The 55,783-nt window shown below is 68.6% G+C and carries 51 protein-coding genes and 2 tRNA genes (1 of these 53 cut by a window edge); 28 read left to right on the top strand and 25 right to left on the bottom strand.

Features of this window, described 5'->3' with window-relative positions:
* Positions 1–142: 142 nt before the first annotated feature.
* Both E4191_RS08090 and E4191_RS23735 read left to right on the top strand, forming a co-directional pair.
* A complete protein-coding gene (locus E4191_RS08090; protein WP_135312959.1) occupies positions 143–370 on the top strand; it encodes a hypothetical protein in 228 nt (75 codons plus the stop codon).
* On the top strand, positions 342–626 hold the full coding sequence (locus tag E4191_RS23735; RefSeq protein WP_176562667.1) for a hypothetical protein: 285 nt from the start codon (positions 342–344) through the stop codon (positions 624–626). The genes E4191_RS08090 and E4191_RS23735 overlap by 29 nt, the downstream gene beginning before the upstream one ends.
* Before the next feature lie 101 nt (positions 627–727).
* Here the strand turns inward: E4191_RS23735 and E4191_RS08085 are convergent, their stop codons facing one another.
* Positions 728–1,402, bottom strand: coding sequence for a DUF2270 domain-containing protein (locus tag E4191_RS08085; RefSeq protein WP_135312958.1), 675 nt, complete (start codon positions 1,400–1,402; stop codon positions 728–730).
* A 561-nt stretch (positions 1,403–1,963) separates the two neighbouring features.
* Between E4191_RS08085 and E4191_RS08080 the strand changes: the two genes are divergently transcribed.
* Positions 1,964–2,767, top strand: coding sequence for a phosphotransferase (locus E4191_RS08080; protein ID WP_176562666.1), 804 nt, complete (start codon positions 1,964–1,966; stop codon positions 2,765–2,767).
* Positions 2,768–3,354: 587 nt separating this feature from the next.
* Here E4191_RS08080 and E4191_RS08075 read toward each other — a convergent pair.
* Positions 3,355–3,444, bottom strand: a tRNA-Ser gene (locus E4191_RS08075).
* Positions 3,445–3,552: 108 nt separating this feature from the next.
* On the opposite strand from E4191_RS08075, the gene E4191_RS23730 reads away from it, so the two are divergent.
* The 5 genes from E4191_RS23730 (at position 3,553) to E4191_RS08060 (ending at position 9,118) form a co-directional block, all read left to right on the top strand.
* A complete protein-coding gene (locus E4191_RS23730; RefSeq protein ID WP_176562665.1) occupies positions 3,553–4,434 on the top strand; it encodes a DUF2059 domain-containing protein in 882 nt (293 codons plus the stop codon).
* A complete protein-coding gene (locus tag E4191_RS23725; RefSeq protein WP_176562664.1) occupies positions 4,431–4,967 on the top strand; it encodes a hypothetical protein in 537 nt (178 codons plus the stop codon). The genes E4191_RS23730 and E4191_RS23725 overlap by 4 nt, the downstream gene beginning before the upstream one ends.
* Entirely contained in the window at positions 4,913–5,500 is a 588-nt protein-coding gene (locus E4191_RS23720; RefSeq protein ID WP_176562663.1) for an NUDIX domain-containing protein, read from the top strand. Before E4191_RS23725 ends, E4191_RS23720 begins: the two co-directional genes overlap by 55 nt.
* Positions 5,501–5,606: 106 nt before the next feature.
* A complete protein-coding gene (locus E4191_RS08065; protein ID WP_135312956.1) occupies positions 5,607–6,638 on the top strand; it encodes a cysteine synthase A in 1,032 nt (343 codons plus the stop codon).
* Between the two features lie 8 nt (positions 6,639–6,646).
* Positions 6,647–9,118 (top strand): DUF3772 domain-containing protein, encoded by a 2,472-nt coding sequence (locus tag E4191_RS08060; RefSeq protein WP_135312955.1) that lies wholly within the window; start codon positions 6,647–6,649, stop codon positions 9,116–9,118.
* 70 nt (positions 9,119–9,188) lie between these two features.
* Here E4191_RS08060 and E4191_RS08055 read toward each other — a convergent pair whose 3' ends face one another.
* The 4 genes from E4191_RS08055 to E4191_RS08040 form a co-directional block, all read right to left on the bottom strand.
* The gene (locus E4191_RS08055; protein WP_228461167.1) at positions 9,189–10,280 is read right to left on the bottom strand and encodes an AI-2E family transporter; all 1,092 of its coding nucleotides are present in this window, start codon (positions 10,278–10,280) and stop codon (positions 9,189–9,191) included.
* Positions 10,281–10,342: 62 nt separating this feature from the next.
* Complete coding sequence (gyrA, locus tag E4191_RS08050) at positions 10,343–13,102, bottom strand: DNA gyrase subunit A (RefSeq protein ID WP_407947010.1); 2,760 nt, start codon at positions 13,100–13,102, stop codon at positions 10,343–10,345.
* Between the two features lie 104 nt (positions 13,103–13,206).
* The gene (locus E4191_RS08045) at positions 13,207–13,674 is read right to left on the bottom strand and encodes a disulfide bond formation protein B (RefSeq protein ID WP_135312954.1); all 468 of its coding nucleotides are present in this window, start codon (positions 13,672–13,674) and stop codon (positions 13,207–13,209) included.
* Positions 13,671–14,249 carry a YqaA family protein gene (locus tag E4191_RS08040; RefSeq protein ID WP_135312953.1) on the bottom strand — a complete coding sequence of 193 codons (579 nt, stop codon included), beginning with the start codon at positions 14,247–14,249 and terminating at the stop codon, positions 13,671–13,673. Before E4191_RS08040 ends, E4191_RS08045 begins: the two co-directional genes overlap by 4 nt.
* Positions 14,250–14,398: 149 nt before the next feature.
* Here E4191_RS08040 and ypfJ point away from each other — a divergent pair, with 149 nt between their 5' ends.
* From ypfJ to E4191_RS08020, 3 genes are all read left to right on the top strand, one after another.
* On the top strand, positions 14,399–15,235 hold the full coding sequence (gene ypfJ, locus E4191_RS08035) for a KPN_02809 family neutral zinc metallopeptidase (RefSeq protein ID WP_135314383.1): 837 nt from the start codon (positions 14,399–14,401) through the stop codon (positions 15,233–15,235).
* A 381-nt stretch (positions 15,236–15,616) separates the two neighbouring features.
* Positions 15,617–16,078 (top strand): type II toxin-antitoxin system RatA family toxin, encoded by a 462-nt coding sequence (locus tag E4191_RS08025; protein WP_135312951.1) that lies wholly within the window; start codon positions 15,617–15,619, stop codon positions 16,076–16,078.
* Between the two features lie 9 nt (positions 16,079–16,087).
* Positions 16,088–16,444, top strand: coding sequence for a DUF4870 family protein (locus E4191_RS08020; protein ID WP_135312950.1), 357 nt, complete (start codon positions 16,088–16,090; stop codon positions 16,442–16,444).
* Between the two features lie 52 nt (positions 16,445–16,496).
* Here the strand turns inward: E4191_RS08020 and metK are convergent, their stop codons facing one another.
* From metK to E4191_RS07985, 7 genes are all read right to left on the bottom strand, one after another.
* Complete coding sequence (metK, locus tag E4191_RS08015) at positions 16,497–17,675, bottom strand: methionine adenosyltransferase (protein WP_135312949.1); 1,179 nt, start codon at positions 17,673–17,675, stop codon at positions 16,497–16,499.
* A 2-nt stretch (positions 17,676–17,677) separates the two neighbouring features.
* Positions 17,678–19,063 (bottom strand): adenosylhomocysteinase, encoded by a 1,386-nt coding sequence (gene ahcY, locus E4191_RS08010; RefSeq protein ID WP_228461165.1) that lies wholly within the window; start codon positions 19,061–19,063, stop codon positions 17,678–17,680.
* Positions 19,064–19,134: 71 nt separating this feature from the next.
* Positions 19,135–19,779, bottom strand: coding sequence for a TetR/AcrR family transcriptional regulator (locus E4191_RS08005; RefSeq protein ID WP_135312947.1), 645 nt, complete (start codon positions 19,777–19,779; stop codon positions 19,135–19,137).
* Between the two features lie 252 nt (positions 19,780–20,031).
* Positions 20,032–21,852 (bottom strand): translational GTPase TypA, encoded by a 1,821-nt coding sequence (gene typA, locus E4191_RS08000; RefSeq protein ID WP_135312946.1) that lies wholly within the window; start codon positions 21,850–21,852, stop codon positions 20,032–20,034.
* A gap of 146 nt (positions 21,853–21,998) precedes the next feature.
* Complete coding sequence (locus E4191_RS07995; protein WP_228461163.1) at positions 21,999–23,132, bottom strand: hypothetical protein; 1,134 nt, start codon at positions 23,130–23,132, stop codon at positions 21,999–22,001.
* A 204-nt stretch (positions 23,133–23,336) separates the two neighbouring features.
* Positions 23,337–24,107: a hydroxypyruvate isomerase family protein gene (locus E4191_RS07990; protein ID WP_135312945.1), complete on the bottom strand. Its 771-nt coding sequence runs from the start codon at positions 24,105–24,107 to the stop codon at positions 23,337–23,339.
* Positions 24,107–24,652, bottom strand: coding sequence for a DUF1285 domain-containing protein (locus E4191_RS07985; RefSeq protein ID WP_135312944.1), 546 nt, complete (start codon positions 24,650–24,652; stop codon positions 24,107–24,109). The genes E4191_RS07990 and E4191_RS07985 overlap by 1 nt, the downstream gene beginning before the upstream one ends.
* 64 nt (positions 24,653–24,716) lie before the next feature.
* Here E4191_RS07985 and E4191_RS07980 point away from each other — a divergent pair, with 64 nt between their 5' ends.
* From E4191_RS07980 to lpxB, 8 genes are all read left to right on the top strand, one after another.
* Positions 24,717–25,724: an AAA family ATPase gene (locus tag E4191_RS07980; RefSeq protein ID WP_135312943.1), complete on the top strand. Its 1,008-nt coding sequence runs from the start codon at positions 24,717–24,719 to the stop codon at positions 25,722–25,724.
* A complete protein-coding gene (locus E4191_RS07975) occupies positions 25,721–26,614 on the top strand; it encodes a DUF58 domain-containing protein (RefSeq protein ID WP_135312942.1) in 894 nt (297 codons plus the stop codon). The genes E4191_RS07980 and E4191_RS07975 overlap by 4 nt, the downstream gene beginning before the upstream one ends.
* On the top strand, positions 26,614–29,370 hold the full coding sequence (locus E4191_RS07970; protein WP_135312941.1) for a DUF4159 domain-containing protein: 2,757 nt from the start codon (positions 26,614–26,616) through the stop codon (positions 29,368–29,370). The genes E4191_RS07975 and E4191_RS07970 overlap by 1 nt, the downstream gene beginning before the upstream one ends.
* Positions 29,367–31,463 (top strand): hypothetical protein, encoded by a 2,097-nt coding sequence (locus tag E4191_RS07965; RefSeq protein WP_176562662.1) that lies wholly within the window; start codon positions 29,367–29,369, stop codon positions 31,461–31,463. Before E4191_RS07970 ends, E4191_RS07965 begins: the two co-directional genes overlap by 4 nt.
* A gap of 61 nt (positions 31,464–31,524) precedes the next feature.
* On the top strand, positions 31,525–32,001 hold the full coding sequence (fabZ, locus tag E4191_RS07960) for a 3-hydroxyacyl-ACP dehydratase FabZ (RefSeq protein ID WP_135312940.1): 477 nt from the start codon (positions 31,525–31,527) through the stop codon (positions 31,999–32,001).
* Positions 31,994–32,782, top strand: a complete 789-nt coding sequence (lpxA, locus tag E4191_RS07955; protein WP_135312939.1) for an acyl-ACP--UDP-N-acetylglucosamine O-acyltransferase — start codon at positions 31,994–31,996, stop codon at positions 32,780–32,782. Before fabZ ends, lpxA begins: the two co-directional genes overlap by 8 nt.
* Positions 32,779–33,600, top strand: coding sequence for an LpxI family protein (locus E4191_RS07950; RefSeq protein ID WP_135312938.1), 822 nt, complete (start codon positions 32,779–32,781; stop codon positions 33,598–33,600). The genes lpxA and E4191_RS07950 overlap by 4 nt, the downstream gene beginning before the upstream one ends.
* Positions 33,601–33,663: 63 nt before the next feature.
* Positions 33,664–34,818 carry a lipid-A-disaccharide synthase gene (gene lpxB, locus E4191_RS07945; RefSeq protein ID WP_135312937.1) on the top strand — a complete coding sequence of 385 codons (1,155 nt, stop codon included), beginning with the start codon at positions 33,664–33,666 and terminating at the stop codon, positions 34,816–34,818.
* 9 nt (positions 34,819–34,827) lie between these two features.
* Here lpxB and E4191_RS07940 read toward each other — a convergent pair whose 3' ends face one another.
* Positions 34,828–35,175 (bottom strand): RidA family protein, encoded by a 348-nt coding sequence (locus E4191_RS07940; protein WP_135312936.1) that lies wholly within the window; start codon positions 35,173–35,175, stop codon positions 34,828–34,830.
* 101 nt (positions 35,176–35,276) lie between these two features.
* Here E4191_RS07940 and E4191_RS07935 point away from each other — a divergent pair, with 101 nt between their 5' ends.
* Positions 35,277–35,747: an MmcB family DNA repair protein gene (locus E4191_RS07935; RefSeq protein ID WP_407947009.1), complete on the top strand. Its 471-nt coding sequence runs from the start codon at positions 35,277–35,279 to the stop codon at positions 35,745–35,747.
* Here the strand turns inward: E4191_RS07935 and E4191_RS07930 are convergent.
* Positions 35,728–35,958 (bottom strand): DUF6324 family protein, encoded by a 231-nt coding sequence (locus E4191_RS07930; protein ID WP_135314380.1) that lies wholly within the window; start codon positions 35,956–35,958, stop codon positions 35,728–35,730. The two genes, E4191_RS07935 and E4191_RS07930, sit on opposite strands and share 20 nt — an antisense overlap.
* Positions 35,959–36,061: 103 nt before the next feature.
* On the opposite strand from E4191_RS07930, the gene E4191_RS07925 reads away from it, so the two are divergent.
* Positions 36,062–36,138: transfer RNA gene (locus E4191_RS07925), tRNA-His, on the top strand.
* A 95-nt stretch (positions 36,139–36,233) separates the two neighbouring features.
* Positions 36,234–37,616, top strand: a complete 1,383-nt coding sequence (locus E4191_RS07920; protein ID WP_135312934.1) for a GntP family permease — start codon at positions 36,234–36,236, stop codon at positions 37,614–37,616.
* A 12-nt stretch (positions 37,617–37,628) separates the two neighbouring features.
* Here the strand turns inward: E4191_RS07920 and E4191_RS07915 are convergent, their stop codons facing one another.
* The 6 genes from E4191_RS07915 to E4191_RS07890 all read right to left on the bottom strand — a co-directional run bounded on the left by E4191_RS07915 (position 37,629) and on the right by E4191_RS07890 (position 45,159).
* Positions 37,629–39,479: an ABC transporter ATP-binding protein gene (locus E4191_RS07915; RefSeq protein ID WP_135312933.1), complete on the bottom strand. Its 1,851-nt coding sequence runs from the start codon at positions 39,477–39,479 to the stop codon at positions 37,629–37,631.
* A gap of 2 nt (positions 39,480–39,481) precedes the next feature.
* On the bottom strand, positions 39,482–40,504 hold the full coding sequence (locus E4191_RS07910) for an oligopeptide/dipeptide ABC transporter ATP-binding protein (protein WP_135312932.1): 1,023 nt from the start codon (positions 40,502–40,504) through the stop codon (positions 39,482–39,484).
* Entirely contained in the window at positions 40,501–41,613 is a 1,113-nt protein-coding gene (locus tag E4191_RS07905; protein WP_135312931.1) for an oligopeptide/dipeptide ABC transporter ATP-binding protein, read from the bottom strand. The genes E4191_RS07910 and E4191_RS07905 overlap by 4 nt, the downstream gene beginning before the upstream one ends.
* 1 nt (position 41,614) lies before the next feature.
* The gene (locus tag E4191_RS07900; RefSeq protein WP_135312930.1) at positions 41,615–42,541 is read right to left on the bottom strand and encodes an ABC transporter permease subunit; all 927 of its coding nucleotides are present in this window, start codon (positions 42,539–42,541) and stop codon (positions 41,615–41,617) included.
* Positions 42,542–42,545: 4 nt separating this feature from the next.
* Positions 42,546–43,469 (bottom strand): oligopeptide ABC transporter permease OppB, encoded by a 924-nt coding sequence (gene oppB, locus E4191_RS07895; protein WP_135312929.1) that lies wholly within the window; start codon positions 43,467–43,469, stop codon positions 42,546–42,548.
* An 88-nt stretch (positions 43,470–43,557) separates the two neighbouring features.
* Complete coding sequence (locus E4191_RS07890; protein WP_135312928.1) at positions 43,558–45,159, bottom strand: peptide ABC transporter substrate-binding protein; 1,602 nt, start codon at positions 45,157–45,159, stop codon at positions 43,558–43,560.
* A 130-nt stretch (positions 45,160–45,289) separates the two neighbouring features.
* Between E4191_RS07890 and cobU the strand changes: the two genes are divergently transcribed.
* The 5 genes from cobU (at position 45,290) to E4191_RS07865 (ending at position 50,121) form a co-directional block, all read left to right on the top strand.
* Complete coding sequence (gene cobU, locus E4191_RS07885) at positions 45,290–45,820, top strand: bifunctional adenosylcobinamide kinase/adenosylcobinamide-phosphate guanylyltransferase (RefSeq protein WP_135312927.1); 531 nt, start codon at positions 45,290–45,292, stop codon at positions 45,818–45,820.
* On the top strand, positions 45,807–46,760 hold the full coding sequence (gene cobT / locus E4191_RS07880; RefSeq protein WP_135312926.1) for a nicotinate-nucleotide--dimethylbenzimidazole phosphoribosyltransferase: 954 nt from the start codon (positions 45,807–45,809) through the stop codon (positions 46,758–46,760). The genes cobU and cobT overlap by 14 nt, the downstream gene beginning before the upstream one ends.
* A complete protein-coding gene (cobS, locus tag E4191_RS07875; protein WP_135312925.1) occupies positions 46,753–47,475 on the top strand; it encodes an adenosylcobinamide-GDP ribazoletransferase in 723 nt (240 codons plus the stop codon). The genes cobT and cobS overlap by 8 nt, the downstream gene beginning before the upstream one ends.
* Before the next feature lie 127 nt (positions 47,476–47,602).
* Positions 47,603–48,235 carry a TRAP transporter small permease subunit gene (locus tag E4191_RS07870; RefSeq protein WP_135312924.1) on the top strand — a complete coding sequence of 211 codons (633 nt, stop codon included), beginning with the start codon at positions 47,603–47,605 and terminating at the stop codon, positions 48,233–48,235.
* Positions 48,232–50,121, top strand: a complete 1,890-nt coding sequence (locus tag E4191_RS07865; RefSeq protein WP_135312923.1) for a TRAP transporter large permease — start codon at positions 48,232–48,234, stop codon at positions 50,119–50,121. The genes E4191_RS07870 and E4191_RS07865 overlap by 4 nt, the downstream gene beginning before the upstream one ends.
* A gap of 96 nt (positions 50,122–50,217) precedes the next feature.
* Here E4191_RS07865 and E4191_RS07860 read toward each other — a convergent pair whose 3' ends face one another.
* Positions 50,218–51,336: a TRAP transporter substrate-binding protein gene (locus E4191_RS07860; RefSeq protein WP_135314379.1), complete on the bottom strand. Its 1,119-nt coding sequence runs from the start codon at positions 51,334–51,336 to the stop codon at positions 50,218–50,220.
* 247 nt (positions 51,337–51,583) lie between these two features.
* On the opposite strand from E4191_RS07860, the gene E4191_RS07855 reads away from it, so the two are divergent.
* Positions 51,584–53,005 carry an aminotransferase-like domain-containing protein gene (locus tag E4191_RS07855; protein ID WP_176562661.1) on the top strand — a complete coding sequence of 474 codons (1,422 nt, stop codon included), beginning with the start codon at positions 51,584–51,586 and terminating at the stop codon, positions 53,003–53,005.
* A 40-nt stretch (positions 53,006–53,045) separates the two neighbouring features.
* On the opposite strand, the gene eno is transcribed toward E4191_RS07855, so the two are convergent.
* The 3 genes from eno to E4191_RS07840 form a co-directional block, all read right to left on the bottom strand.
* Entirely contained in the window at positions 53,046–54,320 is a 1,275-nt protein-coding gene (gene eno / locus E4191_RS07850; protein ID WP_135312921.1) for a phosphopyruvate hydratase, read from the bottom strand.
* Positions 54,321–54,379: 59 nt separating this feature from the next.
* On the bottom strand, positions 54,380–55,060 hold the full coding sequence (locus tag E4191_RS07845) for an endonuclease/exonuclease/phosphatase family protein (protein ID WP_135312920.1): 681 nt from the start codon (positions 55,058–55,060) through the stop codon (positions 54,380–54,382).
* 79 nt (positions 55,061–55,139) lie between these two features.
* Positions 55,140–55,783, bottom strand: the final stretch of a protein-coding gene (locus E4191_RS07840; RefSeq protein ID WP_135312919.1) for a protein adenylyltransferase SelO. Its footprint extends 745 nt past the window's final position; 644 of the gene's 1,389 nt are visible here — the last part of the coding sequence; its start codon lies beyond the right edge, outside the window; its stop codon occupies positions 55,140–55,142.

The following is a 55,783-nucleotide window of genomic DNA, read 5'->3' as shown; positions in this document are numbered from 1 at the left end:
GAACAAGCTTGGTCAAAGCGGATGTCCGCAATCTGCGCGTGGGCGAGTGCATATCGCGATCGAGTAGTTTGATGAAAATCCGGTAAAATCGGCTATGCTCAACGTTATCGAACACAGGCGCGAGAAAGAAAGGGGCTATCTCATGACGGACAAGCTTACCCTTGATGACGTCCGGCAGATGTTCGGAGGAACAATACCAAAGTCAGCTTTGAATATCATCAGCGTAGCGAACGACAACGTGACGCTTGACGACCTCCGCCATACTTTGGAGGGGTTAGCGGCTTTAGAACATGCTGCACCTAGAAAGCGCAGTCTCGGCGTTCTATTCGGTAAAGAGTTGAATGATGAGCATGCAGATGGGCAAGGGTGACGCTAACCCCATTGATCGGGCCAATGCCGCACCAAGATGCACCGCCACCGCCAAGCGCACGGGCAAGCCTTGCCTCGCCCCGGCTGTCACTGGCTGGCGGGTCTGCCGCGTTCATGGTGCAGGCGGTGGCCAGAAACCAGGCCCCGCGCACCCGAACTTTCGGCACGGCGAACGGTCGCACGGTGCGGTGGCGCTGCGCGCGCAGGTCGACAGGCTGGTCAAACAATGCCGTGCCTCTTTACTAAAGCTGCACTGACCGGAGGCAGCGGATTACGACCGGGGGACGGGCAAAAACAGGGGTTCTGCCTCGTCTGGTCTGACATGCGCTTCGCTAAGGCTCCGAGCGCCCTTGGTGCATCAGCCCATCGAAGTGTGGGCCGGACGCGTCCGGGCGCGACGGCGGTCGCTCTGCCAACTCCAGAACGCCATGCCCGCCCATGTAACGCAGTAGAGCAGGCCAAGCGCCAAGACGACGATCCCGGGCAATGGTCCGATGTCTGCACGTGAGAGGAATTCGTCAATGCTGGTGACTGGATCCGGGTGGACGATAAGCTTACCAAGATAGGCAGTTGCTTGGATGAGCAGGATCCACAGATAGTTGCGCCGGATCCGCCGCCCCATCGCGACAGCAGAACTGACGTGATAGCGCGGATGGAGGTAATCGTCAGCCAGCCTGTCCTGCCATCTTTCGTCGAGATGCAAGTCCCCCTCCTTAAGCATAGGCGCGAAGAAATGCGTCTCTAGCCAGCGGCAGCGGGCCCGCCACACGTTGAAGTAGCGATATCGGCGCGCCTCGAGCATGAGGAAGAACATGATAAGAATGCCGACGAGCACCAGCGGTAGTGGCGAAGCGTCGGGCGCGGCGAAGGTGATGGACAGCGCAACACCAAGCGTTACCACTGACCAGTTCGTTGTAGTATCGAGCCTTTGTCGCCAAAGCGTCGACCGATAAACCTCGCCTCGGTACAAGTGGGCGAGGGCGCCGATCTCGGCTGCGCTCAGTTCCTTCCGCGCAGGAGGAATTTCTGTCATCTTCCGGCCTCCCCCTCCAATGTCGCACGGCTGCACGACGAGGGTAAAACTAAAAATGTGCTAGGGCGTAAAGTAGGTTGTGCTGAACGCATCTCGTCAGGCCAGCCATTGACGTGGAACACGTAGAGCATTCGCGCCAGCTAGACGGAGCCGAACGGGCGCTGAACAGGCTGGTCAGGGGACGCTGCGATCTGTTGCCGACGCTGGGCTGAATGCAGGCATCCCAAAGCGTGGAGGGGGGGCGTTTCAAACTCTACGGCATCGTGCAGGCGGGACCGGCCTGGCTGGAAGTGCTGTCTGCTAACACAGGATTTGCATTCTCACGCGCGCGAAGTAAACAGATTGGTCAGAGGAAAGACCGCTTCGACCTACCGTCAAAAATTTAGCCCACTAAGGATTATCGTTATAGGCAGACTTAGTTCCATCTATCGGCCCGCCCTGTTGCTCTTGCCCCCCAAACTTGCTCCGGTCGCGCATTTAGAAGCCTTTCTTAGAAAAAGACCGGGCTTCAAGCACTTTAGGCTTGAGAGCTTGGTGAAGTCCGTACCTGAGCGGATAGTCGTGCGTGGCGTTCTGGATGGCAATCCTGTCTATGTCAAACGCCTGCTGGGTCCGGGTGCAGATCAACGCATTCATGGAATGATGGCAGAGCTTGATTTTGCCGTGGCCCGGATGACCAACACCAACAACCGCGTGGCCGGGTATATGACTGCAGACCCTGAAGCTGGACTTATTGCCCTGCAGCTGGCACCGGGGTGCCCGATGGGCGCCGCCATCCGGCTGGCGCAACGTGAACGCCGCGAACAGCTTTTGGGTATGGGTGGGTCTTGGCTGACCCAATTTACGAAATTGAGGTGTAAGACCGTATCGTTTGATGCTCAACGGATGCTGGGTCCTTTGCAGGACCCTGCGGGAATTGCCAACCCGTTGGATCTTGCGCGGTGGCAGCGGTTGACGGGCTGGCAGGCCGAACGCATCGACGAGCTGCGCGGCAGCAAGCTCAGCATTGCTGCCAGCCATGGCGATTTCCATCCGGGCAATCTGCGTGTGCAGGGCAATACGATCCATGCCTTCGACATCGAGGGAGAGACCTGGATGCCGATCCTGCGCGATTGCGTGACCTTCCTGCTGCATGTGCAAGACCACCTGCCGCAGACCGGCGCCGCAACCCACATGGGTATTGCGGTGGACAGTGCGCTGCCATTTCTGTCCACGCTTGATCTTTCGAGAGACGAAAAGGAGCAGCTGTTGCCGGTGTTTATGGCGCGCCGCTTGGCCAACGCCCTCGTCAAGCGGCAGCGACAGCCAAAAATTCTTCACGTTGCCCGGTTCGTGACCGACAACCTGTTGCGCGAATTGGCCTAGCGAGTTGGCTTGACTGAACCCATACCCCCCAGCCGAACGCAACGCCTCTGAAAATGAAGCATTCCCACGGGTCTGCAGCAAGGACTAGGGGGCTTTTAAAAAGGGGGGGTAGCATTGAAGGTTCTACGGTCTCTCACGCCGGACCGGCGCGGGCAATGAAATTACCCAGTCACAATTCAAGGCATTTGGAAAGGCGGCGTCGGGGGTGGACACATTGTCTGCGCCGCGCGTCTTGCGGAACCGGCTTCGGTCATCACGCTTCCTGTCAACACAGTTTTTCGTCTCTCACGCGAGCGCGGCGCGGCTGGGCGGTTGCATCTGCCTGTCGTCGATTTCCCGCGCTTCTCTGAGATCCGGCCCCCCCGAAAAATAAGATGGGGGGTAGTGTCCCTAGACCCGTGCCATTGCCTCATTTTGACTGGGAGCAGTTTTTGACAGGGGGTGTGGGTGCGTCTGCGTCATCAAGCGCGCCCGAACGTTCCTACATCGTTCGGCATATGCCAGAATTTAATGGGGGAAGCGTTGGGGGAATAAAAATATAGACATCGCCAATTTCAAAACGAATACAACGCTTTAAACGGATGATGTGGCGGAGAGGGTGGGATTCGAACCCACGGAACCCTTGCAGGCTCAACGGTTTTCGAGACCGCCCCGTTCGACCACTCCGGCACCTCTCCGCGCTTATTTTGGTGTGGTGTCGCGGAATTAGAGGGGTGGGGGTTGAAGCGCAAGGGGGTTTGACCGAAAAATCCGCCGAGGCCGAGATTTTCGCGAAAGGGCGGGACATGCTGAGCATTCTGGGACTGATGGCGGCGCTGGCCGCCTCGGGTCCGTCGCCCGCGGGGACCGACTGGTCGCCCGCGACCATCCATCGGGTGCAGGCGCAGGACAGCGACCGGCAGCAGCAGGCCGACCGGCTGTGGCAGGTGCTGGGGATGGATCGGCTGATGCCGGTGATGCAGGCCGAGGCGGTGGGCGAGGCCGCGCGCATGCAGGCCGAGGGGCTGATCGCGGGGCAGGGCCCGGACTGGGCGCGCACGGTCGGCCGCATCCACGATCCCGCCCGGCTGGAACGGCTGTTCCGCGACAGCCTGGCCGAGGCGCTGGCGCGCACCGACGCGGGTCTCGTGGACCGGGCCTTGGGCTTTCATGCCTCGGAGCTGGGGCAGCAGGTCGTCGGGCTGGAGATCTCGGCCCGCCGCGCGATGCTGGAGGAAGGTGTCGAGCCGCTGGCCCGCCAATCCTTCGCCGAGGCGCTGGACCAAGGGGCACCGCGCGCGCTGGCCATCCGCGACATCATCGACCGGGCCGACCTGATCTCGCCCAACGTGGCGGGGGGGCTGAATGCGGCGCTGGCCTTCGCGCGCGGCTTTGCCCAAGGGGACGGCTTCGACATGACCCCCGACCCGCAGCAGATGGTGCAAGATGCCTGGGCGCAGCGCGACCAGATCGAGGCCGAGGCGACCGCATGGCTGCAGGGCTTCCTGATGCTGGCCTATGCGCCGCTCAGCGATGCCGAGCTGGCCTCCTATGGGGCGTGGGCCGCCTCGGCCGAGGGGCAGGCGCTGTCGCGGATCGTCTTCGCGGGCTTCGACGGGGTCTTCGAGCACACCTCGTACGAGATGGGACTGGCGGCGGCGCTGCGGCTGCAGGGGCGGCAATTGTGATCGTGCTGCTGGGGGCACTGGCCCGGCCCGGCCTGATGACGGCGCTGGATCTGTCGGGGCGGCCGGTGGTCCTGGCTGGTCGCTTGGAAGGCGGCGGTCGGGCGGGGATCGACCGCGACGGCTGGCCCGCGCTGATCGGCAGCGACGACGCGCTGCCGGGGGTCGAGGTCGAGGCGACCGCCGCCCTGACGCGCTATGCGGCGGTCATGGGGCTGCAGGCGCAGCAAGTGCAGGCCCACGAGGTGCTGGGCCTCGGCGCGGGCGGGCAGGGCGATCCGCTGCCCGACGCCCTGCGCGAGGCGCTGGCGGCCGAGATCGCCCGGCAGATCCTGAATGCCGATCCCGGCACCGATCCCGACCTGCTGGCCTGGCGGCTGCCGATGACCGGCATCTGGGCGGCCAGCCGGCTGCGGGCGCAGGCCATGGCGCCCTCGGGGCAGGGGGTCGTGGCGCCGCGGGGCGGGGGGCCGTCACCACCTTGGCGCGCCACCAGCCCTTCCTGGGCTATTTCGGCGTCGCTCGGCACGACCTGACCCATGCGCTGCATCAGGGCGGGACCAGCGTGGCGATGACGCGCGAGGCTTTCCTGATGGGCGATGCCGCGGTGCTGCTGCCGTGGGATCCGGTCCGCGACCGCGTGCTGATCATCGAGCAGTTCCGCTTTGCCCCCGCGCTCCGCGGCGATCCCCAACCCTGGCTGCTGGAGCCGATCGCGGGCCGCGTGGATGCCGGCGAGACGCCCGAGGCCGCCATCCTGCGCGAGGCCCAGGAAGAGGCCGGGCTGGAGGTGACCCGCCTCGTTCCGGCCTTCCACGCCTATCCCAGCCCGGGGGCGGTCTGCGAATTCCTCTATCAATATGTCGGCATTGCCGATCTGCCCGACGGGATCGCGGGCATCCACGGGCTGGACGGCGAGGCCGAGGATATCCGCGGCCACCTGATGGACCGCGCGGCGCTGTCTGCGCTGGTCGATGCGGGCCAGATCGCCAACGGGCCGCTGGCCACGCTGTCGCTGTGGCTGGACGCCCGAGTCGAGCGGCTGCGGGGGGAACTGGGGACCGCGTAGCGCCGTTGGCCCGTGCCGGACGGGCAGGCGGCGGGGTTGCCCCACCGATCGCTGCCCGTGTAGGTATCCGGCATCAAGACTCCCTCCGGAAAGAAGGTCGATCGCCATGCGAATCTACACTGATCTGGCCGACGCGATCGGCAACACCCCGCTGATCCGCCTGAACCGCGCCAGCGACGAGACCGGCTGCGAGATCCTCGGCAAGGCCGAATTCATGAATCCCGGCCAGTCGGTCAAGGACCGGGCGGCGCTGTACATCGTCAAGGATGCGGTGGCGCGCGGCGTGCTGCGCCCGGGCGGCACCATCGTTGAGGGCACGGCAGGCAATACCGGCATCGGTCTGGCGCTGGTCGGCGCCTCGATGGGCTTCAAGTCGGTGATCGTCATCCCCGAGACGCAGAGCCAGGAAAAGAAGGACATGCTGCGGCTGGCCGGCGCGACCCTGGTCGAGGTGCCCGCGGCCCCCTACAAGAATCCCAACAACTATGTCCGCTATTCGGGCCGCCTGGCCGAGGCCTTGGCCAAGACCGAGCCGAATGGCGCGATCTGGGCCAACCAGTTCGACAACATCGCCAACCGCCGCGCCCATATCGAGACGACCGGCCCCGAGATCTGGGACCAGACCGATGGCCGCGTCGACGGCTTCGTCTGCGCCGTGGGCACCGGCGGCACGCTGGCCGGGGTGGCCGATGCGCTGCAGCCCCGCGGGGTCAGGATCGGCCTGGCCGATCCCGAGGGCGCGGCGCTGCATTCCTTCTACACGACCGGCGAGTTCGACAGCCCCGGCAGCTCGATCACCGAGGGCATCGGCCAAGGGCGCATCACCGCGAACCTGGAAGGCTTCACCCCCGATTTCAGCTGGCGCATCTCGGATGTCGAGGCGCTGCCCATCGTCTTCGACCTGCTGAGGGACGAGGGGCTGTGCCTAGGCGGATCGTCGGGCATCAACGTCGCCGGCGCCATCCGCATGGCGCGCGAGATGGGCCCCGGCCACACCATCGTCACCATCCTGTGCGACTACGGCACCCGCTACCAGACCAAGTTGTTCAATCCCGAGTTCCTGCAGGCCAAGGGCCTGCCCGTTCCCGACTGGCTGACCCGTCCCGGACTGGATCTGCCGCAGGTTTACGAAGACTGAAAGAGTTCATGCGACATCTGATTGCTGTTTTTCTGACGGCACTGCTGGTCCTGACCGCCGTGCCGGTCATGGCCCAGCAGGCCGACACCGTGAATTACCAGACCTGGGAACAGGTCGCCGAACGGGCCGAGGCGCTCAGCGCCAATCCCCAGGCCACCGACGAGGAACTGGCCCGCACCCGTGCGCGCATCGTCGACTGGCGCGACCGGCTGCAGGCCGGGCAGAACGTCAATGCCGACCGCATCGCCACGCTGCGCAATCAGATCGAGTCCCTGGGTCCCGCGCCCGCCGAGGGCGAGAGCGAGGACGAGGAGGTCGCCGCGCGGCGGTCCGAACTGACCTCGCAGCTGTCTACCGCCCAGGCCCCGCGCCTGGCCGCGACCGAGGCCGCCAGCCGCGCCAATTCCATCATCGGCCAGATCGACGAGATCATCCGACAGCGCCAGGCGCTGGAACTGGCCAAGCAGTCGCCCTCGCCGCTGCTGCCCAGCTCCTGGGCGGATGCGGCGGTGGACGGTCTGACCCTGGCCGAGGGGGTCGCCGGTGAGATCACCGGCCAGGACGCCACGCCCGAGACCTGGGCCGAGCTGCGCCCGCGCCTGCCGCAGGTCGGCGCCTATCTGATCGCGGCGCTGCTGATCCTGACCTATGGCCGCGCCTGGATCGTGAACCTGCCCTCGCGCCTCTCGGCCCGCGCCTCGCAGCATTCGCGCGCCGTGCTGGCCTTCGTCGTCTCGCTTGGCCAGATCGCCATTCCGCTGGCCGGGGTCTATCTGGGCATCAGCGCCATCCGGGCCACCGGGCTGGCCGGGGAATGGACCACACCCTTCCTCAGCGCGCTGCCCTTAGCGGCGATGATCCTCTTCGGGGGCATCTGGCTGGCCCGGGCGCTGTTCCCGCGCAAGGCCATCGCCTATACCTCGCTGCAGATGAGCGAGGCGGCCCGCGTCTCGGCCGGGCGGATGGTCACCGTGCTGGCCGCGATGATGGCGATCCATCACCTGCTGTCGCGCGCGGTCCTGCCGCTGTCGGGCCTCTACGAACACGGCGAAGCGCAGGTCGGCCGCGTGCCGGTGCAGTTCGGCGAGGCCTCGGCCGGCGTCTGGCATCTGGGCCTGGCGGTGGCGACCGCGCTGGCGATGTTCCGGCTTGGCAACGTGCTGCGCCGCCTGACCCGCGATGCGGTCACGCAGGACCTGTCCTATCGCCACTGGATCGTCGCATGGGCCGGGCGCCTGACCCGGATCGTGGCGCCGCTGGCGGTGCTGGCCATCGCGGCGGGCTTCGTCAATCTGGGCAACCTGTTCATCTGGCCCTGGCTTTTCTCGCTGGCGCTGGTGGGTCTGCTGATCCTGCTGCAGGATTTCATCGCCGACCTGTTCGACATGGTCCAGCACGGGGCCGAGGGCGCCCGCGAGGGGCTGGCGCCGCTGCTGTCTGGTTTCGCACTTGTGCTGGCCTCGATCCCCGTCTTCATGGTGATCTGGGGCGCGACCCCGGAAGAGCTGGGCGAATACTGGCTCAGCTTCCGGCAGGGCATCAGCCTGGGCGGGATTTCCCTGTCGCCGGGCGCGATCCTGACCTTCCTCGTGATCTTCGCGGTGGGCTACATGCTGACCCGGGGCGCGCAGGGGGCGCTGCGCAACTCGATCCTGCCCAAGACCAAGCTGGATCCGGGCGGGCAGAATGCCGTCGTGTCGGGCCTGGGCTATGTGGGCATCGTGCTGGCGGCGCTGATGGCCATCACCTCGGCGGGGATCGACCTCAGTTCGCTGGCCATCGTCGCCGGTGCGCTGTCGGTCGGCATCGGCTTCGGCCTGCAGAACATCGTGTCAAACTTCGTCAGCGGCATCATCCTCTTGATCGAACGCCCGGTCAGCGTCGGTGACTGGATCAGCGCGGGCGGGCAGCAAGGCATCGTCAAGCGCATCTCGGTCCGCTCGACCCAGGTCGAGACCTTCGACAAGACCGAGGTGATCGTTCCGAACAGCGACCTGATCAGCCAGCCGGTGACCAACTGGACGCGGCACAACAAGGTCGGGCGGATCATCATCCCGGTGGGCGTGGCCTATGGCACCGACACCCGCAAGGTCGAGGCGATCCTGCGCGAGATCACCGAGGATCACCCGCTGGTCGCCATCGACCCGGCCCCGGCGATCCTGTTCCGCGCCTTCGGCGCTGACTCTCTGGATTTCGAGATCCGGGCGATCCTGGCGGATGTGGGCACAGGCTTGGGCGTCACCTCGGACCTGCTGCACGCCATCGCCGCGCGCTTTGCCGAGGAGGGGATCGAGATCCCCTTCGCGCAGCGCGACATCTGGCTGCGCAATCCCGAATCCCTGCCGGGTCAGCGCCAGGGACCGGAGCGCCCGGCGAAAGAGCGTCCCGTCGCGGCGGACCGCCCCGCCCCCGAGCCGCGCGACACCTCGGTCGCCGCCCGCGAACTGCCCGATGACGGGGATTTCGACTCGGGGCGCTGATCCCCCGGGACCGGCACGGCAAAGGGGCGCACCTGCGGGTGCGCCCCTTTTCGCATCCGCATCTCCGACGTCAGGCGGCCAACTTGCGCGCCCCGTCCTCGTCGCTGCTACCGTCGTCGGGCAGCCCCTCGCGCGACAGCATCACCGCCAGGCCCCGCAGCCAGGGGATATGGGCGCAGATGATCATCAGCGCGACCATGATCGGCACGGCCAGGAACATCCCCGGCACGCCCCAGATCGCGCCCCAGAAGGCCAGCGACAGGATGATGCCGAAGCTGGACAGGCGCAGCGTCTGCCCCAGCAGCATCGGATCCAAGATGTTGCCGATCAGGAACTGCGTGATGCTGCACAGCGCGCCCACGATCAGCGTCAGCGTCGTGTCGCCGGTCAGCACGAAGGCCAGAATCGTCGCGATCACCGTCGCCACGATCGAGCCGACCGAGGGGATGAAGTTCAAAATGAAGGTCAGCGTCGCCACCGCCATCGCCAGCTCCAGCCCCGCCACGCGGAAGATGATCCAGACGATGACCGCCGTCACCGCACTGACGCCGGTCTTCACGACCAGATAGCGGTTCACCCGGTGCATGATCGAGGCGATGATCCGGCGGATCTGCAGGGCGCGCTCGGGATCCTCGGCCAGGCGTTCGATCTTGACGGGAAACCAGACCTGCTCGGCGAACATGAAGCCCACGAACAGGATCACCAGCACGCTGCCCGACAGCAGGCCCGAGGCCTGGCCCGCCAGCGACCGGATCCAGCCGGTGATGTTGAAGTTGGTCAGCGCGGTCATGATCCGCTCCTGCGCCTCGGGACCGAGGCGTTCGGTCAGGGCGGGCAGGGCGGCCTGCGCCTGCTCGGCATAGGCGATGGCCAGGAAGACGACCTCGTTCACCTGCGCGACGATGGTGGTCGAGATCCACAGCAGCCCAAGCGCGATGCCGATCAGCGCCAGCGTGGTGGCCAGCCAGTTCGGGACCCGCAGCCGGGTCGAGATCGCGTAGATCGCGTCCGAAGTCAGCGAGAACAGGATGATCGCGATGGCCAGCGAGATCAGGATGAACTTGGCCTGCACCAGCATGAACATCAGCAGCGAAAAGGCGATCAGGCCCAGAAACCCGGTCTGCAGCCGCTCGCGCAGCACGGTCTCGTTCGAATGGTCCACGCAGGTCCTCGCGGCGCTGAAGAAAAACCCGACCCCGGCTGGCGGGATCGGGTCGGTCGGTGTCAGTCCTGATCGTCGGCGATCTCGGCGATTTCGGCATCGCCCTGCTCGGCGATGCGGGCGACCGAGACGACGACCTCGGCCGCGGCGGTGTTGAAGACCTTGACCCCGCCCGCGCTGCGGGACCGGAAGCTGATCCCCTGCACCGGCACCCGGATCGACTGCCCGGTCGAGGTCGCCAGCATGATCTGGTCGTCGCCCTCGACGGGGAAGCTGGCGACCAGCGGCCCGCCCCGCATCGCGCGGTCCATGGCCATGATGCCCTGGCCCCCGCGACCGCGCACCGGGTAATCGTGGCTGGAGCTGATCTTGCCCGAGCCCTTGGCCGAGATGGTCAGGATCAGGTCTTCGGCCGCCGACATCTCGATATAGCGTTCCTGGGTCACGGTGCCCTCGACGGTATCGTCATCCTCGTCCGCCTCGGCCCCGTCATCCAGCGCGCCGGCCACCGCGCGGCGCATCTTCAGATAGGCCATGCGTTCGGAGGGCTCGGCCTCGAAATGGCGGATGACGGACATGCTGACGACCTTGTCGCCATCCGCCAGACGGATGCCCCGCACGCCGGTCGAATCGCGGCTCTTGAAGACGCGGATGGCGGTGGTCGGGAAACGGATCGCACGGCCCATGCCGGTGACCAGCATCATGTCGTCGGATTCGGTCGCCAGACGCACGCCCACCAGCGTGACACCGTCAGGCATCTTCATCGCGATCTTGCCATTGCGCATGATGTTGGTGAAATCGGACAGGGCGTTGCGGCGCACGTCGCCGTCATCGGTGGCGAAGACCACCTGATAGTTGTCCCATTCGGTCTCGGGCGCATCCATCGGCAGCAGGGCCGCGATGCTGACTCCCGCGCCGATCGGCAGGATGTTGACCATCGCCTTGCCCTTCGAGGTGCGCCCCGCCAGCGGCAGCCGCCAGGTCTTCATCCGATAGACCATGCCATCGGTGGTGAAGAACAGCAGTTCGGTATGGGTGTTGGCCACGAACAGCGTGGTGACCACGTCGTCTTCCTTGGTGGCCATGCTGGACAGGCCCTTGCCGCCGCGCCGCTGCGAGCGGAACTCGGCCAGCGCGGTGCGCTTGATGTAGCCGCCCGAGGTGATGGTCACGACCATGTCCTCGCGCTCGATCAGGTCCTCGTCCATCATGTCGCCGGACCAGTCGACGATCTCGGTGCGGCGCGGCACGGCGAAGAGGCCGCGCACCTCGCGCAGTTCGTCCGAGATGATCTGCATGATCCGGTCGCGAGACGCCAGGATCGCCAGATAGTCGCGGATGCTGTCGGCCAGCGACTGCAGCTCGTCCGTGACCTCCTTGACGCCGATCTGGGTCAGGCGCTGCAGGCGCAGGTCCAGGATGGCACGGGCCTGAACCTCGGACAGGTTGTAGGTGCCGTCCTCGTTCACCGGATGCAGGGGGTCGTCGATCAGGCGCAGGTATTCGACGATCTCATGCGCGGGCCAGGGACGCGTCATCAGCTTCTCGCGGGCCTCGGCGGCATCCGCGCTGCTGCGGATGGTGGCCACGACCTCGTCGACATTGCTGACCGCGACGGCCAGACCGCACAGCACATGGCTGCGTTCGCGGGCGCGGCGCAGCTCATAGGCGGTGCGCCGGGCCACGACCTCCTCGCGGAAGCTGATGAAATAGGTGAGGAAGTCGCGCAACGCCAGCTGCTCGGGCTTGCCGCCGTTCAGCGCCAGCATGTTGCAGCCGAAGGTCGTCTGCAGCGAGGTGAAGCGGAACAGCTGGTTCAGCACCACCTCGGGCGTGGCATCGCGTTTCAGTTCCACGACGACGCGGACGCCGTGGCGGTCGGATTCGTCCTGGACGGTGGCGATGCCCTCGACCCGCTTTTCCTTGGCCAGCTCGGCGATCCGCTCGATCAGGGTGGACTTGTTCACCTGATAGGGGATCTCGTCCACGACGATGGCGAAGCGGTCCTTGCGCGGTTCCTCGATATGAGTTTTCGCGCGGATGATGACGCTGCCGCGCCCCTCCAGATAGGCCTTGCGCGCGCCCGAGCGGCCCAGGATGGTCGCGCCGGTGGGGAAGTCGGGGCCGGGAATGATCTCCAGCAGGCGTTCGGTCGGCAGGTCCGGGTCCGCGATCAGCTCCAGCGTGGCGTCGATCACCTCGCCCAGATTATGGGGCGGGATGTTGGTGGCCATGCCGACGGCGATGCCGCCCGCGCCGTTGACCAGCATGTTCGGGAAACGCGCCGGCAGGACGGTCGGCTCGCGGTCCTTGCCGTCATAGTTGTCCTGGAAATCGACAGTGTCCTTGTCGATATCCATCAGCAGGAAGTTCGCGGGCTTGTCCATGCGCACTTCGGTATAGCGCATCGCCGCCGCCGGATCGCCGTCCATGCTGCCGAAGTTGCCTTGGCCGTCCAGCAGCGGCAGCGACATCGAGAAGGTCTGCGCCATCCGTACCAGCGCGTCATAGATCGCGCTGTCGCCATGCGGGTGGTACTTGCCCATCACGTCGCCCACCGACCGCGCCGACTTGCGATAGGGCTTGTCGGACGTGTTGCCGCTTTCGTCCATCGCATAGAGGATGCGGCGATGCACCGGCTTCAGCCCGTCGCGCAGGTCGGGGATCGCCCGGCTGACGATCACCGACATCGCATAGTCCAGATAGGATGTCCGCATCTCGGCCGAGATGTCGATCACCGGGCCGTCGTGATGCATGACCACGCGCGCCGTCGCGCCTTCTTCGGGGGTTTCGGGCAGATCGTCTTCTGGGGTGTCGGCCACGGGTATTCCTCAACATCTAGTTGGGATTGGGTATAGCCGAGCCGGTGCCGGGGGGCAATCGCGCCCCCGCCGCCGATGCCCCGAAAGCGGCGCTTTTCGGGGCCTCAGGCGCCCTTGCGGGCAGCGATTGCCCAGAGGCCCGCCAGTCCGGCCGACAGGATCGCGTTCCAGCCCGCCATCGACACGCCCAGGAAGGACCAGGCGACCTCGGTGCAGCTGACCACCGGGGCCGATTGCAGGCGGGTCATCAGGTCCTGCGTCGACATGCGGGACAGATCGCCGATCCCGCCCGAGCAATGCGTGGGCCCCGCCCACCAGGTCATCTCGACGCCCACGTGATACAGCGCGACGCCCGCCGCCGTGGCCGCCGCGATCGTGCCCAGCACCGCCAGCGCCCGGACCCGGTCCGTCCACCAGACCAGCCCGGCGACGAGGGCCGCCGCCACATGCGGCCAGCGTTGCAGGACGCACAGCTCGCAAGGCGCATAGCCCACCGCCTGGAAGCCAAGCGCGGCGATCAGCAGAAGGGCCGATCCGGCCCCGGCGAAAAGGGAAAGCTGTCTGCCCGTCACAGGAACCTCACTGCCGCGAACCCGCCGATCAGGCAGGCCATGAAGATGGTGAACACCAGGCCCAAGCGCCGCTCGATGAAGTCGCGGATGGGCACGCCGAATTTCCACAACAGGCCCGCGACGACGAAGAACCGCCCCGCGCGCCCCAGGATCGAGGTCGCAATGAACAGCGGCAGGGACAGCCCCACCGCGCCCGAAAAGATCGTGATGACCTTGAAGGGAAAGGGCGTCAGCGCCGCGAACAGCACGGCCCAGCCCCCGTATTCGGCAAAGCGCAGGCTGAGGTCCTGGAACGCGGCCTCCTTGCCATAGGCGGTCAGGATCCATTGGCCGACCGTGTCCATCAACACCGCCCCGATCCAGTAGCCCAAGAGCGCGCCCAGCACCGACCCCGCCGTGGCGATGGCGGCGATCGCCCAGGCCCGCGCGCGCTGCGCCAGCACCATGGGGATCATCAGCACGTCGGGCGGGATCGGAAAGACCGAGCTTTCGATGAAGCTGACCGCGAACAGCGACGTGCCCGCATGCCGGTGGCCGGCCAGCCCCATGGTCCAGTCGTAAAGCCTCCGCAGCATCCCGGTCCCCCGCTTGGGTTTTCCCCGTCCTTCCCCCTGCAGGCCCCCGGCGTCAAGTCCGATGCGGCCCCTGTCGCGGCGCTGTGATGGAACGGAACCCGGCGCAGACCGGCGCGTTCGGCGCAGCAGAGATCGGGGGGATGTTCGGGATGCAGTGGCGGGGACGACGGGGCAGCAGCAATGTCGAGGATCGGCGCGGCATGGGCCGGGCCGGAGGGATCGGCATCGCCGGCACGCTGGTCGTGCTGGCCGTGGGCTATTTCTTCGGCATCGACGTGTCGCCCCTGGTGCAAGGCATGGGCCAGGAGCAGCAGGGCGAGGTCGAGCTGACCGAACGCGACGAGGAATGGGGCCAGTTCGTCTCGGTCGTGCTGGCCGATACCGAAGAGATCTGGCAGCCGGTCCTGCAGGACCAGGCGGGACTGGCCTATCAGGACCCGACGCTGGTGCTGTTCCGAGGTGTGGTGCAATCGGCCTGCGGCGGCGCTTCCTCGGCGATGGGGCCGTTCTACTGCCCGGGCGACCAGCGCGTCTATCTGGACACCGACTTCTTCGACATGATGGCCGAACGGATGGGCGCGGGCGGGGATTTCGCGGCGGCCTATGTGATCGCGCACGAGGTCGGCCACCACGTCCAGAACCTGACCGGCGTGCTGGGCGAGGTGAACGCCGCGCGCGGATCCCTGCCCGAGGCCGAGGCGAACCTGGTGTCGGTCGCGACCGAGCTGCAGGCCGACTGCTATGCCGGGATCTGGGCGCGCCACGCGCAGGAACGTTTCGGCACGCTGGACGTTGGCGATCTGGACGAGGCGATGCGCGCCGCCGCGGCCGTGGGGGACGATGTGATCCAGGCCAATGCGGGCCGGACGCCGGTTCCCGACAGCTTCACCCACGGCTCGGGTGCGCAACGTCAGGAATGGCTGATGCGCGGGTTCGACTCGGGCGACATGAGAGAATGTGACACCTTCGGCGCCGGCATCCTGTGACCGCCCGACCCCAAGCGGAGGCTACCATGACCCTGATCCTGACCTTTGTCGGCCTGATGTCGGCCTTCGGCATCACCTTGGCCCTGGGGGCGCCCCGGCCGCGCGCCCAGCCCGTCAAGAAGGACTGATCCTCAGCGCGGGAAGCGCGGCTGGCGGTCCATCGTCGCCCATTCGGGCCACCAGCCCATCCATTCGACCCCCGCGATGACCAGCGCGACGGCGATGATGCCAAAGACCATCATCACCATCTTGGCACTTGGGGGGTTGCGAACCCATCTTGCGGCTCGAACCAGCCACATCAGGTTGTGCATCTTGCGCCTCGCCTGTTAAATCCTCGCGACAGCGAAACCAGACGACGCGCCAAAACTCAAGAGCCAGCCCGTGCCGAACCATCGAGACAACCGAAATCTGCCCTATACCGCGCGCCAGATGTACGATCTGGTCGCTGATGTGGAAAGCTATCCGCAGTTCCTGCCGTGGAACAGCGCGGCCCGCATCCGCACGCGCGAGACCCGTCCCGACGGCGCCGAGGAGATCACCGCCGATCTGGTCATCAGCTTCAAGGTGTTCCGCGAGCGTTTCGGCAGCCGCGTCGTGCTGTGGCCCGCGGACGGGCCGGGGCCGCTGCAGATCGACACGGAATATCTGGACGGCCCGTTTCGCTACATGCGCAGCGGCTGGACCTTCACCGACCGGCCCGAGGGCGGCTGCCATGTCGAATTCCATGTGGATTTCGAGTTCAAGAATGCCATTCTGCAACGGCTGATCGGCGTCGTCTTCCACGAGGCGATGTCGCGCATCGTCCGCGCCTTCGAGGATCGCGCCCGCAAGCTCTATGCATGAGGTAGCCCAATGACCCCGTCCCAGACCACCACCGCCCCCGACCTGATGCCTGCCAAGATCGTCTACGGCCTCTATGCCGTGGGCTACGTCGTGGCGCTGACCACGCTGGTCGGCGTGATCTATGCCTATGTCGCGCGGGGCAGGGACCCGGTGCTGGACAGCCACCTGACCTTCCAGATCCGCACCTTCTGGATCAGCCTCGCCATCGCGATCCTCGCCTTCGTGACGATGGTGGTGGGGATCGGCTTCCTGATCTGGGCCTTCCTGGCGATCTGGGGGCTGATCCGGGTGATCTCGGGCTTTCTTCTGGCCAATGACGGCAAGCCGATCACGGGCACCAAGCATTTCGGCATCATGGCCTATTGAAGAAGGGCCGCCCCTCGGGGCGGCCCTGATCGTTCCGGTCAGCGCCGCCCTCTCAGGTCAGCGCGGATTTCAGCGCCTCGGCCCGGTCGGTGGCCTCCCAGCTGAAGGCGGTGGCGCCGTTCAGCGCGTAAGGCGCGCGGCCGAAATGGCCATAGCTGGCGGTCGGCTGATAGATCGGGTGCAACAGGTCCAGTTCGCGGATGATGGCGAAGGGGCGCAGGTCGAAGACCTCGCGCACCGCATCCACGATCCGGCCCACCGGCACGGTCTCCGTCCCGAAGCAGTTCAGGCTGATCGAGGTGGGTTCGGCCACGCCGATGGCATAGCTGACCTGGATCTCGCAGCGCCGGGCCAGCCCGGCCGCCACGATGTTCTTGGCGACCCACCGGCCCGCATAGGCGGCCGAGCGGTCCACCTTGGACGGATCCTTGCCCGAGAAGGCGCCGCCGCCATGTCGGGCCATGCCGCCATAGCTGTCGACGATTATCTTGCGCCCGGTCAGGCCGCAATCGCCCACCGGACCGCCGATCACGAACTTGCCGGTCGGGTTGATGAAGTACTTGGTGTCGCCCGACAGCCATTCGGCGGGCAGGACGGGGCGGATGATCTCCTCGATCACCGCCTCGCGCAGGTCGGCCAGGCTGATCTCGGGGTTGTGCTGGGTGGACAGCACGACCGCGTCGATCCCCTCGGGGCGACCCTCGGCGTCATAGCGCAGGGTCAGCTGCGACTTGGCGTCGGGGCGCAACCAGGGCAGGGTACCGTCCCGGCGGACCTTGGACTGGCGTTCCACAAGTCGGTGGGCATAGGTGATCGGCGCGGGCATCAGCACGTCCGTCTCGTCCGAGGCATAGCCGAACATCAGGCCCTGATCTCCCGCGCCCTGTTCTTCCAGGCTTTCCCGGTCGACGCCTTGGTTGATCTCGGGCGACTGCTTGCCGATGATGTTGATCACCGAACAGGTCGCCCCGTCGAAGCCCACATCGGACGAGTTGTAGCCGATATCGGTGATGACGCCGCGCACGATGGATTCCAGATCCACCCATGCGCTGGTCGTGATCTCGCCCGAGATGATGGCCACCCCGGTCTTCACCATCGTCTCGCAGGCGACGCGGGCGCGCGCATCCTCGGCCAGGATGGCGTCGAGGATGGCGTCCGAGATCTGGTCGGCAATCTTGTCGGGATGGCCCTCGGACACGGATTCCGAGGTGAACAGCGAATATTCTGTCATGATCAATACCGGTAATGGTCGGACTTGAAGGGTCCCTCGGGCGCAACCCCGATATAGGCGGCCTGTTCCGTCGACAGGGTCGACAGCTTGGCGCCGACCTTCTCCAGATGCAGGCGCGCGACCTTCTCGTCCAGCGCCTTGGGCAGGATGTAGACGCCGGGCTTGTAGTCGTCGCCCTTGGTGAACAGCTCGATCTGCGCCAGCACCTGGTTGGTGAAGCTGGCCGACATCACGAAGGACGGATGGCCCGTGGCATTGCCCAGGTTCAGCAGGCGGCCCTGGGACAGCAGGATGATGCGGTTGCCCGAGGGCATCTCGATCATGTCCACCTGGTCCTTGATGTTGGTCCATTTGTGGTTGCGCAGGCTGGCCACCTGGATCTCGTTGTCGAAATGGCCGATATTGCCGACGATGGCCATGTCCTTCATCTCGCGCATGTGCTCCAATCGGATCACGTCGCGGTTGCCGGTCGTCGTGATGAAGATGTCGGCGCTGTCGGCCACATCCTCCAGCGTCACCACCTCGAAGCCGTCCATCGCCGCCTGCAGCGCGCAGATCGGATCGACCTCGGTCACCTTCACGCGGGCGCCCGCGCCCTGCAGCGACGCCGCCGAGCCCTTGCCCACGTCGCCATAGCCGCAGACGACCGCGACCTTGCCGGCCATCATCACGTCGGTGGCGCGGCGGATGCCGTCGACCAGCGATTCCTTGCAGCCGTACTTGTTGTCGAACTTCGACTTGGTGACGCTGTCGTTCACGTTGATCGCGGGGAAGGGCAGCAGGCCCTTCTTCTGCAGGTCGTACAGGCGGTGCACGCCGGTGGTGGTCTCCTCGGACACGCCCAGGATCTGGTCGCGGGTCTTGGTGAACCAGCCCGGGGACTGCGCCATGCGCTTGGCGATCTGCGCCTTGATCACCGTTTCCTCGTCGGATTCCGGCACGGGGATGATGTCCTCGCCCGCCTCGGCCCGCGCGCCCAGCAGCACGTAGAGCGTCGCGTCGCCGCCATCGTCCAGGATCAGGTTGGCGCCCTCGGGGAACTGGAACGACCGGTCCAGATAATCCCAATGCTCTTCCAGCGACTGGCCCTTGATGGCAAAGACCGGGACGCCGGACCTGGCGATCGCCGCCGCCGCGTGGTCCTGCGTCGAATAGATGTTGCACGAGGCCCACCGGACATCGGCGCCAAGGGCGGTCAGCGTCTCGATCAGGGCGGCGGTCTGAACGGTCATGTGCAGCGAGCCCACGATCCGGGCGCCCGCCAGGGGCTTGGCTTCGCCATATTCGGCGCGCAGGGCCATCAGGCCCGGCATCTCGGTCTCGGCGATGTCCAGTTCCTTGCGGCCGTAATCGGCCAAGGCGATATCCTTGATGATGTAATCGGTCACGGCTGCTCTTTCGTCATTCCAGGTTGGCATCGGGATACCGCAAGCCCCCGGTCATCGAAAGGGTCAAACTGTCACGTATTGGAGGGGTCCTGCCGGCTGCTGCGGGCGATCCGCAGGACGAAGTCCCGGCTGAGCTCCTTGGCCATGACGACCGGGTCCCTGTCGGGGGCCCAGTCCTGCATCCGTCCATCCACGATCATCCGCGCCAGGCCGTAAGCATAGCTGCGCGCCGACAGGACCAGCAGGGGGATGTCCTCGCGCGGGTGCAGACGGCCGTCGTCGCGCGCCCGGGTCATCATGCGGGTCATTAGGTCGGTCATGCCGTCGATATAGCGCTTGAGCGTCACCGTCTGCAGCAGGAAGGCGGGATCGCAATCCGACAGGATGCGGAATTGGACGTGGTGGACCGCCGCCCAGTCCAGATAGGCGTCGGCCAGGGCGGTGAACTGCGCCAGCGCGTCGTCGGGATCGACCTGGACGACCGCGCGGCGGCTGACATCCATCAGCACGACCAGCGACTGCTCGATGCTGGCGATCAGCAGGGCGTCGTCATCGGGAAAGAGCCGCCGCAACCGCTCGATCGGGGTGTCGATGGCCAGCGCCACCTCGTCCACCGTGGCCTGCTGGAACCGGCGCTGTTCCATCAGGATCAGCACGGCGCTGATGGCCTGTTCGTGCAGGCCGAGGCGCTTGTCCGAAGGTGTCATATCGCTCATGTCGGGACCCGGTTTGCGGCGCTGTTCTGACCCGAGAAACAACAGCAGACAAAACACTGGTGGCGGGCCCGGGCCAAGCCCAATTCACGCAGTGACGATCATCCGGGCGTCGAAAAAGACCGCAAGTTCAGGGCATCACGGCCCGCCCGGACTTCACCTTATCACGAAGTGTCAAATGCGCGACAACTTATAATAGACAAAACCGCGCGCTTATTTCAAGCGCGCGGTTCCTTCAGGTCGGGCGATCGGGGATCAGGCGCCCGAGCGGGCGACGCGCTTGCGCTCGTTGGGATCCAGATGGCGCTTGCGCAGGCGGACGTTCTTGGGCGTGACCTCGACCAGCTCGTCGTCGTTGATATAGGCGATGGCCTCTTCCAGCGACATGCGCACCGGCGGCGTCAGGCGCACCGCCTCGTCCGTGCCCGAGGCGCGGACGTTGGTCAGCTGCTTGCCCTTCAGCGGGTTCACTTCCAGATCGTTGTCGCGCGAGTGCTCGCCGATGATCATCCCGGTATAGAGCTGCTCCTGCGCGCCGATGAAGAACTTGCCGCGATCCTCCAGCTTCCACAGCGCGTAGGACACGGACACGCCGTTCTCCATGCTGATCAGGACGCCCTGACGGCGGCCCTGGATGGCGCCCTTGTGGGGGGCCCAGCCATGGAAGATGCGGTTCAGCACGCCGTTGCCGCGCGTGTCGGTCATGAACTCGCCCTGATAGCCGATCAGACCGCGCGCCGGGACATGGGCCACGATGCGGGTCTTGCCGACGCCGGCGGGACGCATCTCGACCAGATCGCCCTTGCGCTCTCCGGTCAGCTTCTCGATGACCACGCCGGTATATTCGTCATCGACGTCGATGATGACCTCCTCGATCGGCTCGAGGCGCTGACCGTCCTCTTCCTTGTAGATCACGCGGGGGCGCGAGATCGACAGCTCGAAGCCCTCGCGGCGCATGTTCTCGATCAGGACGCCCATCTGCAGTTCGCCGCGACCCGAGACGACGAAGGCCTCGCCGCCCGGCGTGTCCTCGACCTTGATGGCGACGTTGATCTCGGCTTCCTGCATCAGGCGGGCGCGGATGACGCGGGACTGCACCTTCTTGCCATCCTGACCGGCCAGCGGGCTGTCATTGATGCCGAAGGTGACGCTGATGGTCGGTGGATCGATCGGCTGCGAGGGCAGGGCGTCGCTGACATCGGGATGGCACAGCGTGTCGGCCACGGTCGCCTTGGACATGCCGGCCAGCGTGACGATGTCACCGGCCTCGGCCTCGTCGATGGTGGTCTGGGTCAGGCCGCGGAAGGCCAGGATCTTGCTGATCCGGAACGTCTCCAGCTTTTCGCCGTCGCGCGACATCGCCTTCAGCGAGTCGCCCGCCTTGGCGCGGCCCGCCTCGACGCGGCCCGTCAGCAGGCGCCCCAGGAAGGGGTCGGCGCCAAGCGTGGTCGCCAGCATCTGGAACGGCTCGTCCGAGCGCGACATCTGCTTGGGCGGCTGCACATGCCGGGTGATCAGGTCGAACAGCGCGTCCAGGTTCTTGCGCTCGCCGTCCAGCGTATCATCGGCCCAACCGCCGATGCCCGAGGCATAGACATGGGGGAAGTCCAGCTGCTCGTCGGTCGCGCCCAGGTTGGCGAACAGGTCGAACACGTCGTTGAGGACCTCGTCCGGCTCGGCGGCGGGCTTGTCGACCTTGTTCAGCACCACGATGGGGCGCAGGCCCAGGGCCAGTGCCTTGGACAGCACGAACTTGGTCTGCGGCATCGGGCCTTCGGCGGCATCGACCAGCAGGCAGACCCCGTCGACCATCGACAGGATGCGCTCGACCTCGCCGCCGAAATCGGCGTGGCCGGGGGTGTCGACGATGTTGATACGCACGCCCTTCCACTCGACCGAGGTGGCTTTCGCAAGAATGGTGATGCCCCGTTCGCGTTCGATGTCGTTGCTGTCCATCGCCCGTTCGGCGACGGCCTGATTGTCCCGGAACGACCCCGACTGACGCAGCAGCTGGTCCACCAGAGTGGTCTTGCCGTGGTCGACGTGGGCGATGATGGCGATGTTGCGGATATCCATGACAGCCTTAAATCTATAGGTTTCGCGGCTGCCCTAGCCGATAAGGGCCGTGAATGCCAGCCCGCAATTGGAAAGGGCCCCCGACACGACGGTCGGGGGCCCCTTTGGTCATCATTCCGTCACGTCCCCGTGGGGCGTGCGTCGCCTCAGCTGCGGCGGCGGGTCAGACCCGACCAGACGCGGCCCGCATCGCGGTCGTGACCGCCCCGGATGGCACCCATCCAGGCTGCCAGACCGGCCACCAGCGAGGTGACGGCCAAGAACAGGGCCGACCAGACGGCGGCGCTGCGCGCAGCTTCGGCCGCGTCGATCGCCGCGTCCTGAGCTTCCTGCAGGCGCTGCTCTGCCTCGGCGCGCAGTTCCTGCGCACGGGCTTCGGCGGTGGCCAGAGCCTCTTCCGCCTGAGCCTGCGCTTCGGCCAGACGCTCTTCGGCCTCGGTGCGCAGTTCCTGCACCTGGGTCACGGCCTGGTCGACGCGGGCGTCGATCTGGTTCGGGGTCAGTTCGGTCCGGGCCGCCAGCGCGTCGCGCAGATAGTCCAGATCGTCCTCGGGAACTTCGCCGGTGCGCAGGACGGTGCCCAGGATGCTGGTCACTTCGCTGCGGATCGCCTCGTCCGAGAACTCCTGCGGTGCGGCGGCTTCGCCGCGCAGCAGACGGTCGGTCAGGTAATCCAGCGGGTTGCCGCCATTGCCTCCGGTGCTGTCGCCCGAGGCGGCTTCCGCCGCGCCCGATGCCGCGCCGCCGGCCAGCTGGCCCACGCCGCTGATCGCGCCGCCCGCAAGCTGGCCTGCGCCGCCCACGATGCCGCCCGCCAGTTGGCCGGTGCCCTGCAGGGCGCCGCCGACGGCAGAGCCGGTCGCTTCGACCGCCGTGGTGGCGGCACTACCCGCCGCGCGCACGCCGCCCGAGATCGCCCCGGCGGCCAGCATGCCGCCCAGGATCATGCCGATGGCCCAGACCGTCAGGCCGTGGACGCCGTCACGCGCTTCGGTCTCGTCTTCCGAGGCCGAGTGGCGGGCACGCATGCGTCCGGCGACATAGCCGCCCAGACCATAGACCGCGACCAGCGACACGAAGGCGAAGAGGCCGACCAGAATCAGGGCGAAGGTGCCCAGACCCTCGCCCGGCTCGGCCGAAATCGAGCCCAGGCCCAAGGCCGCCGTGAAGCCGGTCAGGACGACCGATGCCCCGGCCGCGATCGCGGCGCCTGCCAGGATCGACGCCCAATCCACATGACCGCGCGCCGCGCCATCGGCAGTATTCAGGTTTTCATTCATGTCCGTTTTCCTCAACGCAGGCCAAGAAAGGACAGGATGAACAGCACGACCACGACCAGGCCGACGATGTAGATGATCGAATTCATGACTTTTTTCCTTTGTCCGGGCGTCTGTCGCGCAAATCGGCGCGGCATGGCGACGCATCACCGGGCCAACGGGCCACAAAGCGTGCAAGTTCCGTGCGTGCGATAGAAATTCGTCGGCCTAGCTGCGCACGGCCAGCGCCCGGCGCAGCCAGTCCAGCCCCTTGAGGGTGGTCTGCCGGGGGTTGTATTCGCCCGCCACCCAGCCCCGATAGCCCCAGTCGTCCAGCTCTGCGAAGAAGGCGGGATAATCCAGCGTGCCGGTGTCGGGTTCCTGCCGCCCGGGATGGCCCGCGATCTGGATGTGGCGCACCAGCGGGGCCACCTTGCGCCAGCAGGCCATGATGTCGCCGGTGATGTGCTGGGCGTGATAGGTGTCCAGCTGCAGCCCCAGGTTGGGCGCGGCGATCCGGTCGATGATGTCGATGGCCAAGCCATAATCGGACAGGAAATAGCCCGGCATGTCGACCTGGTTGAGCGGCTCGATGGTCAGGCTGGCATGGGGGGCGCGCTTCGTGGCCCAGGACAGGTTCTCGACGAAGGTCTCCAGCGCGGCCTCGCCCTGGGCCCGCCCGGCCATCAGGTGGATGTGGCGCGTGCGCAGCACCTGGGCCACACGCAGGCTGCGTTCGAAATCGCGACGGAACCGATCCTGAAGTTCCGGAACGGCGGCAAAGCCGCGCGGACCGCCCGCCCAGTTGGGGGGCGGCGCGTTGATCAGGACGATGTCTAGCCCGGCGGCGATGGCCGCCCGCGACAGGTCGGGTGCGGCCACGTCATAGGGGAACAGGATCTCGACCCCCTCGAACCCGGCCTCGGCGGCGACGGCGAAGCGGTCGAGGATCGGGATCTCCGTGAACAGCATCGTCAGGTTGGCGGCAAAGCGCGGCATTACGGCTCCAATGCGAAGAACTGTCCGCCGGCCTCGATGCCGATGCGGCCCTCCGGCCCCGGTGCGGCACCCGCGGCGAGCCGGTAGAAGGTCTTGCGGTCGATCAGCGCCTCCAGCCCCGCGCGGACATGGACATAGGGGCGCGGCGCCTCGGCGCTGCCACGCAGGATGATCGCATGGTCGGGACCCGCCTCGACCCGGTCGCCCACATTGGTGGTGAAGGTGACGCGCCCGGGCGCGATCTCGGCATCGGTGGCCAGGAAGGGCGCGTCCTCGACCCGGATGCCCAGCTTTTCGACCGGCGAGACCAGGAAGAACCGGTCCCCCTCGCGCTTGAGGATGCCCGCGAACAGCCGCACCATCGCCGGGCGCCCGATCGGGCTGCCCTCGTGCAGCCAGGTGCCGTCGGCGCGGATCAGCAGGTCCATCTCGCCGCAATAGGGGGGGTTCCACAGATGCACGGGCGGGGGACCGCCCTTGGCCGCGATCTCGACCGCCTCGGCGAGGCCTGCGGCACTCACGCTTTTGTCACCGTTTTCCGCCATTCGATCTGGTCGCCTTCTGCCCGACTGCCTATGCTTCGTCATAAAGCAGCGGAAGGGCAATGTCATGACCACCGACGATATTCTGGTGCAAGAGGTTAAGGCATTGGCCGCGCGGCTGGCGGATGCCCGCGTCAGCACCGAACGGCGCTTCGTGGGCCAGCATGACGTGGTCGAACAGGTGCTGGCGGCGATCCTGGCGGGCGGGCACGCGCTGCTGGTGGGCCAGCCGGGCCTGGGCAAGACGATGCTGGTCGACACCCTGTCCACCGTGATGGGGCTGGACAGCCAGCGCATCCAGTTCACCCCCGACCTGATGCCCGCCGACATCCTGGGCTCCGAGGTGCTGGACGCGCTGCCCGACGGCAGCCGCGCCTTCCGCTTCATCGAGGGGCCGGTCTTCACCCAGCTGCTGATGGCCGACGAGATCAACCGCGCCAGCCCGCGCACCCAATCCGCGCTGCTGCAGGCCATGCAGGAGCGAGAGGTCACGATCAGCGGCCAGCACCGTCCCCTCGGCCGCCCGTTCCACGTCCTGGCCACCCAGAACCCGATCGAGCAGGAGGGCACCTATCCGCTGCCCGAGGCGCAGCTGGACCGTTTCCTGCTGCAGATCGACGTCGATTACCCGGACCGCGACACCGAACGCCAGATCCTGCTGACCACGACCGGGCTGGACGACAGCGCCCCCCATGCCGCCTTCACCGCCGCCGAGCTGATCGCCGCGCAGCGCCTGATCCGGCAGATGCCGGTGGGCGAGGGCGTGGTCGAGGCGATCCTGGACCTGGTCCGCGCGGCCCGCCCCGGCGCGCCCGAGGCCGCGGGTTTCGTCAGCGACGCGCTGATGTGGGGCCCGGGCCCGCGCGCCGCGCAGGCGCTTATGCTGGTCAGCCGAGCGCGCGCGGTGCTGAACGGACGCTATGCGCCGACGCTGGACGACGTGGCCGCGATGGCCCCGCCGGTGCTGCGCCACCGCATGGCGCTGTCCTTCGCCGCCCGCGCACGCGGCGAGACAGTGGACGTCATCATCGCGCGGCTTCTGGACGAGCGCACCCTCGGCCGCCACGCCGCATGAGCATCACGCCGCCCGCCGGTCTGCGCGCCCGCGCCGAGGCGGCCTCGGGCCACCTGCCGGGCCTGATCCTGTCGGCCGAACGGCTGGCGGCGATGGTGGCGCCCGGCGCCCACGGGCTTCGGCGCGCGGGCCCGGGCGAGGATTTCTGGCAATACCGCCCCGCCGCCTCGGGCGACGGGGCCCGCAGCATCGACTGGCGCCGCTCGGCCCGCTCTGACGTGCAGTTCGTGCGCGACCGCGAGGCGCAGACCGCGCAGGCCGCCGCGATCTGGCTGTCGCGCGGGCAGGGGATGGACTTCACCGGCGGTCCAGACCGGCCGACCAAGGCGGGTTTCGGGCAGCTTCTGGCGCTGGCCACCGGCATGCTGATGCTGCGCGGCGGGGAAAAGGTGGGCCTTCTGGGCCAGCCCGCCCGTGCCGGTCGCCTGCAGGCCGACCGGCTGGCCGAGGCCCTGGCCCTGACCCCCGCGACCGGGCAGGACGACGACACGCCCTCGCCCGGTGCGCTGCGGCCGGGGCAGCGGGTGGTCGTGCTGTCCGATTTTCTGGCCGATCCGGCCTGGGTCGGGGATCTGCTGGCGCAGGCGGCGGGGCTGGGGGTGCGCGGCGTGCTGCTGCAGATCCTCGATCCCGACGAGGCGCGCTTTCCCTTCGACGGCGCGGTCGAGTTCCGGTCCCTGACCGGCGCCCTTCGCCATGACAGCCGCGACGCGGGCGGCCTGCGCGCCGCCTATCTGGCCCGGCTGGCCGAGCGGCAGGACTGGCTGGGCGCGCATGCGCGGCAGGCGGGCTGGCAGTTCGCGACCCGGCAGACCGATGGCGATGCCGCAGAGGCGCTGAACTGGCTGTGGCAGGCCCTGGGCCAGTCGGTCGGGCAGGGGGCGCGCTGATGCTGATCCTGGGGCCCTTGGGATTTGCCGCGCCTTGGCTGCTGGGCGCGCTGATCGTGCTGCCGGTCCTGTGGGTGATCCTGCGCGCCATGCCGCCCGCGCCCCGGCGCATCGCCTTTCCGGGCGTGGCGCTGCTGTTGGGGCTGGCCGACCGCGCGCCCCTGGCGCAGCGGACGCCGTGGTGGCTGCTGTTGATCCGGCTGGCGGCGGTGGCGGCGCTGATCCTGGCCTTTGCCGGGCCGGTCTGGCGCCCGGTCGTCCAGCCCGCCGCCGACGGGCCGCTGCTCGTGGTGATGGATGCGGGCTTCGCGGCTGCCCCCGATTGGGCCGCGCGCCAAGGCCGGGCCGAGCGCGCCCTGACCCAGGCCGCCGCCGCGGGCCGACCCGCCGCCCTGATCTGGGCCGATGGCCGCGCGCGTCCCGGCGCGCTGGCCTTCCAGCCCGCGGGCGCCCTGCTGGCGGGGCTGCGGGGCGCGCAGCCCATGCCCTGGTCCTCGCGCCTTGCCGGCGATCCCGAGGAGGCGCTGGCCGAAGCGCCGCAGGGGCGCCTGTCGACCCTGTGGATCGCGGACGGCACCGACCATCCCGACCGGGCGGACTGGCTGGCGGCGCTGGCCGCGCGCGGGCCGGTGACGGTGGTGCCGCCCGCCCGCCCCCTGCGCACCTTGGCGCTGGAGGGGGGCGAAACCCCCTCGCTGAGCCTGACCGCCACCGACGCGGCCGCGCCCGCGATCCTGGCCATCGGCCCCGACCCGCAGGGGATCGAGCGCACGCTGGCCCGCCTGACCCCCGGCGATCCGACCGATCGCGACGGGCTGACCGCGCGCGCCGTGGCCATCGACCTGCCGCCCGAACTGCGCAACCGCATCACCCGCTTCCAGATCGAGGCCGAGACCCATGCCGGCGCCGTCGTGCTGGCCGACGACCGTGTGCGCCGCCGCAAGGTCGCGCTGGTGGGCGAGGCCGTGGGCCAGGCCGAGGGGCAGCAGCTGCTGGAACAGTCCCATTACCTGCGCCAGGCGCTGGCGCCGGGATCCGATCTGATCGAGGGCACGCTTGGCGACGTGCTGGACAGCGCACCCGACGTGATCGTGCTGATCGACCAGGTCCAGCTGGCCGAGACGGCGGCGCTGATGACCTGGGTCGATGGTGGCGGGCTGCTGATCCGCTTTGCCGGGCCGCGCATGGCCGGTTACGACCGGCTGATCGACGAGCCCCTGCTGCCCGTGGCCCTGCGCCAGGGTGGGCGCGACATCGGCGGCGCGCTGTCCTGGGGCGATCCGCGCGGACTGGCACCCTTTGCGGCGGACGGGCCCTTCGCGGGGCTGTCGGTGCCCGGGGATGTGTCCGTGCGCGCGCAGCTGATGGCGCAGCCCGCCCCCGATCTGGCGGGCAAGACGCTGGCCGCGCTGTCGGACGGCACGCCGCTGATCACCCGCGACCGGCTTGGCGAGGGGCAGGTGGTGCTGGTCCATGTGACCGCCAATGCCGAATGGTCGAACCTGCCGCTGTCGGGCCTCTTCGTGCAGATGGTCGAGCGGTTGGTCGCCACCGCCCGCCTGACCCCCGCCGAAGAGGCCTCGGACGACCGTCAGCAGCCCTTCTGGACGCCCCTGACCGTGCTGGACGGTTTCGGCCGTCCCGCGCCGGCCGAGGGGCTGGCCCCGGTGCCCGCCGCCGATCTGGCCCAAGGGCCCGGTCCCGACCGCCCCGCCGGCATCTATGCGGCGGGCGAACGGCGGCAGGCCCTGAACGCGGGCGGGCCCTTCACGCGCGCCACCTGGCCCGGCGCCACGGTCGAGGCGGCGGGCGCGGCCCCCGGGCGCAATCTCAAGGGCGCGCTTCTGGCAGCGGCGGCGCTGCTCTTGGCGCTGGATGCGCTCGGCTCGGCCTGGCTGGCGCGCGGGCGGAGCCGGGGGGCCATGGCCGCGATCCTGATGGGGCTGGCGATCCTGCCCGGTCCCCGGGCACAGGCGCAGGACCTGGACCCCGACCTGATGCGCGCCGCAGGCGAGGTCGCGCTGGCCTATGTGATCACAGGCGACGCCAGGATCGACGAGGCATCCGAGCAGGGGCTGTCGGGCTTGTCCCTGGCCCTGCGGGCGCGCACCTCGGTCGAGCCGGGCCCGCCCATCGGCATCGACCTCGAGGCAGACGACCTGTCGCTTCTGACCTTCCTCTACTGGCCGATCACCGAAGGGCAGGCCGCACCCGGGCCGCGCGCCTATCTGCGGCTGAACGCCTTCCTGCGCTCGGGCGGGATGATCCTGTTCGACACGCGCGACGGCGATATCGCGGGGGTGGGCGGGCCGGACATGTCGGATGCGCTGCGCCGACTGGCGGCACCGCTGGACATCCCGCCGCTGGCCCCGGTGCCCGACGATCACGTCCTGACCCGCGCCTTCTACCTGCTGGACGATTTCCCCGGCCGCTGGCAGGGCAACCCGGTCTGGCTGGAGGCCCCGCCCGTGGACGCCACCACCGCCGACGGCATGCCCTTCCGCCAGTTGAATGACGGGGTCAGCCCGGTGGTGATCGGCGGCAACAGCTGGGCCGAGGCTTGGGCCGTGGACGAGAACGGCTATGCCGCCTATCCCATCGGCCGGGGCTGGGAGGGCGAGCAGCAGCGCGAGATCGCCACCCGCTTCGGCATCAACCTGATCATGTACGTGCTGACGGGCAACTACAAATCCGACCAGGTCCATGTGCCGGCCCTGCTGGACCGCCTGCGGACCGAGGAGTTCCTGGCCCCATGACCGCCACCCTGACCCAGCTGCGCTTCGACCCGGCTTTGCCGTGGTGGGCCATCGTGGCGCTGGCCGTGCTGGCCGCGCTGGTTGCGGGCTTCGCGCTGTGGCGGGGCCTGCGGGGCTGGGCCTGGCGCGGGCTGGCGGGGCTGGCCGCCGCGCTGGCCCTGGCCGGACCGGCGCTGGAACTGGGCACCCGGGCGGGCCTGTCCGACATCGTGATCCTGCTGGACGACCGATCCTCCAGCCAGGACCTGCCGGGGCGGGCCGCGCAGGTCGATGCGGCCGTGGCCGCGCTGACCGACCGGATCGGCGCCCTGCCGGGCACCGACCTGCGCCGCGTGACGGTGGGCGACGACGATGACGGCACGCTGCTGGGCACCGCCCTGTCGCGCGCCGTCGCCGCCGAACCCGAGGCCCGGCTGGCGGGCGTCATCGCCCTGACCGATGGCCGCCTGCACGATCCCGCGCAATTGCCCGAAGGGTTGCCCGCGCCGCTGCATGTCCTGCTGACCGGCCAGCCCGAGGACTGGGACCGCCGCCTGGTGATCGAGGAGGCCCCCGCCTTCGGCCTGATCGACCAGGAGGTGACCATCCGCCTGCGCGTCGAGGATCAGGGCGCCGTCCCCGAGGGCCAGCAGAGGGGCAGCGTCGCGCTGCGCCTGTCGGTGGACGGCGAGGACGGCCAGACCGTCGCCGTGCCGCTGAACACCAGCCTGACCCTGCCGGTCATCCCGCGCCACGCGGGCCAGAACGTCGTGCAGATCGAACTGGCCGAGGCGCCCCCGGGCGAGCTGACCGATCGCAACAACGCCGCCGCGATCAGCATCACCGGCGTGCGCGACCGACTGCGCGTGCTGCTGGTCTCGGGAGAGCCGCATGCGGGCGAGCGGACCTGGCGCAACCTGCTGAAATCGGATGCGGGCGTCGATCTGATCCATTTCACCATCCTGCGCCCGCCCGACAAGTTCGACGGTGTCCCCGTCAGCGAGCTGTCCCTGATCGCCTTCCCGACGCGCGAGCTGTTTCTGGACCGGATCGACGATTTCGACCTGATCATCTTCGACCGCTACAGCGTGCGGGGCATCCTGCCGCCCGACTACTACCTCAACATCGCCCGCTATGTCGAAGAGGGCGGCGCGATCCTGGTCTCGGCCGGGCCCGAGATGGCCTCGGTCGAAAGCCTGAACCTGTCGCCTCTGGGCCCGATCCTGCCCGCCCGCCCCACCGGACGGGTGATCGAGGAGCCCTATCTGCCGCGCCTGACCGAGGACGGGCGCCGCCATCCCGTCACTGCCGGTCTGGCCGGTCCCGACCCCGATGAACCGGACTGGGGCCGCTGGCTGCGCATGGCCGAGGTGACGCCCGAACCCGGCGCCCAGGTCGCCCTGACCGGGGCCGAGGACAGCCCGCTTCTGATCCTGGACCGGGTGGGGCAGGGGCGCGTCGCCCTGCTGACCAGCGATCAGGTCTGGCTGTGGGGGCGCGGCTTCGAGGGCGGCGGCCCGCAGCTGGAGCTGCTGCGCCGCATCGCCCACTGGTCGATGCAGGAACCCGAGCTGGAGGAAGAGGCGCTTCTGGCCGATGTCAGCGACGGCCTGACCGTGGCCCTGACGCGGCGCACGATGGCCGACAGCGCCGGGCCCTTGCAGGTGACCCATCCCGATGGCACGGTGACCCAGGTGCCCCTGGCCCCGGACGGGCCGGGCCGCTTCATCGCCGACTGGACCGCGCCCGAGCCCGGGCTCTACCGTCTGGTCGACGGCGACATCGCCCGCGTGCTGGCGCTTGGCCCCGCGGCACCCCGCGAATTCGAGGAGACGGTGGCCGACGCGCCCCTGCTGGCCGCGCTGACCGAAGGCTCGGGCGGCGCCGTCCTGCGCCTTTCGGACGGCGTGCCCGACCTGCGCCAGACCCGCCCGGGCCGCGCCGCCAGCGGCACGGGTCTGGGCGGCGACTGGATCGGCGTCACGCCCCGCGACGCCGCGCAGATCACCGGGCTGGACCGCCGCCCCCTGCTGCCGGGCTGGGCGTGGCTGGCGCTCATCTCGGGCCTGATCCTCACCGGCTGGCTGGCCGAGGGGCGGCGGCGCCCCGCCTGAGCCGCTTGCCATCCGCCGCCTCGATTGCTAACCCCGTTCAAACCGCCCGAAGGAACGACCCATGGCCGAAGCCGAGCGCAACCCCGCCCCCCATACCGAGGCCGATCTGGCGCTGATCAAGCGGATCATCCCGCATCGCTATCCGTTCCTGTTCATCGACAAGGTGCGCGACATCGTCCCCTTCGAGGGCGCGGTGGGCATCAAGAACGTGACCGCGAACGAGCCGCATTTCCAGGGCCATTTCCCCAATCACCCGATCATGCCCGGCGTCACCATCATCGAGGCGATGGCCCAGACCGCCGCCGTCGTGGTGGGGATCAGCATGAACGTGATCGACGAGGAGATGCAGACCTATTTCATGGGGATCGACAACTGCAAGTTCCGCCGCATGGTCGTGCCCGGCGACGTGCTGGAACTGCATTGCCGCGCCATCCGCGGCGGCGGCAAGATCTGGAAGTTCGAGGGCCGCGCCATGGTCGACGGCCAGCTGTGCGCCTCGGCCGAATACACGGCCATGATGGCCCGCAAGGATGGCTGAAGGCGGCATCCACCCTTTGGCCGTGATCGAACCCGGCGCCCGGATCGGCGCCGATGTCGAGATCGGACCGTTCTGCGTCGTCGGACCCCGGGTCCGGCTGGCGGATGGGGTGGTGCTGAAATCCCATGTAGTCGTCACCGGCGACACTGAGGTCGGCGAGGGGACGGTGATCTTCCCCTTCGCCTCGATCGGCGAGGTGCCGCAGGACCTGAAGTTCAAGGGCGAGGATGTCTGCCTGCGCATCGGTGCCCGCAACCGCATCCGCGAATACGTCACGATGAACCCCGGCACGGCGGGCGGCGGCGGCGAGACGGTCGTGGGCGATGACGGGCTATTCATGGCCTCCAGCCATGTGGGCCACGACTGCCGCATCGGCGACCGGGTGATCCTGGCCAACAGCGTCGCCATCGCCGGGCATTGCCATCTGGAGGATGACGTCATCGTCGGCGGGCTGTCGGGCGTGCATCAATGGGTGCGCATCGGGCGCGGCGCGATGATCGGCGCGGTGACGATGGTGACCGCCGACGTGATCCCCTATGGGCTGGTGCAGGGCCCGCGCGGGCATCTGGACGGGCTGAACATCATCGGCCTCAAGCGCCGGGGCGCTAGCCGCGCCGACATCGCCGCGCTGCGGGCGCTGCTGGCCGATCTGGGGGCCGGGTCCTTCCGCGACACCGCCCGCACCCGCGCCGAGGCGCAGGTGACGGGCATGGAACGCGACGTGCTGGACTTCATCCTCGGCCCCTCGGATCGCAGCTTCCTGGCGCCCCGGCCGGAATGAGCCGCATCGCCCTCATCGCGGGCCAGGGCGCCCTGGCCCCGGCAGTCGCGGCCTGCCTGCACGATCCGCTGGTCTATACCCTGCAGGGGTTCGCGCCCGAGGGCCTGGACGCCACGCCCTTCCGTCTGGAACGCTTGATCCCCTTCCTGGACGAGCTGCACGCGCAGGGCGTCACCCGCGTCGTCTTCGCGGGCGCCATCCGCCGTCCCCGGCTGGATCCCGAGGCTTTCGACCCGCGCACCGCGCAGCTGGTCCCGCGCATCCTGTCGGCGCTTCAATCTGGCGACGACGCGGCCCTGCGCACCGTCCTCGACATCTTCGAGGAAAACGATATGACCATCTGTTCTGTATCGGAAATCGCACCGGACCTGATCCCGGGCGAGGGGGTGCTGACCGGCGTGCCCTCAGATGCGGACCGCCGGGACGTGGATCGTGCCGCCCGGATCTTGGCGCAGACCGGCCCGCTGGATCTGGGTCAGGGGGCGGTGGTCGCCCAAGGCCTGTGCCTGGCGCTGGAGACCCTGCCAGGCACCGCCGCGATGCTGGACTTTGCGGCCCGCCACGCCGATCTGCGTCCCAACGCAGGCGGCGCGCGCGGCATCCTTTACAAGGCGCCGAAGCCTGGGCAGGACCGGCGCATCGACCTGCCGACCCTTGGCCCCGACAGCGTCGACCAGGCCGCCGCCGCCGGTCTGGCGGGCATCGCATGGGCGGCGGGCGGCGTGATCCTCCTGGACCGCGCCGAGGCGCTGCGCCGGGCGCAGGCAGCGGGGCTGTTCCTCTGGGCAGCGGCCCCCGTCACGGGCGATCCCGACTGAAAGCTCTGGCCAGATCCCGGCTGTCCCCCTACCCATGACAGCACAGCAACAAGGCGGACCGGCATGCGTTACTTCCTGATCGCGGGAGAGGCCTCGGGCGACCAGCTGGGTGCGGCGCTGATGGCGGGGCTGCGCCAGCTGGACGCTGACGCGCAGTTCGACGGCATCGGTGGCCCGGCCATGACGGGTCTGGGCCTGCACAGCCTCTTTTCCATGGACGAGCTGTCGGTCATGGGCATCTGGGAGGTTCTGCCGAAATACCGCCATCTCAAGCGCCGCATCGCGCAGACCGCCGAAGCCGTGACGGCGGCTGCGCCCGACGTGCTGATCACCATCGACAGCCCCGATTTCGGCCTGCGCGTGGCCCATCTGGCCCGCGCGGCCCGCCCCGACCTGCGCACCGTCCATTATGTGGCGCCCTCGGTCTGGGCCTGGCGCCCGGGGCGGGCGCGCAAGATGGCGCGGGTGATCGACCATGTGCTGGCCATCCTGCCCTTCGAGCCGCCGCTGATGGAGGCCGCCGGCATGACCTGCGATTTCGTGGGCCATCCGGTCGCCACCTCGGACGTGGCGGGCCCCGACGAGGCGCAGCTGTTCCGCAATGCCCATGGCATCGCGCCCGACGCGCCGGTCGTCCTGTGCCTGCCCGGATCGCGGCGGGGCGAGGTCGCGCGCCTCGGCCCCCGCTTCGACGAGGCGCTGATGCGGCTGCGCGACCGGGTGCCCGAGATCCGCGTGGTCCTGCCGACCGTGCCCGGCGTGGCGGGGCTGGTGCGCGACATGACGCGGCGCTGGCCCACCGCCCCCATCGTGGTCGAGGAGGCCGAGGAAAAGCGCGCGGCCTTCGCCGCCGCCGATCTGGCACTGGCGGCCTCGGGGACGGTCAGCCTGGAGCTGGCGGCCAACCGCATCCCGATGGTCATCGGCTATGACATGGCGCCCCTGTCGCGGCTGATCGTGGGGGTGCTGCTGCGCACCGACACGGTGACGCTGGTCAATCTGGTCAGCGACACCCGCGCCGTGCCCGAATTCCTGGGCCGGGCCTGCCAGCCCGGTCCGCTGGCCCAGGCCCTTCAGCAGACGCTGGAGGAACCCTCGGGCCGCGCCGCCCAGCTGGAGGCGATGGACCTGACGATGGAGCGCTTGGGCAAGGGGGGCGAGGCGCCGGGCCTTCGCGCCGCCGCCTCGGTGATCGCCGCGGTCAGGCGACCGCAGTGACGGTTGCGGTCAGAGGACCGCGGTGACGATGATCTCGACCTTGTAGTCGGGGGTCGCCAGCGCCGATTCCCCGGTCGCGCGGGCAGGGGCGGCGCCTTGGGGCACCCAGGCATCCCAGACCGCGTTCATCTCGGCGAACTCGGCCATGTCGGCCATCCAGATCTGGGCCGAGACGATCTTCGTCTTGTCGCTGCCCGCCTGCGCCAGCAGGTCGTCGATCTGGGCCAGCACGGCGCGGGTCTGGTCGGCGACCGGGGTGCCGGGCTCGCCCACCTGACCCGCCAGGAAGACGAAGCCGTTGGCGATGACCGCCTGGCTCATGCGGGTGCCGGTGCCGATGCGGGTGATCTCGGTCATGTCAGTCTCCGTTGATGGGGTTCGGGCGGGACGCTAGCGCCGGGTCCGGGCGGCTGCAAGACGGGTTGCGGGCGTTTCCGCTTCGTTCTAATCTGATGGCCATGAGTGCCGAAGCCCCCCTCCTGCCCTTGCCGCCCATGCCCGGCCAGCGCCTGGCGCGCGGCACGGCGCGGCTGCTGCGCAGCATGGATCATGCGGTGCTGACGGAATTCGTGCCCGCGCGGGGCCTGCGCGTCGACCTGATCAGCCTCGGCCCCAAGGGCGAGTTGTGGATCGTCGAATGCAAGAGCGGCCGGGCCGATTTCCGGGCCGACCGCAAGTGGCAGGGCTATCTGGACTGGTGCGACCGCTATTTCTGGGCGGTGGACGGCGATTTCCCGGCCGAGCTGCTGCCCGAGGACACCGGCCTAATCCATGCCGATGCCTTTGGCGCCGCCGTCACCCGCATGGCGCCCGAGACGCGGCTGGCCGGCGCCCGCCGGGTCAAGGTGCAGCGCGATTTCGCCCGCGCCGCCGCCCTGCGCCTGCAGATGCTGGCCGATCCCGAGGCGCTTATCGCCGGGGTTTCTTAGACCCGCCGCCGGGCGCCTTGCCGCCCTGGCCCATGGCGCGTGCGGCTTCCGCGGCGGCCATCAGCTCCTCGGCGATCTCGGTCGCCTCCTCGGGGTCGAAATCCATCGGCAGATCGACGCCCTCGCCCTGGACATAGATGCGCACCATCCCCAGGTCGGTCGGGCCGATCTGGATATTGGCGGTGATGTCGCTTTCGCTGTTGATGCCCATGGTCATGTCCTTGTCATCGGGGAAACTTTCTCTAGCGCAAACGCGATTTCGCGGCAAGCGGGGCTTGCATGCCGGGCGCGTCGGGGCTAAGAAACCGCCCTGTGCCGCCTTAGCTCAGTTGGTTAGAGCGCTAGATTGTGGATCTAGAGGTCACCCGTTCGAGACGGGTAGGCGGTACCATTTCCCCCCAAGTTGGATAAAGTTTCCGCAGCGCAGCATCTTGCCGCGCGCGCGTCGCGCTGCCACTCTGGCCCAAAGCCGCTAGAGGAGCCGCCATGGGCCTGCTGGGAATTTTCCTGTCGCTGATCCTGCTGATGTATCTGGCCTATCGCGGGATCACGGTGCTGATCCTGGCGCCGCTGCTGTCGCTGATGGCGGTGGCGCTGTCGGGGGGGCTGCCGCTGCTGGCGACCTACACGCAGGTCTTCATGGGATCGCTTGGCGGCTATGTCATCACCTATTTCCCGCTGTTCCTGCTGGGGGCGATCTTCGGCAAGGTCATGGCCGACAGCGGGGCGGCGCGGTCCATCGCGGAGTGGATCGTGGACCGGCTCGGCCCCGGGCGCGCAGTGCTGGCGGTGGTGCTGTCCTGCGGGGTGCTGACCTATGGCGGCGTGTCGCTGTTCGTGGTGGCCTTTGCCGTCTATCCCATCGCCAACGCGCTGTTCCGTCGCGCCGACATCCCCAAACGGCTGCTGCCCGCGGCCATCGCGCTCGGGTCCTTCACCTTCACCATGACCGCATTCCCCGGTACGCCCGCGATCCAGAACGCGATCCCGATGCCCTTCTTCGGCACCAATGTCTTCGCCGCGCCGCTGTTCGGGCTGCTGGCGGGGATCATCATGCTGGCGGGGGGCACGATCTGGCTGAACCGTCGCGCCGCTGCCGCCGCCAGCCGGTCCGAGGGCTATGGCGACCACCCGACCACCGCCGCCGACGCCAATCTGCGCGACGAGGCCGACCTGCCGCCTTTTGCGCTGGCCGTGCTGCCGGTCGTGGCGGTGATCGTGCTGAACGCCGCGCTGACCTGGTTCATCTTTCCGGCGATGACCGCCGACTATCTGGCCCTGCCGGAATACGGAGAGACGGACCTGGCCGCCGTGGCGGGCATCTGGGCGATCATCGTGTCGCTGGTGGTGTCGATCTGCCTGGCCATCGGGCTGAACTGGCGCCGCTTCGCCGACCTGCGCGAAAGCGTCAATGCCGGCACGATGGGGTCCTTGCTGCCGATCTTCAACACCGCCTCCGAGGTGGGATACGGCGCGGTCATCGCCTCGCTGCCGGCCTTCACGATCATCCGCGACGCGGTGCTGGGGCTGTTTCCGGAAAACCCGGTCGCATCATTGGCCGTGGCGGTCAACGTGCTGGCGGGGATCACCGGCTCGGCCTCGGGCGGCATGTCCATCGCGCTGCAGACACTTGGCGCGCAATTCGCCGAGATGGGGCGGGCGCAGGGGATCAGCATGGAGCTGATGCACCGCGTGACCGCGCTGGCCTCGGGCGGGTTTGACGCGCTGCCCCATAACGGCGCGGTCATCACCCTGCTGGCGATCACCGGGCTGACGCACAAGAAAAGCTATGCCGACATCTTCGTGGTGGCGGTCGCGATCCCGGTCGTGGCGCTGATCACGGTGATCGTGCTGGGCAGCGTGATCTAGCGATAGCCCGACCTAGCGGTAGCCCTGGGCCTGCAGCTCGAACAGCTCGCGATAGCGGCCGGGGCGGGCGACCAGTTCGGCATGCGTGCCCTGGTCCTGCACCCGGCCCGCCTCCAGCACGATGATCCGGTCGGCCATCCGCACCGAGGAGAAGCGGTGCGAGATCAGCAGCGCCGTCCGCCCCGCCGTCAGGTCCTTGAAGCGCTGGAAGACCTCGTATTCCGCCCGCGCATCCAGCGCCGCCGTCGGCTCGTCCAGCACCAGCAGCTGCGCGTCGCGCATGTAGGCCCGCGCGATGGCCAGTTTTTGCCATTCGCCGCCCGACAGGTCCAACCCGCGCGCGAAGCGGCGCCCGACCATCTGGTCATAGCCCTGCGGCAGCTTGGCGATGACCTGATCGGCCAGCGCGCGTTCGGCCGAGGCGATGATGCGGGGGCGGTCGTCGCGCGCCTCGATCCGGCCGATGGCGATGTTCTCGGCCGCCGTCACCGCATAGCGCACGAAATCCTGGAAGATCACCCCGATGGTGCCGCGCAATTTGTCCAGGTCATAGTCGCGCAGGTCGCGCCCCTCCAGCGTGATGCGCCCCTCGTCGGGATCGTAGAGCCGCGCCAGCAGCTTGACGATGGTGGTCTTGCCTGCGCCATTCTCGCCCACCAGCGCGACCGTCTCGCCCACCTTCAAGTCCAGCGTCATGTGGCGGATCGCCCAGTCCTCGCGGCCCGGATAGCGGAAACCGACATTCTCGAAGCGAAAGCCCTGAACGATCGGGCGCGGCACCGGCAGCGGGTCTGCGGGCGAGGCGATGGCGGGGACCGCGGTGAAGAACTCGAACAGGTCGTCCAGATACATGGCCTGTCCCGCCATGCCGGAAAAGCCCGCCAGCAGCCCCTCCAGCAACCCCCGCAGGCGCAGGAAGCTGCCCGACAGGAAGGTCAGGTCGCCAAGCGACAGCTGCCCCGTCAGGGTGCGCGCGATGATCCACAGGAAGGCCGCGTAATAGGCCAGCGTGCCAAGCGCGGTCAGCACCGCCATGACCGACAGTTGCCGCCGCTGGATCACCCGGTTTTCCACGTAGAACCGCCGCGCCAGCACCAGATAGCGGTCGCGCAGCCAGGGCGAGAGGCCGAAGATCTTGACCTCTTTGGCGGTCTCGGCGGTGGCGGCGATCATGCGCAGATAGTCGCGTTCGCGCCGGTCGGCGGCGCGGGCGTGGTTCAGCGCATAGGTGCGGGCGTTGAAATGCATCTCGCCCAGCAGCGACGGGATCAGCGCCAGCGCCAGCAGCACCACCAGCCAGGGGTTGTAGAGGATCAGGCCCACCGCGAAGCTGGCCACCGTCACGCTGTCCTGCATCTGCTGCATCAGCTGGTTGAGCAGCGGGATCCGCCCCATCGTCTGGCGCCGCGCGCGGTCCAGCCGGTCCTGGAAGCCCGCATCCTCGAAGCTGGCCAGATCCAGGCCCGCCGCATGGTCCATCAGCCGGATCGAGATGTCGATGACCAGCTTTTCCTGCAGCAGCGCATCGACATAGGTGACCAGCCGCCCCAGCACGTCCTGTCCCACGGCCAGCGCCAGCTCCAGCGCGACCAGCCAGACCAGGCCGTCGGCCAGCCCGCTGTCCCACCAGCCGGTCAGGGTCTCGGGCCCGCCGGAGGCCGACAGCGCCACGACCTGATCGATGATCAGCTTGCCCACCCACAGCATCGCCACCGGCATCAGCGCGCGGATCAGGCGCAGCACCACCATCGCCAGGGTCAGCGCGGGGCTGGCCCGCCAGACCATCGCCAGAAAGGGTGGGATGTTCTTCAGCGCCGCCCAACGCGCCGAGAAATCCGGGGCGGCGGGGGTGTCGGGCGGCATGCTCAGGCGGCCTCTGTCCGGCGGGCGTGGGCGATCTCCTCGGCCGTCAGGGGGCCGGGGAAATGGCAGGCCGCGCGGTGGTCCGTGCCCTGCAGCACCGGCACCTCGGCGGCGCAGCGTGCCTGCGCACGCGGGCAGCGGGTCCGGAACACGCAGCCCGAGGGTGGGTTCATGGGCGAGGGCAGATCGCCCGCCAGCGGCACGATGGTCTTGGCGGTCTCGATGGTCGGATCGGGCACCGGCACCGCCGACAGCAGGGCCTGCGTGTAGGGATGCTGCGGCGCGCCATAGAGGTCGGCCGAGGACGCGATCTCCATCACCTTGCCCAGATAGAGGACCATGACCCGGTCGCTGATATGCTTCACCACCGACAGGTCATGCGCGATGAAGACCAGCGACAGGCCCAGATCGCGCTGCAGCCGGATCAGCAGGTTGATGACCTGCGCCTGAATGGACACGTCCAGCGCCGACACGGGCTCGTCGCAGATGATCAGCTTGGGTTCCACGATCAGGGCCCGGGCGATGCCGATGCGCTGGCACTGGCCGCCGCTGAACTCGTGCGGATAGCGGTTGATCTGGTTGGGCAGCAGCCCGACCTTGTCCATCATCGCGCGGGCGCGGTCCTTGACCTCTGCCCGGCTCAGGTCCGGGCGGTGCGTGGTCAGGGGTTCCGCGATGATCTGGCCCACGGTCATGCGCGGGTTCAGGCTGGCCAGCGGGTCCTGGAAGACCATCTGGATGTCCTGGCGGTATTTCAGCATCTGCCGCGCGCTCAGCGCCAGCAGGTCCTGTCCGTCCGACCAGCGCGCCTGTCCCGAGGCGGGCACCAGCCCGATCAGCGCGCGCGCCAGCGTCGATTTCCCGCAGCCCGATTCGCCCACCACGCCCAGGGTCTCGCCAGGGTTCAACGTGAAATCCACGCCCGCTACGGCCTGCAGCGGCAGCGGCTTGGCCCAGGGCATCGCGCCCTCGGGGTGGATGGGGAAGGTCACGCGCAGGTCGCGCACGTCCAGAAGCGGGGTCATGGCTGTCCCTCCGTGGGGGTTCCGGCGGCACCGGCGCCGGCGACGGCGCCGCGGGGAATGGCGCTGTCCGCGACGGTGCCGGGATGGGCGCCAGTGTCGTCGGCAGACTGGTCCGCGTCGGGATGGCGGGTGGTCCGGCGGGCCAGAACCTCGGCCACGGGGGCGTGGCAGGCCCGCGCGCGGTCCGGCGCGAAGATCTCCAGCGGGGGGTCGATGCTGTCGCAGCCCTCCCGGGCATAGGGGCAGCGCGGCTGGAAGGCGCAGCCCGGGGGCGGGCGGCTCATGTTCGGCGGCTGGCCGGGGATGGCGCGCAGCTCGTCACCCTCCTGATCGACGCGCGGGATCGCGTTCAGAAGGCCCTGGGTATAGGGATGGGTCGGTTCGGCGAAGATCGGGCGCACCGGCCCCGTCTCGCGGATGCGGCCGCCATACATGACGGCCACCCGCTCGCAGGACCCGGCGACCACGCCCAGATCGTGGGTGATCAGGATCATCGCCATGCCGAAATCGCGCTGCAGGTCCGACAGCAGCGCCATGATCTGCGCCTGAACGGTCACGTCCAGCGCGGTCGTGGGCTCGTCCGCGATCAGCAGCTTGGGGCGGCACAGCAGCGCCATCGCGATCATCACCCGCTGCCGCATGCCGCCCGAGAACTCGTGCGGATAGAGGCGGATGCGCCCCCTGGCGTCGGGGATCTTGACCGCATCCAGCATGCGCACGGATTCGGCCACGGCCTCGCGCTTGCCCATGCCCTTGTGCAGGGTCAGCACCTCGGCCATCTGGTCGGCCACCCGCATGTAGGGATTGAGCGACGTCATCGGGTCCTGGAAGATCATCGCGATCTGCTCGGCCCGGATGCGGTTCAGCGCCTTGGCGGGCGCGTTCAGGATCTCCTGCCCGTCGAACATCACGCTGCCCGAGGCGCGGCCGTTGCGCGCCAGCAGGCCCATGATGGCGAAGGACAGCTGCGACTTGCCGCTGCCGGATTCGCCGACGATGCCTAGGGTCTCGCCCTGATCGACGGTCAGGTTCACGTCGGTGACGGCGCGGACCTCGGCGTCGTTGGTGGCGAAGCGGACCGACAGGTCCGTGAGGGTCAGAAGGGCCATGTCACCTCTCCTTGGGGTCGAGGGCATCGCGCAGGCCGTCGCCCACGAAGAAGAAGCCGAACAGCGTGATGACGAAGAAGAACAGCGGGAAGGCCAGCTGCCACAGGGTGCCATAGTTCATCGTGCCCGCGCCTTCGGAAATCAGCGCGCCCCACGAGGTCAGCGGTTCCTGCACGCCGAGGCCCAGGAAGCTGATGAAGCTTTCGGTCAGGATCATCAGCGGCACCAGCAGCGTCGCATAGACCGCCACGACGCCCAGCAGGTTTGGCACGATATGGCGGATGATGATGCGGAAGCTTGAGACGCCGGTGGCGCGCGCGGCCTCGATGAATTCCCGGTTCTTCAGGCTAAGCGTCTGGCCGCGCACGATTCTGCTCATGTCCAGCCACGAGATCAGCCCGATGCCCAGAAACAGCATCGACATGGACCGCCCGAACATGACCAGCAGCAGGATCAGCACGAACATGTAGGGGATCGACATCAGGATATCGACGGCGCGCATCATGATCTGGTCGGTGCGCCCGCCGACATAGCCCGCCGTCGCGCCGTAGAGCGTGCCGACGATGACCGCGATGCCCGCGCCCACGATGCCCACCATCAGGCTGATCTGGGTGCCCTGCACGACACGGGCGTAGAGGTCCCGCCCCAGATTGTCGGTGCCGAAGTAATGGCCGTTGGCGAAGGACGGCTGGCCCATCTGGGCCACCTGGCCCATGACGCTGAAATCCAGCTCCTCGCCCGACCACTGGGAGAAGACGCCGCCGAAGAGGGCGAACAGCGTCACCAGCACCAGGATCGTCAGGCCCAGCATCGCGGCCCGGTTGCGCCAGAAGCGGCGGCGGGCATCGGCCCAGGGGCTGCGCCCGCGCACCTCGTCCGTCACCAGCCGGTCGGACAGGGACTGCATCTTCTGCTGATCGATGACCATGACCTTAATACCTGATCTTGGGGTCGATCCATGCATAGAGCACGTCGACGAGAAGGTTGAAGAGGATCGTCAGTGCGCCCACCAGGATGGTCACGCCCATCATCACCGCATAATCGCGGTTGAGCGCGCTGTCCACGAAGGCCTTGCCGATCCCGCCGGTCGAGAAATAGATGTCGATCACCACCGACCCGGTGATCATCGACACGAAGACCGGCCCCAGATAGCTGATCACCGGCAGCATCGCGGGCTTCAGCGCATGGCGGATGATCACGCGATGCTCCGGCATCCCCTTGGCGCGCGCGGTGCGGATGTGGTTGCTGCCCAGCACCTCCAGCATCGAGGACCGGGTGATCCGCGCGATCGAGGCCATGTAGCTGGTCGCCAGCGCGATCACCGGCATGACCCAGAAGCTGGGATCGGAAAAGCTCCACCCGCCGCCGGGCAGCAGCCCGTACCAGAGCGTGAAGATCAGGACCAGCAGCGGCGCCATGACGAAGTTCGGCAGCACCTGCGCGCCGATCGAGATGCCCACGGCCAGATAGTCGATCCAGGAATTGTGCCAGATCGCGGCCACCACGCCCAGGGACACGCCGAAGATCACGGCGGTGACGAAGGACAGCCCGCCATAGGTCAGCGTCACCGGAAAGCCGTTGGCGATCAGCTGGTTCACCGTGCGGTCGGGATAGACGAAGCTGGGGCCGAAGTCGAAATGCACGACCACGCTGACCAGATAGTTCCAGATCTGCAGCCAGAGCGGATCGTTCAGCCCGTACTGGGCCTCCAGATTGGCCAGCACCTGCGGGGGCAGGGCCCGTTCGCCCGTGAAGGGACCGCCCGGTGCCAGATGCATCAGGAGGAAGGAAAAGACGATCAGCAGCAGCAGCGTGGGTATCGCCACCGCCAGCCGTCGCAGGACAAATGCGAACATCGCGTGGGGCCTTCCCTGCGGGATGGAATGAAAAGCGCAGGGCCGGGGCGGAATGGCTCCGCCCCGGCCCCGTGGTCAGCCTGACGGCTTATTCGGCGATGCGATAGAGGTCTTTCGCATACCAGGTGTTGCGCAGGTTCTCGGTCGGCAGGCCCTTGATGGCGGGGTTGATCATGTCGACCTTGGAATAGTGATAGACGAAGGCGGCGGGGACCTCCTCGGCCAGGATCTCCTCGGCGCGTTGGTACAGCGGCGTGGTGTCCTCGGCGGTGCGGGCCTCGGCCAGCAGCTCGTCATATTCGGCGTTCGACCACTTGCCGCTGTTGTAGCCGTCGGTGCGGAACCAGTCGAGGAAGGTCGTCGCCTCGTTGTAGTCCGCGCACCAGGCATAGCGCGCGACCTCGAAATCGCCCGACTGCAGGCGGTCGGTATGAACCGCCCATTCGACGTTGTTCAGCTCGATCTCGATGCCCAGGGGGCGCCAGAACTGCTGGGCGGCGATGGCCAGAAGGCGGTGGTTGTCGTCGGTGTTGTACTGCAGCTGCAGGCGCACCGGGTTGTCGGGGCCGTATCCCGCCTCGGCCAGCAGCTCGGCGGCACGCTCCAGGCGCGCCTCCATCGGCATGTCCTCCATGCCGCCCTCGGGCGCGGCAAAGCCGTTGATCGCCCAGTGGGTCCAGCTGTAGGCCGGGCGCTGGCCGCCCTGCAGGACCTGATCCACGATGACCTCGCGGTTCAGCGACAGGGCCATCGCCTCGCGGACGCGCTGGTCCTTGAGCGCCTCGGGGCCGTTTTCGCCCATGTTGAAAACATAGGCATAGGAGCAGCCATAGGGGACCGAGACCGCCTGGTCGGGGAACTCCTCCGACAGGCGCGGGTACTGCCCGGCGGGGATCTGCACGCGGTCCAGCTCGCCCGCCTGATAGCGGGTCAGGGCCACGTTGTTGTCGTTCACCGTGACGCCGCGCACGGTTTCCATCAGGACGTTCTCGGCATCCCAGTATTCGGGGTTCTTCTCGAAGACGATCTCGACGCCCAGATTGTGGCTGGCCAGCGTGTAGGCGCCGTTGCCGACCAGGTTCTCGGGCCGGGTCCAGGCGTCGCCATGCTCCTCGATCACCGCGCGGGGCACGGGATAGGTCGTGGTGTGGGACAGCGTGTTGATGAAATAGGGCGTGGGCGTGGTCAGCGTGACCTGCAGCGTCTTGTCGTCCAGCGCGGCGACGCCCAGCTGGTCGGGGGTCATCTCGCCCGCGACGATGGCGGTGGCGTTCTGGACGTTCATCAGTTCCAGGTACCAGGCATATTCCGACGCGGTCTCGGGGGTGACGACGCGCTGCCAGGCATAGACGAAATCATCCGCCGTCACCGGCTGGCCGTTCGACCAGTTGGCGTCGCGCAGCGTGAAGGTATAGGTCAGCCCGTCCTCGCTGACCTCGTGGCTGGTCGCCATGCCGGGGATCATCGCGCCCGCGGCATCCTCGATCATCAGCCCCTCATAAAGGTTGCGCTGCGCGTCCGAGCCCTCGACATCCGTGTTCAGCGCCGGGTCCAGCGACTTGATCGCGTCCAGCAGCCAATAGGTATAGGTCTGGGTCTCGGCCAGGGTCTCGCCTTCGGCAGGCTCGACGGCCAGCGCCGGCAGGGCCAGGGCGGTCAGCAGGGCGGTGGTGGTGAAAAGTTTGGTCATCCCAACTCCTCCAAGTTGCGTGTCGGTGTCGTCTCGCACCTGAATGGCACGAAGGTGAGTGAAACCGTCTGCATGGGCAAGCCGCGTTTCGCGCTTTTCAAGCCGCGCGCCCTGTGGAAAACAGGCCCGCATGAGGGAACGCGGACAGATCACCCTGGTGACCGGCGGCGCGCGGTCGGGCAAGTCGGCCTTGGCCGAGCGGCTTGTTGCACGTCATGCACTGCCCCGGATCTATCTGGCCACGGCCGAGCCGCGTGACGGTGAGATGACGGACAGAATACAGCAACATCAACGCGGTCGCGGCGACGGTTGGCGCACCATCGAGACGCCCCTGGATCTGGCGGGCGCGCTGCGCGCGACCGACGGGCAGGGCGTGCGGCTGGTCGATTGCCTGACCCTGTGGATGTCGAATTGCGAGGGCCGCGCGGATGTCGAAGGCCTTGTCGTGACGTTACGTCAGCAATCCTGTCCTGTCGTCCTTGTGACCAACGAACTGGGGCAGGGGATCGTGCCCGCCAATGCGCTGGCCCGGCGCTTCCGCGACGATCACGGGCGGATGAATCAGGCCGTGGCCCACATGGCCGATCAGGTCTGGCTGGCCGTCAGCGGCCTGCCCCTGCGGCTCAAGCCGTCCCGAGAGGATCCCGATGACCCGATTTGACGACACCGCCGCGCAGGGCGCCCGCGACCGGCAGGTGCAGCTGACCAAGCCCCCGGGCTCGCTCGGGCGGCTGGAGGAGCTGGCGGTCTTCATGGCGGGCTGGCAGGGGACCGACCGGCCCCGGATCGACCGCGCGCAGGCGCTGGTCTTTGCGGGCAATCATGGCGTCACCGCGCAGGGGATCACGCCCTTTCCGCCCGCCGTGACGGCGGCGATGGTCGCCAATTTCCGCGCGGGCGGGGCTGCGATCAACCAGCTGTGCCGCGTGGCGGGGGCCGATCTGTCCGTTGTGGCGCTGGATCTGGACCGGCGCACCGGCGATTTCACCCAAGGCCCCGCGATGACGCCAGCCGAGGTGCGGGACGCGATGGCGCGCGGCGCAGATGCCGTGGACCCGCAGGCGCAGGTCCTGATCCTGGGCGAGATGGGGATCGGCAACTCCACCACCTCGGCGGCACTGGCGGCGGCGACCTTCGGGGGGCGGGCCGAGGACTGGGTCGGCCCCGGCACCGGCGCCCATGGGGACATGCTGGCCGCCAAGATCCGCGTCGTGACCGAGGGGCTGGCGCGGCACGCAACGACCGGCACCGAGGACACGCTGGCGGCTTTCGGCGGGCGCGAGCAGGCGGCGATCTGCGGGGCGATCGGGCGCGCGCGCGCGCTGCGCATCCCGGTCATCCTGGACGGGTTCATCTGCACGGCGGCGGCGGGGGCGCTGACCCGCGACGACCCCGACGCGCTGGCCCATTGCCTGATCGGCCATGAAAGCGCCGAGCCGGGCCACCGCCGCCTGATCGCGGCGCTTGGCATGCCGCCGGTCCTGTCGCTGGACATGCGGTTGGGCGAGGGATCGGGCGCGGCGGTGGCGCTGATGGTGCTGCGCGCGGCGCTGGAATGCCACAACGGCATGGCGACCTTCGCCGAGGCCGGGATTGACTAGGCCGCAGCAGGTCCTGCTGGCGCTGGTCTTCCTGACCCGGCTGCCGCTTGGCCGCTTCCTTCCGCCGCGCATGGTGCCTCTGTCGGAGGCGGCCTGGGCCTTTCCGCTGGTGGGCGCGCTGGTGGGTGCGATGGCGGGCCTGCCCCTATGGCTGGCGGGGCCGGGCCTGCTGCCCGCCGCCTTGGCCGTCGCGCTGGCCGTCTGGCTGACCGGGGCGCTGCACGAGGATGCGCTGGCCGATTTCGCCGACGCGGGCGGCGGGCGCACGCGCGAGGACCGGCTGCGGATCATGCGCGACTCGACCATCGGCAGCTATGGCACCATGGCGCTGATCGCCACTGCGCTGATCCGGGTGGCGGCGCTGACCGCGCTCGGGCCGCTGGCGCTGATCGGGGCGGCGGCCTTGGGCCGGGTGGCGCCGGTCCTTCTGATGCGCGCCCTGCCGCCCGCGCGGAGCGACGGGCTGGGACAAGGCGCGGGTCGCCCCTCGCGCCGGGCGGCAGCGATGGCCGCGCTGATCGGCGTGCTGGCCCTGTGGCTCTGCGCGCCGGGGCCGGGGGCGGCGGCGCTGGCCACCGTCCTGGTGGGCCTGTCGGTCGTGGCGGTCTCGCGCCGGGCCTGTCGGCTGCTGGGCGGGCAGACCGGCGACGTGCTGGGCGCCTCGGCCCTCTTGGCGGAATGCGCGGCGCTGGTCGGGCTGGCCCTGATGACCTAGCGTCAAGAAGCCGTAAAAACTTGACCGTATGGGGGCGGATGCAGCATATCCGGTGACTGCGCGGAATGCCGGGTCTACCGGACACCTGCCCCGGAAACGGGCAGCGCCTGAGGGGAGGAGACATATCATGGGTGCCCTGTTGGCCCTATCGCGCGGCATCGACCGCATCACGACCCTGATCGGCCGGTCCGTCAGTTGGCTGATCCTGCTGGCGGTGCTGATCAGCGCCACCAATGCGATCATCCGCAAGGTCTTCAGCATCTCGTCGAACGCCTGGCTGGAGGCGCAGTGGTATCTGTTCGGCGCGGCCTTCATGCTGGCCTCGGCCTGGACGCTGCTGGACAACGAGCATATCCGCATCGACGTGATCTATGGCCGCTGGTCGCGCCGCGCGCAGCACTGGATCGACGTGATCGGCACGGTGCTGTTCCTGCTGCCCTTCACCACCGTGATGCTGTGGCTGACCTGGCCCGCCCTGATGGGCAGCCTGCGCACCGGCGAGGTGTCGATGAACGCGGGCGGGCTGGCGCTGTGGCCGGTGCGCGGCGTGATGGTGGCGGGCTTTGGCCTGCTGTTCGCGCAGGGCATTTCCGAGCTGATCAAGAAGGTCGCGGTCATGCGCGGCATCATCCCCGACCCCATCGCCCATGGCGACACCCACGAGGCCGCGCTGCGAGAGGCCGCCCTGATGGTCGTCGGTCTGGAAGACGAACAGAAGGCCGCATCCCAGGCCGCCGACACGCCGGAGCGCCGCCCATGATCGACCTCATCGCCCACAACCTGGCCCCCATCATGTTCTTCTCGATGGTGGCCTTCCTGCTGTTCGGCTATCCCATCGCCTTCGCGCTGGCGGCCAACGGGCTGCTGTTCTTCTTCTTCGGGGTGTTCCTGACGCCGCTGTCGGACCAGGTGAACCTGGGCTGGAACCTGCTGGGCGCGCTTGGCGACCGGGTGTTCGGCGTCATGCGCAACGACACGCTGCTGGCCATCCCCTTCTTCACCCTGATGGGCATCGTGCTGGAACGGTCCCGCATGGCCGAGGAGCTGCTGGACACCATCGGCCAGCTGTTCGGCCCGGTCCGCGGCGGCCTGGCCTATGCGGTCATCCTGGTCGGCGCGCTGCTGGCGGCGACGACGGGCGTGGTCGCGGCCTCGGTCATCTCGATGGGTCTGATCTCGCTGCCGATCATGATGCGCTACAACTACGACAAGCCGCTGGCGACCGGGGTCATCGCGGCCTCGGGGACGCTGGCGCAGATCATTCCGCCGTCGCTGGTGCTGATCGTGCTGGCCGACCAGCTGGGCCGGTCCGTGGGCGACATGTACAAGGCCGCGCTGGTGCCCGCGCTGGCGCTGACCGGCATCTACATCCTCTATGTGCTGGTCCTGTCCTTCCTGCGCCCCAAATCCATGCCGGCCCTGCCGCTGGAGGCCCGCAGCCTGGGTTCGGGCGGCTGGTCGCTGCTGGCGGCGATCCTGGGCGCGGTGGCGGTCTACTGGCTGGCCGCGCGCGGGCTGGAGGGGGCGGGCATCGCCAATGCCCCGATCTGGGCGGCGACCATCGCGGTCGCCGTGCTGCTGATCGCGGCCATGCTGGACCGGATGACCGGGCTGGGGCTGCTGTCGCCGATGACGCGGCAGGTGATCATCGTGATGATCCCGCCGCTGGCGCTGGTCTTCCTGGTGCTGGGCACGATCTTCCTCGGCATCGCCACGCCGACCGAGGGCGGCGCGATGGGGGCCATGGGCGCGCTGATCTTGGCCGCGATGAAGGGGCGGCTGACCTATCTGGTGCTGAACCAGGCGCTTCTGTCGACGGTCAAGCTGTCGGCCTTCGTCATGTTCATCCTGATCGGCGCCACGGTCTTCTCGCTGACCTACTATTCGATCAACGGCCATATCTGGGTGCGCGACCTGCTGACCGCGCTGCCGGGCGGTCAGGTGGGCTTCCTGATCACCGCCTGCGTGATCATCTTCATCCTGGGCTTCTTCCTCGACTTCTTCGAGCTGGCCTTCGTGATCGTGCCGCTGCTGATCCCCGCCGCCAATGCGCTGGAGGTCGATCTGGTCTGGTTCGGGGTGATCCTGGCGGTGACGATGCAGACCTCGTTCCTGACCCCGCCGGTGGGCTTCGCGCTGTTCTATCTGCGATCCGTGGCGCCACGGCAGTCCTATCTGGACAAGATCACCGGCAAGCGCATGGACCCGATCACCACGCTGCACATCTATCGCGGGGCGGTGCCCTTCGTCGGCCTGCAGGTGATGATGATCGCCGCCGTCATCGCCTTCCCGGCCATGGTCATGCATTACCGCGGCCCGGTCATCGACACCTCGAACATGCGCATTGAGATCCCGATGGGCGGGGGCTTGGGTGGGGGCCTCGGCGGAGGACTTGGCGGTGGCTTGGGCGGCGGCTCGGCCCCGGCCGAGGGCGGCGGAAGCGGCTTCGGCACGCTCGGGGGCTTGGGCGGATCGCCCTTCGGCCAGCAGCCGCCCGCGACCCCGGCGCCCGCGACCCCGGCGCCCACGGATCCGGCAGCACCCGCACCCGCCCCGCAGACCGCCCCGGCACCGGGGGCCGCGGCGCCCTCGGGCGGGATGGGCCTGGGCTTCGGCGGCCCGCCCCCGGGCCTGTCGGGGAACTGATCCCCGGGGTCCGGTCGGTCCGGCCCCCATCACCCGGACACGAAAAAGCCGCCGCGCGGGATCCGCGCGGCGGCTTTCGGTTGCGTCAGGCGGCGATCAGCCCGCCTGGCCCAGCCCGCCATTGCGCTGCTGGATCATCATGAACGTGTCGAAGGTGTATTCCGCCGTCTGCTGGTACAGGTACCAGTCGTCGCGGAACTGCAGCATCGCCTCGTACTGGGTCTTGAAGGACTCGTTCTCGGCCGAGACCTCGGCATAGACCTCGTTGGCGGCGGCATAGGAGGCCATCAGGATCTCCTCGCTGAACGAGCGCAGCTGCGCGCCGGTGCCCACCAGCTCCTTGAGGGCGGTGGGGTTCAGGTAGTCGTACTTGGCCAGCATGTTCTGGTCCGTCGCCTGCGCGGCGGTGCGGAACAGCGACTTGTAGTTCTCGGGCAGGCTGTCCCACTGGCCCTTGTTCACGAAGAAGCTGACCGTCGGGCCACCCTCCCAGAAGCCGGGATAGTAGTAGTAGGGCGCGACCTTCTGGAAGCCCAGCTTGCTGTCGTCATAGGGGCCGACCCATTCGGCCGCGTCGATCGTGCCGCGCTCCAGCGAGGGATAGATGTCGCCGCCCGCGATCTGCTGCGGCACCACGCCCAGCTTCTCGACCACCCGGCCCGCCAGGCCCGAGATCCGCATCTTCAGGCCCTGCAGGTCGGCCAGGGTGTTGATCTCCTTGCGGTACCAGCCGCCCATCTGGGTGCCGGTGTTGCCGCCCGGATAGCTGACCAGATTGTACTGCTCCAGGAAGGCGTTGTAGTTGTCGATCCCGCCGCCGTGATAGTTGAAGGCGGCCTTCGAGCGGGCCGAGAAGGTGAAGGGCAGGTCGGCGCCGCAGGCGAAGGCCGGGTCCTTGCCCCAGTTGTAATAGCCCACCGAATGCGCGCATTCGACGGTGCCGTCGGTCGCGGCGTTGATGGCGTCGAGGCCCGGGACGATCTCGCCCGCCGAGAAGACCTGGATCTGGAACCGGCCGTCGGTCGCCTCGGACAGGCGCTGCGACAGCTCCTCGCCGCCGCCATAGATCGTGTCCAGCGACTTGGGGAAGGACGAGGCCAAGCGCCAGTTGATCTGCGGCGCCTCCTGCGCGAGGGCCGGGGCGGCCAGGACGCCGCCGGCCGCGGCCGCGGCACCGCCGATCGAGGCGCGGGTCAGGAAGGACCTGCGGCCCAGGGTTTTGGAATCTTTCATTCTCTCTCCTCCGTTTCGAATGGGGGGGCCCCCTCGGCCCCGGTCGTCCCACCCGGATGGCCTGCAGTCTAGTCGGGCTTTTGCGTCTGTCGAGGGTCGGCGTTCCCCGGGGGGCGGTTATTTTCGCCCCGGCCCGCGCCGGCAGGCCCCGAACCCGCATCCAGCCGATTGTGCGCGGCAAATCGGCGCAGTAACACGGGGTCCACGCGCGCGACACAGGGAGGTCCCCATGCGGATCGAGGAATGGCAGCCCGACCTGTCCGGCCAGCCCGGCCCCAAGTTCCGCGCGCTGGCCAATGCGCTGCGCGAGGCGGCGCGGTCGGGCCTTCTGGCGCCGGGCACGCGCCTGCCGCCGATGCGCGATCTGGCGTGGCGGCTGAAGGTCACCACCGGCACCGTGGCCCGCGCCTATCAGGCCGCCGCCGCCGAGGGCGTGGTCGAAAGCCATGTCGGGCGCGGCAGCTTCATCGCCGCCCCGCGCCCGCGCCCGCCGGTGCCGCAGCCGCTGCTGTACGAAAGCCTGGACCATCCCGCGCAGGCGCAGGGGCCCGCCGACCTGCGCATCCCGCAGCTGCCCGATTGCGGGCAGGCGCGGATCATCGGGGGTCACCTGGGCGCGCTGGCCGGGGGGCTGGATGCGGACCTTCTGGACTACATGCCGCTCAGCCGCGATCAGGACTGCCGCGCGGCGGCGCTGGACTGGATGTCGGACCGCGCGCTCGGGCCGGTCTCGGTGGCCGACATGGTGCTGACGAATGGCGGGCAGCACGCGATCACGCTGGTGATGGCGCTGTGCCTGGCGGATCAGGCGCCCCGGGTCATGGCCGAGGCGCTGACCTATCCCGGCATCGGCCATGCCGCGCGGCTGATGCGGGCGCAGACCCTGCCGGTGGCGCTGGACGATCAGGGGATGGTGCCCTCGGACCTGGACCGGGTGGCGCGGGCCTCGGGGGCGCGGCTGGTCTGCCTGACGCCCTCGGCCCAGAACCCCACCATGGCGGGAATGGGCCCCGCCCGCCGCGCCGCCATCGTCGAGGTCGCGCGGCGCCACGACCTGCAGGTGATCGAGGACGAATGCTATGCCCCCAGCCCCCGGCCCGACGGCCCGCCCAGCCTGCGGGCCCTGGCGCCCGAGCGGGTCTGGCACGTGTCCAGCCTGTCCAAGATCATCGCGGCGGGGCTGCGCTTCGGCATCCTGATCTGCCCCGAAGGGATGGGGCAGGCGGGCCGCGTCGCTGCCCAGCACAGCCATATGGGCCTGTCGCTGCCGATCACCGGGCTGGTCACGCGGCTGATGCGGTCGGGCGATGCGGCGCGGATCGCGCAGCTGGTGCAGGATCAGGTGGCCGACCGGCTGGCCCTGGCGCAGGAGGCGTTCGCGGGCCTGGGGGCGGTGACGCAGCCGGGCGTGCCGATGGTCTGGCTGCCGCTGGCGCCGCCCTGGACGGCGGTGGATTTCGTGGCGCGGGCCGCGGCGGCGGGGGTGATCGCGCGCCCGACCTCGGATTTCCGGGTGCCGGGGCAGGACGGGGGAACGGACGAGGGCGTGCGGGTCGGGCTGAACTGCCGGATGCCGCGCGACCGGCTGGCCGCCGCGCTGCAGACCCTGGGGCAGATGGCCCGGTCCGGCCCGCTGGAGGGGCCGGACTGAGGGGCACGCGCGACCGGGGGTGCCGATCGCGCGACCGGGGTCAGCGCAGGATGCTGCGACCGGCGAATTCCGCCGTGGCGCCCAGCATCTCCTCGATCCGGATCAGCTGGTTGTACTTGGCCAACCGGTCCGAGCGGGCCAGCGAGCCGGTCTTGATCTGACCGCAATTCGTGGCGACGGCCAGATCGGCGATGGTCGCGTCCTCGGTCTCGCCCGAGCGGTGCGACATCACCGAGGTATAGCCCGCACGGTCGGCCATGCGCACCGCGTCCAGCGTTTCCGACAGCGTGCCGATCTGGTTGACCTTGACCAGCAGGCTGTTGCCGCAGCCCGTCTCGATGCCGCGCGCCAAGCGCGTCGGGTTGGTCACGAACAGATCGTCGCCGACCAGCTGCACCCGGTCGCCCAAGCGGTCGGTCAGCAGTTTCCAGCCGTCCCAGTCATCCTCGGAACAGCCGTCCTCGATCGACAGGATCGGATAGGCGTCGCACAGCGCCGCCAGATAGTCGACGTTCTCGCCAGGCGTCAGGGATTTCCCCTCGCCCTTCATCTCGTACTTGCCGCCCTTGAAGTATTCGGTCGAGGCGCAGTCCAGCGCCAGCATGATGTCCTCGCCGGGGCGGTAGCCCGCCTTCTCGATGGCCTTCAGGATGAAGTCCAGCGCGTCGCGGGTGGACGACAGGTTCGGGGCAAAGCCGCCCTCGTCGCCGATCCCGGTGGACAGGCCCGCCGCCGACAGTTCCTTCTTCAGGGTGTGGAAGATCTCGGACCCCATCCGCACGGCCTCGCGGATGTTCTCGGCCGACACCGGCATGATCATGAATTCCTGGATGTCGATCGGGTTGTCGGCATGCTCGCCGCCGTTGATGATATTCATCATCGGCACCGGCAGGATGCGCGCCGCCGTGCCGCCGACATAGCGGTACAGGGGCTGGCCCGTCGCCTCGGCCGCGGCCTTGGCCACCGCCATCGACACGCCCAGGATCGCGTTGGCACCGAGACGGCCCTTGTTGGGGGTGCCGTCCAGATCGCACATCATTGCGTCGATGGCGCGCTGCTCGGTCGCGTCCTCGCCCACCAGGTTTTCCGAGATCTCGCCGTTCACGGCGGCCACGGCCTCCAGGACGCCCTTGCCCATGTAGCGCGACATGTCGCCGTCGCGCTTCTCGACCGCCTCATGCGCGCCCGTCGAGGCGCCCGAGGGGACCGCCGCGCGGCCCAGGGTGCCGTCCTCCAGCGTCACGTCGACCTCGACGGTCGGATTGCCGCGGCTGTCCAGGATTTCACGGGCGAAAATGTCGATGATGGCAGTCATGAAGACCCTCCGTTGATGCTTGGCGCCTTCTTAGCGCCCGCGACCCGAAGTCGCAATCTTCACGGCAGGTTGATGCGCGCCCAGATCGGCAGGTGATCCGAGGCGTCGCGCGCCCCCGCCCCGGTGAAGACGCCGGTCTCCAGCACCTCCAGCGCGTTGGACAGGGCCATGCGGTCCAGCCGCAGCCGGGGCAGGGGCGCGGGCCACGAGGCGCCGGGCGCGATCACCCGGAAGCCCGCCAGCGATTCCAAGCCCCGGTCGTCGCGCCATTCGTTGAAATCGCCCATCAGCACGATGTTGTCGCCGCCGATCCGTCCGGCCCGGGCGGTGATCCGCGCCAGCTGCGCGCGCCGCGAGGACCGCGCCAGCCCCAGATGCGCGCCGATCACCGTCAGGCCCGGCAGGCGCAGCGCCACGGCGCCGCGCGGCTCCAGCCCCGGCAGCGGCAGGCGGCGCAGCACGGCCTGGGCGGCCAGGTGCGGGCGCATCAGGATGGTCTGGCCGTGCCAGCCCAGGCTGCTGTCGGTGGTGCCGGTGATGTCGGCGGGGACCAGACCCGTCTCGGCCTGGATCAGCTTGCGCGGCAGCGCCTCGGGGCGGGCGCCATAGCGGAAGTCGACCTCCTGCAGGGCGATGATGTCGGGATCCAGCGCCCGGATCACCGCAAGGTTGCGCAGGGGCGCGTGGGGGCCGGTCAGCCCTCGGCATTTGTGCAGGTTGTAGCTGGCGATCTTCAGCATCCGTCCGTCCGCGTGGGGGCATGGGGCAGATCATGGCCGGGAACGCGCCGCCCGCAAGAGGGGCGCGCGCACAAGCCCGTCAGGTTCCGCAAAAGGTCTGCAGGACCGCCTGCCCGGTGGTCGGGGCATGGGCCAGGTCTGCCCAATCCTCGCGCAGATCGCGGGGATGGGTGACCGCCGCGAAAAGCCGCTCGAAGGGCGCCATGTCGCCCGCCACGGCGGCCACGATGGCCTCCTCGACGCGGTGGTTGCGGGGAATGCGGCGGGGATTGGCCTGGGCCATCGCCGCCCGGTCGGGCGACAGCGCCTGCCAGTCGCGCGCCCAGGCATCGAAGGCGTCGCGGTCCAGAAACTCGTCGCGCGCGGTCCCGTCCGACAGGCCCGCGAAGACCCGGGTGAAATCCGCCCGCTGCGTGGCCATCAGGCCCAGAAGCCGCTCGATCAGCGCCTGGTTCGGGGCGCCCTCGATCCCCAGCTTGGCGCCGAAGCGGCGCAGCCAAGCCGCTTGGTACAGCGGCGCGAAGCGGTGGACGGAATGCGTCGCGGCCTCGACCGCCGCCTCCTCCTCGCCCATCAGGGGGATCAGGCAGGTGGCGAACTGCGCCAGGTTCCAGACAGCGATGTTGGGCTGGTTGGCCCAGGCATAGCGCCCCTGCCGGTCGATCGAGGAGAACACCGTGTCGGGATGATAGACATCCATGAAGGCGCAGGGCCCGTAGTCGA

The sequence above is a fragment of the Paracoccus liaowanqingii genome, from assembly GCF_004683865.2.
In the GTDB taxonomy this organism is placed as follows: domain Bacteria; phylum Pseudomonadota; class Alphaproteobacteria; order Rhodobacterales; family Rhodobacteraceae; genus Paracoccus; species Paracoccus liaowanqingii.
This window is presented reverse-complemented; position numbering and strand designations above follow the sequence as displayed.

What these genes read in the sequence shown, in the direction of transcription:
- E4191_RS08090 (WP_135312959.1), top strand. Translation starts at nt 143, where the DNA reads ATGACGGACAAGCTTACCCTTGATGACGTCCGGCAGATGTTCGGAGGA.
- E4191_RS23735 (WP_176562667.1), top strand. Translation starts at nt 342, where the DNA reads ATGATGAGCATGCAGATGGGCAAGGGTGACGCTAACCCCATTGATCGG.
- E4191_RS08085 (WP_135312958.1), bottom strand. Translation starts at nt 1,402, where the DNA reads ATGACAGAAATTCCTCCTGCGCGGAAGGAACTGAGCGCAGCCGAGATC.
- E4191_RS23730 (WP_176562665.1), top strand. Translation starts at nt 3,553, where the DNA reads ATGCTGAGCATTCTGGGACTGATGGCGGCGCTGGCCGCCTCGGGTCCG.
- E4191_RS08065 (WP_135312956.1), top strand. Translation starts at nt 5,607, where the DNA reads ATGCGAATCTACACTGATCTGGCCGACGCGATCGGCAACACCCCGCTG.
- E4191_RS08060 (WP_135312955.1), top strand. Translation starts at nt 6,647, where the DNA reads ATGCGACATCTGATTGCTGTTTTTCTGACGGCACTGCTGGTCCTGACC.
- E4191_RS08040 (WP_135312953.1), bottom strand. Translation starts at nt 14,249, where the DNA reads ATGCTGCGGAGGCTTTACGACTGGACCATGGGGCTGGCCGGCCACCGG.
- ypfJ (WP_135314383.1), top strand. Translation starts at nt 14,399, where the DNA reads ATGCAGTGGCGGGGACGACGGGGCAGCAGCAATGTCGAGGATCGGCGC.
- E4191_RS08020 (WP_135312950.1), top strand. Translation starts at nt 16,088, where the DNA reads ATGACCCCGTCCCAGACCACCACCGCCCCCGACCTGATGCCTGCCAAG.
- metK (WP_135312949.1), bottom strand. Translation starts at nt 17,675, where the DNA reads ATGACAGAATATTCGCTGTTCACCTCGGAATCCGTGTCCGAGGGCCAT.
- E4191_RS08005 (WP_135312947.1), bottom strand. Translation starts at nt 19,779, where the DNA reads ATGAGCGATATGACACCTTCGGACAAGCGCCTCGGCCTGCACGAACAG.
- typA (WP_135312946.1), bottom strand. Translation starts at nt 21,852, where the DNA reads ATGGATATCCGCAACATCGCCATCATCGCCCACGTCGACCACGGCAAG.
- E4191_RS07995 (WP_228461163.1), bottom strand. Translation starts at nt 23,132, where the DNA reads ATGAATGAAAACCTGAATACTGCCGATGGCGCGGCGCGCGGTCATGTG.
- E4191_RS07990 (WP_135312945.1), bottom strand. Translation starts at nt 24,107, where the DNA reads ATGCCGCGCTTTGCCGCCAACCTGACGATGCTGTTCACGGAGATCCCG.
- E4191_RS07985 (WP_135312944.1), bottom strand. Translation starts at nt 24,652, where the DNA reads ATGGCGGAAAACGGTGACAAAAGCGTGAGTGCCGCAGGCCTCGCCGAG.
- E4191_RS07980 (WP_135312943.1), top strand. Translation starts at nt 24,717, where the DNA reads ATGACCACCGACGATATTCTGGTGCAAGAGGTTAAGGCATTGGCCGCG.
- E4191_RS07975 (WP_135312942.1), top strand. Translation starts at nt 25,721, where the DNA reads ATGAGCATCACGCCGCCCGCCGGTCTGCGCGCCCGCGCCGAGGCGGCC.
- E4191_RS07970 (WP_135312941.1), top strand. Translation starts at nt 26,614, where the DNA reads ATGCTGATCCTGGGGCCCTTGGGATTTGCCGCGCCTTGGCTGCTGGGC.
- E4191_RS07965 (WP_176562662.1), top strand. Translation starts at nt 29,367, where the DNA reads ATGACCGCCACCCTGACCCAGCTGCGCTTCGACCCGGCTTTGCCGTGG.
- fabZ (WP_135312940.1), top strand. Translation starts at nt 31,525, where the DNA reads ATGGCCGAAGCCGAGCGCAACCCCGCCCCCCATACCGAGGCCGATCTG.
- lpxA (WP_135312939.1), top strand. Translation starts at nt 31,994, where the DNA reads ATGGCTGAAGGCGGCATCCACCCTTTGGCCGTGATCGAACCCGGCGCC.
- E4191_RS07950 (WP_135312938.1), top strand. Translation starts at nt 32,779, where the DNA reads ATGAGCCGCATCGCCCTCATCGCGGGCCAGGGCGCCCTGGCCCCGGCA.
- lpxB (WP_135312937.1), top strand. Translation starts at nt 33,664, where the DNA reads ATGCGTTACTTCCTGATCGCGGGAGAGGCCTCGGGCGACCAGCTGGGT.
- E4191_RS07940 (WP_135312936.1), bottom strand. Translation starts at nt 35,175, where the DNA reads ATGACCGAGATCACCCGCATCGGCACCGGCACCCGCATGAGCCAGGCG.
- E4191_RS07935 (WP_407947009.1), top strand. Translation starts at nt 35,277, where the DNA reads ATGAGTGCCGAAGCCCCCCTCCTGCCCTTGCCGCCCATGCCCGGCCAG.
- E4191_RS07930 (WP_135314380.1), bottom strand. Translation starts at nt 35,958, where the DNA reads ATGGGCATCAACAGCGAAAGCGACATCACCGCCAATATCCAGATCGGC.
- E4191_RS07920 (WP_135312934.1), top strand. Translation starts at nt 36,234, where the DNA reads ATGGGCCTGCTGGGAATTTTCCTGTCGCTGATCCTGCTGATGTATCTG.
- E4191_RS07915 (WP_135312933.1), bottom strand. Translation starts at nt 39,479, where the DNA reads ATGCCGCCCGACACCCCCGCCGCCCCGGATTTCTCGGCGCGTTGGGCG.
- E4191_RS07910 (WP_135312932.1), bottom strand. Translation starts at nt 40,504, where the DNA reads ATGACCCCGCTTCTGGACGTGCGCGACCTGCGCGTGACCTTCCCCATC.
- E4191_RS07905 (WP_135312931.1), bottom strand. Translation starts at nt 41,613, where the DNA reads ATGGCCCTTCTGACCCTCACGGACCTGTCGGTCCGCTTCGCCACCAAC.
- E4191_RS07900 (WP_135312930.1), bottom strand. Translation starts at nt 42,541, where the DNA reads ATGGTCATCGATCAGCAGAAGATGCAGTCCCTGTCCGACCGGCTGGTG.
- oppB (WP_135312929.1), bottom strand. Translation starts at nt 43,469, where the DNA reads ATGTTCGCATTTGTCCTGCGACGGCTGGCGGTGGCGATACCCACGCTG.
- E4191_RS07890 (WP_135312928.1), bottom strand. Translation starts at nt 45,159, where the DNA reads ATGACCAAACTTTTCACCACCACCGCCCTGCTGACCGCCCTGGCCCTG.
- cobU (WP_135312927.1), top strand. Translation starts at nt 45,290, where the DNA reads ATGAGGGAACGCGGACAGATCACCCTGGTGACCGGCGGCGCGCGGTCG.
- cobT (WP_135312926.1), top strand. Translation starts at nt 45,807, where the DNA reads ATGACCCGATTTGACGACACCGCCGCGCAGGGCGCCCGCGACCGGCAG.
- E4191_RS07870 (WP_135312924.1), top strand. Translation starts at nt 47,603, where the DNA reads ATGGGTGCCCTGTTGGCCCTATCGCGCGGCATCGACCGCATCACGACC.
- E4191_RS07865 (WP_135312923.1), top strand. Translation starts at nt 48,232, where the DNA reads ATGATCGACCTCATCGCCCACAACCTGGCCCCCATCATGTTCTTCTCG.
- E4191_RS07855 (WP_176562661.1), top strand. Translation starts at nt 51,584, where the DNA reads ATGCGGATCGAGGAATGGCAGCCCGACCTGTCCGGCCAGCCCGGCCCC.
- eno (WP_135312921.1), bottom strand. Translation starts at nt 54,320, where the DNA reads ATGACTGCCATCATCGACATTTTCGCCCGTGAAATCCTGGACAGCCGC.
- E4191_RS07845 (WP_135312920.1), bottom strand. Translation starts at nt 55,060, where the DNA reads ATGCTGAAGATCGCCAGCTACAACCTGCACAAATGCCGAGGGCTGACC.